Source organism: Terrabacter sp. AAH1 (assembly GCF_054456855.1).
On sequence record NZ_JBTJJV010000003.1, the window covers coordinates 54,889 to 111,173 of the forward strand.

General features: G+C 72.3%; 53 protein-coding genes (2 of these 53 only partly in view). 28 read left to right on the forward strand and 25 right to left on the reverse strand.

Annotated features, from left to right (window positions below):
- Positions 1-1,020, forward strand: the end of a protein-coding gene (cobN, locus tag ACXR8F_RS06315; protein ID WP_458799217.1) for a cobaltochelatase subunit CobN. The gene continues 2,655 nt to the left of window position 1, outside the view; only the last 1,020 of its 3,675 coding nucleotides appear in the window; the start codon falls outside the window, past its left edge; its stop codon occupies positions 1,018-1,020.
- A 39-nt stretch (positions 1,021-1,059) separates the two neighbouring features.
- On the opposite strand, the gene ACXR8F_RS06320 is transcribed toward cobN, so the two are convergent.
- The gene (locus ACXR8F_RS06320) at positions 1,060-1,539 is read right to left on the reverse strand and encodes a DUF2510 domain-containing protein (RefSeq protein WP_458799218.1); all 480 of its coding nucleotides are present in this window, start codon (positions 1,537-1,539) and stop codon (positions 1,060-1,062) included.
- A gap of 196 nt (positions 1,540-1,735) precedes the next feature.
- On the opposite strand from ACXR8F_RS06320, the gene ACXR8F_RS06325 reads away from it, so the two are divergent.
- Positions 1,736-2,410, forward strand: a complete 675-nt coding sequence (locus tag ACXR8F_RS06325) for a SprT-like domain-containing protein (protein WP_458799219.1) — start codon at positions 1,736-1,738, stop codon at positions 2,408-2,410.
- Positions 2,411-2,434: 24 nt separating this feature from the next.
- Here the strand turns inward: ACXR8F_RS06325 and ACXR8F_RS06330 are convergent, their stop codons facing one another.
- Positions 2,435-2,575 (reverse strand): hypothetical protein, encoded by a 141-nt coding sequence (locus ACXR8F_RS06330; RefSeq protein WP_458799220.1) that lies wholly within the window; start codon positions 2,573-2,575, stop codon positions 2,435-2,437.
- On the reverse strand, positions 2,548-3,195 hold the full coding sequence (locus ACXR8F_RS06335) for an ArsR/SmtB family transcription factor (protein WP_458799221.1): 648 nt from the start codon (positions 3,193-3,195) through the stop codon (positions 2,548-2,550). The genes ACXR8F_RS06330 and ACXR8F_RS06335 overlap by 28 nt, the downstream gene beginning before the upstream one ends.
- A gap of 61 nt (positions 3,196-3,256) precedes the next feature.
- On the opposite strand from ACXR8F_RS06335, the gene ACXR8F_RS06340 reads away from it, so the two are divergent.
- Complete coding sequence (locus ACXR8F_RS06340) at positions 3,257-3,832, forward strand: dienelactone hydrolase family protein (RefSeq protein ID WP_458799222.1); 576 nt, start codon at positions 3,257-3,259, stop codon at positions 3,830-3,832.
- 7 nt (positions 3,833-3,839) lie between these two features.
- Here the strand turns inward: ACXR8F_RS06340 and ACXR8F_RS06345 are convergent, their stop codons facing one another.
- The 4 genes from ACXR8F_RS06345 to ACXR8F_RS06360 form a co-directional block, all read right to left on the reverse strand.
- Positions 3,840-4,475, reverse strand: a complete 636-nt coding sequence (locus ACXR8F_RS06345; protein ID WP_458799223.1) for a hypothetical protein — start codon at positions 4,473-4,475, stop codon at positions 3,840-3,842.
- Positions 4,476-4,501: 26 nt separating this feature from the next.
- Positions 4,502-5,878, reverse strand: coding sequence for a precorrin-6A synthase (deacetylating) (gene cobF / locus ACXR8F_RS06350; RefSeq protein ID WP_458799224.1), 1,377 nt, complete (start codon positions 5,876-5,878; stop codon positions 4,502-4,504).
- Positions 5,875-7,365 carry a cobyric acid synthase gene (locus ACXR8F_RS06355; RefSeq protein WP_458799225.1) on the reverse strand — a complete coding sequence of 497 codons (1,491 nt, stop codon included), beginning with the start codon at positions 7,363-7,365 and terminating at the stop codon, positions 5,875-5,877. Before ACXR8F_RS06355 ends, cobF begins: the two co-directional genes overlap by 4 nt.
- A 140-nt stretch (positions 7,366-7,505) precedes the next feature.
- Positions 7,506-8,219 carry a PadR family transcriptional regulator gene (locus tag ACXR8F_RS06360; RefSeq protein WP_458799226.1) on the reverse strand — a complete coding sequence of 238 codons (714 nt, stop codon included), beginning with the start codon at positions 8,217-8,219 and terminating at the stop codon, positions 7,506-7,508.
- Between the two features lie 373 nt (positions 8,220-8,592).
- Between ACXR8F_RS06360 and ACXR8F_RS06365 the strand changes: the two genes are divergently transcribed.
- The 4 genes from ACXR8F_RS06365 to ACXR8F_RS06380 are packed head-to-tail and all read left to right on the forward strand — an operon-like array spanning position 8,593 to position 12,211.
- Positions 8,593-9,027, forward strand: coding sequence for an ATP-binding protein (locus ACXR8F_RS06365; RefSeq protein WP_045192945.1), 435 nt, complete (start codon positions 8,593-8,595; stop codon positions 9,025-9,027).
- Between the two features lie 17 nt (positions 9,028-9,044).
- Complete coding sequence (locus ACXR8F_RS06370) at positions 9,045-10,550, forward strand: LLM class flavin-dependent oxidoreductase (protein WP_458799227.1); 1,506 nt, start codon at positions 9,045-9,047, stop codon at positions 10,548-10,550.
- Positions 10,551-10,578: 28 nt separating this feature from the next.
- On the forward strand, positions 10,579-11,466 hold the full coding sequence (locus ACXR8F_RS06375) for a DUF5926 family protein (RefSeq protein WP_458799228.1): 888 nt from the start codon (positions 10,579-10,581) through the stop codon (positions 11,464-11,466).
- A gap of 13 nt (positions 11,467-11,479) precedes the next feature.
- On the forward strand, positions 11,480-12,211 hold the full coding sequence (locus ACXR8F_RS06380) for a glycosyltransferase family 2 protein (protein WP_045192948.1): 732 nt from the start codon (positions 11,480-11,482) through the stop codon (positions 12,209-12,211).
- A gap of 270 nt (positions 12,212-12,481) precedes the next feature.
- Here ACXR8F_RS06380 and ACXR8F_RS06385 read toward each other — a convergent pair whose 3' ends face one another.
- Positions 12,482-14,674, reverse strand: coding sequence for a hypothetical protein (locus ACXR8F_RS06385; protein WP_458799229.1), 2,193 nt, complete (start codon positions 14,672-14,674; stop codon positions 12,482-12,484).
- A 97-nt stretch (positions 14,675-14,771) separates the two neighbouring features.
- Here ACXR8F_RS06385 and ACXR8F_RS06390 point away from each other — a divergent pair, with 97 nt between their 5' ends.
- Positions 14,772-15,317 (forward strand): DUF4446 family protein, encoded by a 546-nt coding sequence (locus ACXR8F_RS06390; RefSeq protein WP_458799230.1) that lies wholly within the window; start codon positions 14,772-14,774, stop codon positions 15,315-15,317.
- Positions 15,314-16,261: a prephenate dehydratase gene (gene pheA / locus ACXR8F_RS06395; protein WP_458799231.1), complete on the forward strand. Its 948-nt coding sequence runs from the start codon at positions 15,314-15,316 to the stop codon at positions 16,259-16,261. The genes ACXR8F_RS06390 and pheA overlap by 4 nt, the downstream gene beginning before the upstream one ends.
- Positions 16,262-16,295: 34 nt before the next feature.
- Here the strand turns inward: pheA and ACXR8F_RS06400 are convergent, their stop codons facing one another.
- Complete coding sequence (locus ACXR8F_RS06400; protein ID WP_458799232.1) at positions 16,296-17,051, reverse strand: peptidoglycan-binding domain-containing protein; 756 nt, start codon at positions 17,049-17,051, stop codon at positions 16,296-16,298.
- A gap of 438 nt (positions 17,052-17,489) precedes the next feature.
- Between ACXR8F_RS06400 and ACXR8F_RS06405 the strand changes: the two genes are divergently transcribed.
- From ACXR8F_RS06405 to ACXR8F_RS06420, 4 genes are read left to right on the forward strand one after another with little or no spacing between them, the layout of a single operon-like run.
- Complete coding sequence (locus ACXR8F_RS06405) at positions 17,490-19,070, forward strand: S8 family serine peptidase (RefSeq protein ID WP_458799233.1); 1,581 nt, start codon at positions 17,490-17,492, stop codon at positions 19,068-19,070.
- Positions 19,067-19,648: an RNA polymerase sigma factor gene (locus tag ACXR8F_RS06410; protein ID WP_045192953.1), complete on the forward strand. Its 582-nt coding sequence runs from the start codon at positions 19,067-19,069 to the stop codon at positions 19,646-19,648. Before ACXR8F_RS06405 ends, ACXR8F_RS06410 begins: the two co-directional genes overlap by 4 nt.
- 1 nt (position 19,649) lies before the next feature.
- A complete protein-coding gene (locus tag ACXR8F_RS06415; protein ID WP_458799234.1) occupies positions 19,650-20,156 on the forward strand; it encodes a hypothetical protein in 507 nt (168 codons plus the stop codon).
- Positions 20,157-20,159: 3 nt separating this feature from the next.
- A complete protein-coding gene (locus ACXR8F_RS06420) occupies positions 20,160-22,859 on the forward strand; it encodes a CHAT domain-containing protein (RefSeq protein ID WP_458799235.1) in 2,700 nt (899 codons plus the stop codon).
- Positions 22,860-22,909: 50 nt separating this feature from the next.
- Here the strand turns inward: ACXR8F_RS06420 and ACXR8F_RS06425 are convergent, their stop codons facing one another.
- The 4 genes from ACXR8F_RS06425 to ACXR8F_RS06440 all read right to left on the reverse strand — a co-directional run bounded on the left by ACXR8F_RS06425 (position 22,910) and on the right by ACXR8F_RS06440 (position 27,849).
- Positions 22,910-24,232, reverse strand: a complete 1,323-nt coding sequence (locus ACXR8F_RS06425; protein WP_458799236.1) for an enolase C-terminal domain-like protein — start codon at positions 24,230-24,232, stop codon at positions 22,910-22,912.
- Between the two features lie 13 nt (positions 24,233-24,245).
- Positions 24,246-25,838, reverse strand: a complete 1,593-nt coding sequence (locus ACXR8F_RS06430; RefSeq protein WP_458799237.1) for an aldehyde dehydrogenase (NADP(+)) — start codon at positions 25,836-25,838, stop codon at positions 24,246-24,248.
- A 15-nt stretch (positions 25,839-25,853) separates the two neighbouring features.
- Positions 25,854-26,765, reverse strand: a complete 912-nt coding sequence (gene kdgD, locus ACXR8F_RS06435; protein WP_045192958.1) for a 5-dehydro-4-deoxyglucarate dehydratase — start codon at positions 26,763-26,765, stop codon at positions 25,854-25,856.
- A 160-nt stretch (positions 26,766-26,925) separates the two neighbouring features.
- Entirely contained in the window at positions 26,926-27,849 is a 924-nt protein-coding gene (locus tag ACXR8F_RS06440; RefSeq protein WP_458799238.1) for a LysR substrate-binding domain-containing protein, read from the reverse strand.
- 169 nt (positions 27,850-28,018) lie between these two features.
- Between ACXR8F_RS06440 and ACXR8F_RS06445 the strand changes: the two genes are divergently transcribed.
- The 5 genes from ACXR8F_RS06445 to ACXR8F_RS06465 all read left to right on the forward strand — a co-directional run bounded on the left by ACXR8F_RS06445 (position 28,019) and on the right by ACXR8F_RS06465 (position 32,932).
- Positions 28,019-29,041 carry a tripartite tricarboxylate transporter substrate binding protein gene (locus ACXR8F_RS06445; RefSeq protein ID WP_458799240.1) on the forward strand — a complete coding sequence of 341 codons (1,023 nt, stop codon included), beginning with the start codon at positions 28,019-28,021 and terminating at the stop codon, positions 29,039-29,041.
- Between the two features lie 88 nt (positions 29,042-29,129).
- Positions 29,130-29,681 carry a tripartite tricarboxylate transporter TctB family protein gene (locus ACXR8F_RS06450; protein WP_458799241.1) on the forward strand — a complete coding sequence of 184 codons (552 nt, stop codon included), beginning with the start codon at positions 29,130-29,132 and terminating at the stop codon, positions 29,679-29,681.
- Between the two features lie 13 nt (positions 29,682-29,694).
- Entirely contained in the window at positions 29,695-31,269 is a 1,575-nt protein-coding gene (locus ACXR8F_RS06455) for a tripartite tricarboxylate transporter permease (RefSeq protein ID WP_458799242.1), read from the forward strand.
- Complete coding sequence (locus ACXR8F_RS06460) at positions 31,266-31,661, forward strand: universal stress protein (RefSeq protein WP_045192962.1); 396 nt, start codon at positions 31,266-31,268, stop codon at positions 31,659-31,661. The genes ACXR8F_RS06455 and ACXR8F_RS06460 overlap by 4 nt, the downstream gene beginning before the upstream one ends.
- Positions 31,658-32,932 carry a glucarate dehydratase family protein gene (locus ACXR8F_RS06465; protein ID WP_458799243.1) on the forward strand — a complete coding sequence of 425 codons (1,275 nt, stop codon included), beginning with the start codon at positions 31,658-31,660 and terminating at the stop codon, positions 32,930-32,932. The genes ACXR8F_RS06460 and ACXR8F_RS06465 overlap by 4 nt, the downstream gene beginning before the upstream one ends.
- A 6-nt stretch (positions 32,933-32,938) precedes the next feature.
- Here ACXR8F_RS06465 and ACXR8F_RS06470 read toward each other — a convergent pair whose 3' ends face one another.
- From ACXR8F_RS06470 to ACXR8F_RS06485, 4 genes are all read right to left on the reverse strand, one after another.
- The gene (locus tag ACXR8F_RS06470; protein ID WP_458799244.1) at positions 32,939-33,688 is read right to left on the reverse strand and encodes a FadR/GntR family transcriptional regulator; all 750 of its coding nucleotides are present in this window, start codon (positions 33,686-33,688) and stop codon (positions 32,939-32,941) included.
- A gap of 42 nt (positions 33,689-33,730) precedes the next feature.
- A complete protein-coding gene (locus tag ACXR8F_RS06475) occupies positions 33,731-34,858 on the reverse strand; it encodes an L-talarate/galactarate dehydratase (RefSeq protein WP_458799245.1) in 1,128 nt (375 codons plus the stop codon).
- Between the two features lie 195 nt (positions 34,859-35,053).
- On the reverse strand, positions 35,054-36,244 hold the full coding sequence (locus ACXR8F_RS06480; RefSeq protein ID WP_458799246.1) for a flavin-containing monooxygenase: 1,191 nt from the start codon (positions 36,242-36,244) through the stop codon (positions 35,054-35,056).
- A 67-nt stretch (positions 36,245-36,311) separates the two neighbouring features.
- The gene (locus ACXR8F_RS06485; RefSeq protein ID WP_458799247.1) at positions 36,312-36,971 is read right to left on the reverse strand and encodes a DUF2461 domain-containing protein; all 660 of its coding nucleotides are present in this window, start codon (positions 36,969-36,971) and stop codon (positions 36,312-36,314) included.
- A gap of 118 nt (positions 36,972-37,089) precedes the next feature.
- On the opposite strand from ACXR8F_RS06485, the gene efeU reads away from it, so the two are divergent.
- The 3 genes from efeU (at position 37,090) to efeB (ending at position 40,496) form a co-directional block, all read left to right on the forward strand.
- Entirely contained in the window at positions 37,090-37,950 is an 861-nt protein-coding gene (efeU, locus tag ACXR8F_RS06490; RefSeq protein ID WP_458799248.1) for an iron uptake transporter permease EfeU, read from the forward strand.
- Positions 37,951-38,016: 66 nt separating this feature from the next.
- Positions 38,017-39,177, forward strand: a complete 1,161-nt coding sequence (gene efeO / locus ACXR8F_RS06495) for an iron uptake system protein EfeO (protein WP_458799249.1) — start codon at positions 38,017-38,019, stop codon at positions 39,175-39,177.
- On the forward strand, positions 39,174-40,496 hold the full coding sequence (gene efeB / locus ACXR8F_RS06500; RefSeq protein ID WP_458799250.1) for an iron uptake transporter deferrochelatase/peroxidase subunit: 1,323 nt from the start codon (positions 39,174-39,176) through the stop codon (positions 40,494-40,496). The genes efeO and efeB overlap by 4 nt, the downstream gene beginning before the upstream one ends.
- 105 nt (positions 40,497-40,601) lie before the next feature.
- Here efeB and ACXR8F_RS06505 read toward each other — a convergent pair whose 3' ends face one another.
- On the reverse strand, positions 40,602-41,708 hold the full coding sequence (locus ACXR8F_RS06505) for a diacylglycerol/lipid kinase family protein (RefSeq protein WP_458799251.1): 1,107 nt from the start codon (positions 41,706-41,708) through the stop codon (positions 40,602-40,604).
- A 71-nt stretch (positions 41,709-41,779) separates the two neighbouring features.
- Between ACXR8F_RS06505 and ACXR8F_RS06510 the strand changes: the two genes are divergently transcribed.
- Together ACXR8F_RS06510 and ACXR8F_RS06515 are read left to right on the forward strand one after the other, a co-directional pair.
- Positions 41,780-42,328: a DinB family protein gene (locus ACXR8F_RS06510; protein ID WP_458799252.1), complete on the forward strand. Its 549-nt coding sequence runs from the start codon at positions 41,780-41,782 to the stop codon at positions 42,326-42,328.
- A complete protein-coding gene (locus tag ACXR8F_RS06515) occupies positions 42,325-43,380 on the forward strand; it encodes a Gfo/Idh/MocA family protein (protein WP_458799253.1) in 1,056 nt (351 codons plus the stop codon). Before ACXR8F_RS06510 ends, ACXR8F_RS06515 begins: the two co-directional genes overlap by 4 nt.
- Before the next feature lie 117 nt (positions 43,381-43,497).
- On the opposite strand, the gene zwf is transcribed toward ACXR8F_RS06515, so the two are convergent.
- The 4 genes from zwf to ACXR8F_RS06535 form a co-directional block, all read right to left on the reverse strand.
- Positions 43,498-44,931, reverse strand: a complete 1,434-nt coding sequence (zwf, locus tag ACXR8F_RS06520; RefSeq protein ID WP_045192973.1) for a glucose-6-phosphate dehydrogenase — start codon at positions 44,929-44,931, stop codon at positions 43,498-43,500.
- 37 nt (positions 44,932-44,968) lie between these two features.
- On the reverse strand, positions 44,969-46,639 hold the full coding sequence (locus tag ACXR8F_RS06525) for an ABC-F family ATP-binding cassette domain-containing protein (RefSeq protein ID WP_458799254.1): 1,671 nt from the start codon (positions 46,637-46,639) through the stop codon (positions 44,969-44,971).
- Between the two features lie 170 nt (positions 46,640-46,809).
- Positions 46,810-47,538, reverse strand: a complete 729-nt coding sequence (locus tag ACXR8F_RS06530; RefSeq protein WP_458799255.1) for a response regulator — start codon at positions 47,536-47,538, stop codon at positions 46,810-46,812.
- Entirely contained in the window at positions 47,535-48,782 is a 1,248-nt protein-coding gene (locus ACXR8F_RS06535) for a sensor histidine kinase (RefSeq protein WP_458799256.1), read from the reverse strand. Before ACXR8F_RS06535 ends, ACXR8F_RS06530 begins: the two co-directional genes overlap by 4 nt.
- Positions 48,783-48,957: 175 nt before the next feature.
- On the opposite strand from ACXR8F_RS06535, the gene ACXR8F_RS06540 reads away from it, so the two are divergent.
- The 5 genes from ACXR8F_RS06540 to serS all read left to right on the forward strand — a co-directional run bounded on the left by ACXR8F_RS06540 (position 48,958) and on the right by serS (position 54,041).
- Entirely contained in the window at positions 48,958-49,857 is a 900-nt protein-coding gene (locus ACXR8F_RS06540; protein ID WP_458799257.1) for an ABC transporter ATP-binding protein, read from the forward strand.
- The gene (locus ACXR8F_RS06545) at positions 49,854-50,705 is read left to right on the forward strand and encodes an ABC transporter permease (protein ID WP_458799258.1); all 852 of its coding nucleotides are present in this window, start codon (positions 49,854-49,856) and stop codon (positions 50,703-50,705) included. Before ACXR8F_RS06540 ends, ACXR8F_RS06545 begins: the two co-directional genes overlap by 4 nt.
- A 264-nt stretch (positions 50,706-50,969) precedes the next feature.
- Positions 50,970-51,995 (forward strand): ScyD/ScyE family protein, encoded by a 1,026-nt coding sequence (locus tag ACXR8F_RS06550; RefSeq protein WP_052677507.1) that lies wholly within the window; start codon positions 50,970-50,972, stop codon positions 51,993-51,995.
- Positions 51,996-52,088: 93 nt separating this feature from the next.
- On the forward strand, positions 52,089-52,640 hold the full coding sequence (locus ACXR8F_RS06555; protein WP_458799259.1) for a hypothetical protein: 552 nt from the start codon (positions 52,089-52,091) through the stop codon (positions 52,638-52,640).
- Positions 52,641-52,715: 75 nt separating this feature from the next.
- Positions 52,716-54,041: a serine--tRNA ligase gene (gene serS / locus ACXR8F_RS06560; RefSeq protein ID WP_045192978.1), complete on the forward strand. Its 1,326-nt coding sequence runs from the start codon at positions 52,716-52,718 to the stop codon at positions 54,039-54,041.
- Positions 54,042-54,143: 102 nt separating this feature from the next.
- On the opposite strand, the gene ACXR8F_RS06565 is transcribed toward serS, so the two are convergent.
- From ACXR8F_RS06565 to ACXR8F_RS06575, 3 genes are all read right to left on the reverse strand, one after another.
- On the reverse strand, positions 54,144-55,220 hold the full coding sequence (locus ACXR8F_RS06565; RefSeq protein ID WP_458799260.1) for a Gfo/Idh/MocA family protein: 1,077 nt from the start codon (positions 55,218-55,220) through the stop codon (positions 54,144-54,146).
- A 60-nt stretch (positions 55,221-55,280) separates the two neighbouring features.
- On the reverse strand, positions 55,281-56,021 hold the full coding sequence (locus tag ACXR8F_RS06570; protein WP_045192979.1) for a GntR family transcriptional regulator: 741 nt from the start codon (positions 56,019-56,021) through the stop codon (positions 55,281-55,283).
- Positions 56,022-56,095: 74 nt separating this feature from the next.
- A protein-coding gene (locus ACXR8F_RS06575; protein WP_052677508.1) for a universal stress protein crosses the window boundary here: on the reverse strand, positions 56,096-56,285 show its 3' end. It continues 224 nt past the right edge of the window; only the last 190 of its 414 coding nucleotides appear in the window; its start codon lies off the right edge, out of view; the stop codon is at positions 56,096-56,098.

Genomic DNA, 56,285 nt, shown 5'->3' on the forward strand with positions numbered 1-56,285 from the left:
CGCACGTCGGGCGACGATATCGCCGAGGTGCTCGCGCTGCTCGGCGTGCGCCCCCGGTGGGACGAGATGTCGCGTCGTGTCGTGGGCCTCGACGCCGTCTCGCTCGAGGAGCTCGGCCGGCCCCGCATCGACGTCACGGTCCGCATCTCGGGCTTCTTCCGCGACGCGTTCCCCCACGTCATCGCGATGCTCGACGACGCGGTGCGCCTCGTCGCCGACCTCGACGAGGGCCCCGACGACAACTACCTGCGCGCCCATGTCGCCGGTGACCTCGCCGACCACGGTGACGCCCGCCGAGCGACGACCCGCATCTTCGGCAGCAAGCCCGGCTCCTACGGCGCCGGCATCCTCCCGCTCGTCGAGTCGGGCAACTGGCGCACCGACGCCGACCTCGCGGAGGTCTACGCGACGTGGGGCGGCTTCGCCTACGGGCGCGAGCTGGACGGCATACCGGCTCGGGCCGACATGGAGCGCACGTACGCGCGCATGGACGTCGCCGCGAAGAACATCGACACCCGCGAGCACGACATCGCCGACAGCGACGACTACTTCCAGTACCACGGCGGCATGGTCGCGACCGTGCGCGCGCTGACCGGGCGCGAGCCCAAGGCGTACGTCGGCGACTCGACGACCCCCGACGCCGTGCGCACGCGCACCCTCACCGAGGAGACCGCGCGCGTCTTCCGCGCCCGCGTCGTCAACCCGCGGTGGATCGCGGCCATGCGCAAGCACGGCTACAAGGGCGCGTTCGAGCTCGCCGCGACCGTCGACTACCTCTTCGGGTTCGACGCGACGGCGGGCGTCGTCACGGACTGGATGTACGAGCAGCTCGCCCAGACGTACGTGCTCGACAAGGAGAACCGCGACTTCCTTCAGCACGCGAACCCGTGGGCGCTGCACGGCATGGTCGAGCGACTGCACGAGGCCGTCGAGCGCGGGCTCTGGGAGGAGCCGGACCCCGAGCTGCTCGCCGAGCTCCAGCAGGTCTACCTCGACGTCGAGGGCGACCTCGAGGACTGACCCACCGTCACACCCAGCAGGCCTTTTCGGCGAACTCGCTCAGCTGTAGATGCCGTGGCGGGCATTCCACTCGCGGGCGCCCTGGTACGCGTCGACCATCCCCCACACCCAGAAGCCGAAGACCCCGAGGATCCCCACGAGGACGATGACGAGCACCCAGCTCACGCAGTAGCCGAGCAGGATCAGCACGCCCCGCCCGGCCTGCCCGTTGAGCATCGTGCCGAGCCCCGGGAGGAAGAACGACGCGAGCACGGCGATGGCCGGGTTCTTCGGGACGACCTGCGTGAACGTGGTCTGGGCCGGGGCGTACGGGTACACGGCAGGGGCTGCGGGCACCTGTCGGGCGGCGTATGCCGGACCGACGTGAGCCTCGTGGTGCGGCAGCCCGTGGGCATCGACCGACGCGGCCGGTGGCGCGGGGGCGGGCCGGACGTGCGGCGTCCAGGCGCGGCCGTCCCAGTAGCGCTCACCCTCCCCGACCGGGTACCACCCGGCGGGCGCCGTCGGACTCTGGCTCATTCATCTCTCCTGTCGTGCGTCAGAGGCTCTGAGGCTATGTCGCAGCCAGTGAACCCGCGGCGCTTTCAGGCGATTCGCCACCATCTGTGGGTCTGACGCCGCTGTCGGACGGCTCGTCTACGGTTCGTCCGGGAGATCAGGGAGCCGGCGTCGTGACCGACGACCACGACGCCGCGGCCACGCGAGGGGAGCACCGATGGACGTGAGGGCGGCATACGTCATGGGACGACAGCTCATGGAGCAGCAGGCGCTCGAGGACTGGACGCTCGTGCTCGACCGGGCCAAGACGCGTGCCGGTGCCTGCCGCCCCGCAAGGCGCGAGATCGCCCTGAGCGCACCGCTCACCCGGCTCCACGACGAGGCGGAGGTACGCGACACCCTCCTTCACGAGATCGCGCACGCCCTCGTCGGTGCACGTCACGGGCACGACGCCGTGTGGCAGGCCAAGGCGCTCGAGCTCGGCTGCTCCGGCCAGCGGTGCTCGTCCGCCGACGCGCCGTCCCTGGAGGGGCCGTGGAAGGCGACCTGCCCGGCGGGCCACGTCCTGACACGTCATCGACGTCCGACCCGGGCGGGCTGGTGTTCGCGCTGCTCCGGTCCGCCGCGCGACCGCCTGTTCGAGTGGACCTTCCACGGGCGGTCCGTGGCCATGCACCCGAACTACGTCGCCGAGCTCGAGGCGCTCCGGGCCGACGCCCCGCACCAGGTCCCGGGCGCCCTCCCCCTCGGCCAGGTCGTGCGCGTCACGGCGCCGGGGCCGTACGACGGCCTCGTGGGTCCGATCCTGCGCAGGGGCCGGAGCAACTACAAGGTGCGGATTGAGCAGGGCGTGCTCACCGTGCCGTTCGCCTGGGTCGAGGCCGCGGGCTGAGGCTGCGGCGGCGTTGCTCGGCCATCAGCCGCTCAGGCCGCGCATGTCGTGAGTCAGCACATCGACGTCACCACAGCGTCTGCACGTCAGGATCGTGCGGCCGCGCAGCTTCAGGCGGTCGTACTTGTGACCCAGGATCAGGCACCTGAGGTTGCGCTTGGCCATTCCCCCAGTGTGCTCCGGGGTTCGTTCTCGCGGGAAGGACCGACGTCGGCGACCGGGTCGGGGAGCACGGGCTGGTCGGTGGGGTAGAGGCCGACCGCGAAGCCGTAGACGGTCTCGCCCTCGCGCGGCAGCGACGTGAACTCGCGGACGAGGCCCTCGACCCGGCGCCAGAACTCCGAGGCGCTCTCGCGCGGGATGCGCACGTGGCGCAGGGTCGAGTAGAGGGTGTCGTCCTCGTGGGCCGGGACCGACTCGGCGGCGGCGACCGACAGCGAGTTGACGCAGACGGGCGTCGTCGGGTCGCCGGGCCGGCGGGCGACGCCGACGTTGATGGTGCGACCCGTGCGGCCGTAGAAGCGCTCGTCGATGGCCCGCACGCGGCGCGTCCGCACCACGCGGAGCATGCCGGCCTCGACGAGCACGCCGACGTGGTGGGCGACGGTGCTCTTGGGCCGCCCGACGGCCGCGGCGAGCTCGGACACGGTGGCGGCGCGCTCGAGCGTGAGGTCGAGCAGCGACGACCGCAGCGGGTCGGCGATGGCCCGCAGCTGCGCAGGCGTGGTCACCTCGACGGTGTCGGGGAGGTCGTAGTCGGGGGTGCCGAGACTATTGATCGACATGATTGGATCAGTCTAGATTGTTGGATCAAACACGCGCGAACCATCGATCACAGGAGCAAGCATGGCCGACGTCCTCCTCTTCCACCACGCTCTGGGCCAGACCCCGGGCTTTCTCGCGTTCGCCGACGCGCTGCGCTCGGCGGGGCACACCGTCCACACGCCCGACGCGTTCGAGGGACGCACCTTCGCCACGATCGAGGAGGGCGTCGCGCACGCGCGTTCGCTCGGCTTCCAGCGCGTGCAGGACCACGGCGTCGCCGCAGCCGACGGCCTCCCCAGCGACCTCGTCTACGCGGGCTTCTCGCTCGGCGTCATGCCCGCGCAGCGGCTCGCCCAGACCCGCCCGGGTGCTCGCGGCGCCGTCCTGCTCGACTCCGCGATCCCGCTCGGCGAGTTCGGCGACGAGTGGCCGGCCGGCGTGCCCGCGCAGGTGCACGGGGGCGAGGGCGACGAGTTCTTCATGGACGAGGGCGACGTCGACGCCGCGCGCCAGATCGTCGGCGCGGCCGACGACGGTGAGCTCTTCACGTATGCCGGCTGCGGCCACCTCTTCGCCGACCCGAGCGCTCCCGCGTACGACGCCGACGCCGCCGCGCTCGTGCAGCAGCGCGTCCTCGACTTCCTCGCTCGCGTGTAGGAGAGGCCTACGCGTCGAGGCCGCTGACGTGGGCCACGACCTCGGCGCCCCGGGTCAGGCGCAGCACCGTCGCCGCCCAGAGCACGAAGGTCGTCACGAAGACCCCGATGTGCAGCCAGCTCTGGGTGGGGTATGGCACCGCCGTGCGGTCGCCCGACGAGCCGAGGATGAAGGCCGAGCACGGGATCCACGCCAGCGCCCAGGCGGTCACCGTCCACGAGCGGCGACCGTGGACCGCCTTGTCCCAGCCCGAGATCCGGACGCCCGGCAGCACCCACATGACGAGGGGCAGCACCCACATCACCCACAGGCCGACGTCGGTCGCCATGGTGCCGAGGCGGTTCGCGCGGGCGAGGAAACCCTGCAGGCGCACCAGCCGCACGCAGGCGAGACAGCCGGCCACGAAGAAGAGCAGGCCGGCGAGGTCGACGGTGGTGCCGCTGGTCGGCGTCCCCCACGTGACGAGTCGCTCGGTCTCCGGGCGGAAGGCGGCCCAGGAGAGCGGCACGAGCGACGCGGCTCCGATGCCCAGCGACCACGTGGCCGGGCGGCGCAACCGGGGCTGCCGGCGGCGTACGGGCCGGTCGTCCGGAACGGTCACGACGGCGGCCGCGCCCGTGACGTCACCTCCCCTGGTGTCCACGATCGCACCGTACCGCGCGGGATCGTTCAGCCGAGCGTCTCTGCGACGAACCGGTCCCTGGTGAGGGAGTAGTAGACCTCGTCGGAGCGGGTCCCGTCGGCGTTGGGCAGCCGCTGGGCCAGGCGACCCTCGGCCCGGAATCCGGCCTTCGCCGCGGCCTTGCCGGACGCGATGTTGTCGACCTTGTGCCCCAGCTCGAGCCGCGCGATCCCCGCCGACTCGAACGCCCAGCCCGACACGAGCCGCAGCGCCCGCGTCGTGAAGCCGTGCCCGCGGAAGGCCGGCAGCACGCCGTAGCCGATGAGCCCGACGCCGGGAGGTCCCATCCGCATGACGTTGATGACGCCCGCGCCCTCGCCGGTGGCCGCGTCGACCATGACGAAACGGGCGGCCCGTCCGGACCGCCACTCGCGCCGCGCCTGCGCCGCCTTCTGCCGCGCCACGTCGTCGCCGAACGCCTCCCCGAAGAAGTCCCAGCGCAGCGACTCCTCGTCGTTGTGCTCGTCGCGCACGACCTGCCAGTCGTGGGCGGCGAGGGGGCGCAGGGTGAGCACGCCGTCGGTCAGCTCGCCCGTATCAGGGAAGCCGGTCGGGCCCGGCGTGCCGGGGGCATCCGCCGGCTGGCGCAGCAGGTAGGTGTCCATCACCCAGCCGTGCCGCTCACGGGCCTCGGCACGCACCCGCTGCACCTCGTCGATGACGTCGCCGAGCCGTCCCCGCACGAGCACCTCGTCGGGCGACCCGAGGTAGGCGCCCCAGAACAGCTCGAGGTCGGGGAACGTGTCGGCCAGCTCGGCGCAGGCGAGACCCCCGTCGAGCATGACGACGACGTCGCCGAGGGCCGGGTCGTACTCGTCGACGAGCCGCCGCCCCGTCGTGACGTGGATCGGCGCACCGATGCGGTTGAGCGGGATCCGGTGCCGGGCGGCGAGCAGCTGCGGGGCGCTGATGCCGGCGATGACGTCGTGCTCGACCGTGACGCCGGCAGCCGCCCACCTCTCGACGAGGGCGTCGACGACGCGGATCGTCGAGTCGTAGAACGCCGGGTCGCCCCAAACCAGGAACCCGACCGTCGTCTCGCCGTCGTCGAGCCCGTCGATGACGGAGGCGTAGGCGTCGACACGTGCCGCGTGCCAGTCGCGCACCCCCCGGCCGTATGCCGTGTCGTCGCGTTCGGCGTCGGGGCCGCGCCTGGGGTCGGGCACCTCGACGACCCGGTACGCGTGGTCGGCCGGGATCAGGGCGTCGCAGACGCGTTGTCGGGCCACGACGAGATCGGTCTTCGAGCCGCCCTTGTCGGCGACGAGGAAGACGTCGACGGTCGAAAGTGCCTGTGCCGCTTCACCGGTCACCTGTTCGGGACCACCCATGCCGATCCCGATGATGCGGACCCGTTCGATCATGACGTGCCCCCTGCGCGGGTGAGGTCGAGCAGTGCGTCGAGGTCGACGTGCTCCTCGAGGGCGTCGGCGAGGGTGTCGAGCATGCGCTCGCGCCGCTCGGCGAAGCCGGCCGCGCCGTCGTGAGGCTGCCACTGCGATCCCGCGACCGACGCGACGTGCGACAGCCACGCGCGGCGGAAGCCGTCGCTCTCGAAGGCCCCGTGCCACATCGTCCCCCACACCGCACCGGTCGACCAGCCGTCGAGGAACGGGTCGGCGTCGCCCGCGCCGTTGTGCGTCGCGATGCCGTGGTGGATCTCGTAGGCGGTCTCGACCGGGTGGCCGGACCAGGCGCCGGTGGGGCGGGCGAGCACCTTGTCGTCGCCGAAGTCGACGCGCACGGGCAGGAGTCCGAGGCCGGGCACGACGCCGACCCGTCCCTCGACGTCGTCGTCGATCTCGTGCCCGAGCATCTGGTAGCCGCCGCACACCCCCAGCACGGGGCGGCCGGCTGCCGCGCGACGCTCGATCACCTCGGCCAGACCGCGCTCCCGCAACCACGCGAGATCACTTGCGGTGGAACGTGATCCGGGCACGACGAGCAGGTCCGCGGACTCGGCCACCGCCGGGTCCACCGTCACGAGCACGTCCACCCCGGGCTCGGCGGCGAGGGCGTCGACGTCGGTCGCGTTGGAGATGCGGGGCAGTCGCAGCACCGCGACCTTGAGCCGGTCGCGGGCCGTGGCCGACAGCGCCGTCGAGGCGCGCCAGTGCCCGACCTCGAGGGTGTCCTCGCTGTCGAGCCACACGTCGAGCAGCCACGGGATGACGCCGTGGAACGGCACTCCCGTGCGCTGGGTGATGTCGTCGAGGCCGGGCACGAGCACCGACACGTCGCCGCGGAACTTGTTGATGACGAAGGACTTCAGCAGCGCGCGGTCCTCGTCGTCGAGCAGGGCCCACGTGCCGTAGAGCGCCGCGAGGATGCCGCCGCGGTCGATGTCGCCGACCACGACGACCGGCAGCCCGAACTCGCGCGCGAGTCCCATGTTCACGTAGTCACCGGAGCGCAGGTTGATCTCCGCGGGTGACCCTGCCCCCTCGCAGACGACGAGGTCGTACTCGTCGGCGAGCTCGCGGTAGGCGCCGAACGCCGCGTCGCGCAGGTGACCGCGCCCGGCGGCATACTGGCCGGCCTCGAGGGTGCCGGCGGGCTCGCCGCGCACCACGATGAACGACCTGCGATCGGTGCCGGGCTTGAGCAGCACCGGGTTCATCGCGGTGGTCGGTTCGACACGCGCGGCGACGGCCTGGAGCCACTGCGCCCGGCCGATCTCGCCGCCGTCGAGGCAGACCATCGAGTTGTTCGACATGTTCTGCGCCTTGAACGGTGCGACCCGCAGCCCGCGGCGCACGAGGGCCCGGCACAGGCCGGCGACGACGACGGACTTGCCCGCATCGGACGAGGTGCCGGCGACGAGGAGTCCGGAGGGGGCGGGTGGCGTCACGCCGCCATCCTGCCCGACGTGCGCAGACCGGCCGACGGGCACCCGCACACGTCGAGCCAGCCAGCGCACGTCGAAGCCGCCCGCCCACCGGGTGCGGTGTGCGGGCGGCCCCTGGGTGTGCTGCCGGGCTCAGCGACCTGTCACTCGGGGTCGCCGTCGGCGAGCAGGCGGTAGAGCTTGCGCCGGGTCTCGGTGAGGATCTCGGCGGCCTCGGCCCGCTGCTGCGAGGTGCCGGTGGTGACGATCTGCCACATCGCGCCCATCACCTGGCCGACGATCGGCATGAGGTCACTGCCGCTGCGCTGCTCGTGCTGCGGAGCGTCCTCGCCGTCGGGGGTCTCCTCGAAGGGACGCCACGTGGCGGCCATCTCCTCGCCGTTCTCCTCGACGTAGGTGCGGCCCGCGTCGGTGAGGCGAAGCAGCCGACGGCCCTCGACGTCGCGGCCCTCCACCAGGCCTTCGTCCTCGAGCTGCTGGACGGTCGGGTAGACCGAGCCGGGGCTCGGCTTCCACGCGCCGCCGGTGCGCTCGGAGATCTGCTGGATGAGCTGGTAGCCGTTCATCTCGTCGCCGGCGAGGACGTCGAGGATGGCGGCGCGAACGTCGCCGCGACGCGCTCGTGGCCCGCGGCGGGGCCCGCCGAAGTCCGGCCCGAAGCCGGGCCCGCCGAAGTGGCGGACCAGGTCGGCGACCCACGGGGGCGGACCGGGGCGTCCGCGTCCACCGGGGCCGCCCGGACCGCCGGGGCCGCCCCACGGACCGCGACCCGGGCCGAAGCCCGACCCGCCGCCCCAGCCGCCGCCCCAACCGCCGTCGAACCCGGACTCTCGTCTGCTGTGTCGGTGTCCGTGCATGGTGGTTCTCCTTGTCTGTCGACGCGACTCACGAACAGTCGCGATAGGTCGACGATATATCGCGACTGTTCGAGAATCAAGCGGCGACGCTGTTGTCGTGCTTGGAGTCGATGACGATGGGTACGTATCCCGCGATCTAGCCGTCGTCCTAGATCTCGCGATACGAGCCGATCGCCGCTCCAGGGCGGGAAAAAGTCACAGGTTCGTTGAGGTACGGCGCAGGTTTGGTTAGCGTGCGACGACGGGGACACGCGAATTGCCCGAGGAGGTCCTTACCGTGGCGAGCGCACAGGGGATCGGCCCTCGCGCCCACACCGCAGCACGTGCGGGTGTGGACGCCCGACGAGCCGAAGCAATCTCAAGGAGAGCCACGATGACCAACGTGCCGGCCACGCCGCTGGGCGAGAAGCGCACCGTGCGCATCCAGTGGGCACCGTCCGCGGCTCCACGCATCCGCAAGGAGCTCGTCGAGGACCTCCTCGCGCGCGAGCTGCCCTCGCAGGTCATCGACGAGGCCGAGATCGTCGTCAGCGAGCTCGTCGCCAACGCCATCCGGCACGCCAAGCCGCTCGCCGACGGTGCGATCCGCATCCACTGGAAGGTCAAGAACAACGTCGTCGAGGTCGAGGTGTCCGACGGCGGCGGTCCGACCGCCCCGCGCCCGTCCCCGCCGACCACCTGGGCGCCCGGGGGTCGCGGGCTGCGCATCGTACGGTCGCTGGCGCACGAGTGGGGCGTCATCGACGAGCCGCACGGCCGCACCGTCTGGGCCTCGCTCGGCGGCCCCTCCCGTCGCCGGTCGCACTGACACCACTACGCACCGAGGTGACGCTGCCCGACCCGGCGCTCGTCGTCCTCGTCGGCGCGTCCGGCTCGGGCAAGTCGACCTGGGCCGCCGAGCGCTACCGGGCGGCAGAGGTCGTGTCGTCCGACGCCCTCCGTGCCGTCGTCGGCAGCGGCGAGCAGGACCTCGACGCCTCCGTCGACGCCTTCGCCGTCCTCGAGCAGGTCGTCGCCGCACGGCTCGGTCGTGGCCTGACCACCGTTGTCGACACGCTCGGCACCGACGCGGCGCGGCGTCGCCGCTGGCTCGACGGCGCCCGCGCGACGGGACTGCCGGCCGTGGCCGTCGTGCTCGACACCCCCGCCGCCGTATGCCGTTCGCGCAACGCCGCGCGTGACCGCCCCGTCCCGGCGCGCGTCCTCACGAACCAGCTCGCCTCCGTCGCCACGGCCACGGACGAGCTCGAGGCCGAGGGCTGGGACCTCGTCAGCCTCGTGACCGGCGGCGCCCCGACCGAGCCCGGCCGCCTCTCCCGCAACACACCCGGTAGCGGTCAACCCGAGGCGGCTGCAACCGTGGGGCGCGGACCGCTTCCGGGTGTGTTGAGGGGCCAGGGCTCCGGACTGCGGGGCATCGTGCTCCAGCTCTCGCGCTTCCCGGCTGACGGTGACCTGCTGGCCTGGCTGCGTGACATGGCCGGCGCCGCCGAGGCTGCCGGCCTGACGGGCATCGCGCTGATGGACCACCTCATCCAGATCCCGCAGGTGGGCCGCGCCTGGGACCCGATCCCGGAGCCGTGGGTCACCTTGGGCGCCTTGGCCGCGTCCACCACACGGCTGCAGCTCGGCACGCTCGTGACGCCGGTGACCTTCCGCGAGCCGGGCATCACGGCGAAGGCGACCGCGACGCTCTCGGCGCTGTCGGGCGGGCGCGCCTTCGTCGGCGTCGGCGCGGGCTGGTGGGAACGCGAGCACACGGCATACGGCCTCGGGTTCCCTTCCGCGAGAGCGAGACTCGACGCGCTCGAGCGGGGCATCGAGCTGATGAAGGCGCTCTGGGCTCCCGGAACCAAGCCGTATGCCGGACGGCGGGTCTCGCTGCCCGAGACGACCTCGTACCCGCGGCCGGTCGGCCCGATCCCCGTCATCGTCGGAGGCGGTGGTGCCCGGTCGCTGCGCGTCGCCGCGCGTCTCGGCGACGGGTGCAACGTCCCCTCGGACGAGGCGGGCCTCGCCAAGGTCGACCACTATCTCGAGCTGGTGCGCGCGGAGGGACGTGACGCGTCCGAGGTGCACGCCACGGTGCTCGACCTGCCGCTCGTGGGATCCGACCGCGACGACGTGTGGGCGCGCGTGGAGCGGCACCGTGGACGCGCTCCGGCCGCGACCTTCGCGGCCCGGCACCACGCCGGCACGGCGGCGGAGCACGCCACCCGTCTGGCAGGCCTCGCCGCGCGCGGGATCACGACGGCCTTCGTGGCGCCCGTGGGCCTCACGACTCCCGACGACGTGCTCGCCCTGGCGCCGCTCGCGTCCGCGTTCGGCTGACCCGACGGCGGCCACTAGGGTGGCGCGCATGGGTAAGGCATCACGTCGTCCGCGCGGTGAGCGCACCGACCGTTCCGCACGTCCGCAGCCGGCACCGTTCGTGGCCCGCCCTTTCGAGGGCCTGCCCAACGAGACCGACTGGGTCGCGATGCGCGAGATCGTCCCGGCCGCGACCGCGACGGTGCGCTTCGCCAAGGGCAAGACGCCCGAGGGTGCGCCCGACGAGGTGACGATCGCGACGGTGCTGCCGCTGGCCTGGCCGGGCCTGCACCGCGAGGGCGGTGAGGTGCTCGTCGGCATCCAGTCCGGCAACGCGAGCGGCGACACGAGCCGCGACATCGCCTCCGCGATCGCCCTCGCCTCGGCTGCCGACGCGGGCTCGCCCGTGACCACGCTGCCCGTGTCGATGGCCGACACCCCGCGCCTGCAGGACCTGCTCGACCTCGACGCGCCCTTCGAGATGCAGCTGCACGAGGGCTTCGACTTCTGGGTGGCCGACGCCGACCTCGACGCCGAGGGCAAGGAGTCGCTCGAGCGCGCCAACGAGTCGGCCATCCCGACGGTCAAGCTCGACGCGGCTCCGTCCGCCTTCTGGTGCCGCATCGGCGACCGCACCTACGTGCGGTGGGTGCTGCCGTTCGACGAGGACACCGCGACGAGCGCCCTCGCCCGGTTGCATGCTGCCGGCGAGAGCCACCTCGGTGACGACGGCCGTCTGCTCGGCTGCTTCCGCTCGAGCGGTCTGCTCATCCCGGTCTGGGAGGTCGACCCCGGTTCCGAGGCCGCCGACTTCGAGAAGCCCCTGGCCGAGATGAAGAAGCGCATCGACGCCGCGGCCGCCTCGACCGAGACGCTGACGGCCGCCGAGCGTGGCGCCCGGGCCGGCCTCACCAACCGCCAGGTCACCCTCCGCTGAGGCACGGGCGACGATGACGACCGTGCCGTTCTCCGTCGCCGTCGTCATCCCGGCCAAGGACGAGTCGGCCCGCATCGCCGAGACGATCCGCGGCGTGCGCAGCATCCCCGGCGTCGCCACGGTCGTCGTCGTCGACGACGGGTCGAGCGACGGCACCGCGGCCATCGCCGCCCGCGAGGGCGCCGAGGTCGTGCGCCACGCCCGCAACCACGGCAAGGCCGACGCCATGATGAGCGGCCTCGGACGGGTCAACGGCCTGCGCCGGGTCGGTCGGCTCGACGCCGACACGGCGGTGCTCTTCGTCGACGCCGACCTCGAGGCCTCCGCCAGCGCGGTCGGCGAGCTCGTCACCCCCATCGTGACCGGGGCAGCCGACCTCACCATCGCGAACCTGCCGCAGCAGCGCGGCAGCGCCGGTGGTCACGGGCTCGTCGTCGGGCTCGCGCGGCGCGGCATCGAGGAGCTCACCGGCTGGTCTCCGAACCAGCCGCTCTCGGGGATGCGGTGCCTGTCGCCGGCCGCCATCACGGCAGCGACGCCGTTCGCGCGTGGCTGGGGCGTCGAGGTCGGCATGACCGTCGACGTGCTCGACGCCGGGCTGCGGGTCGTGGAGGTGCCGTGCGACCTGCACCACCGCGTCACCGGCACCGACTGGCGCTCGCAGGTGCACCGTGCGGCGCAGTACCGCGACGTCGCCCTGGCGCTCGGTGTGCGGCGCCTGCGACGCCGCCTCGGCCACGGCTGACCCGCCCGTGAGAAAACGAGCACTCGATCGGACCCACCAGTCGAGTGCCCACTTCCCGACGCCCCGCACCAGTCGAGTGCTCACTTCCCGACGCCGGTGTGCGTTGGAAACTGAGCACTCGACTGAGACAAGAGTTCGGCGCGTCACGCCTGGACTGACGGGCGATGCGAGCGCCAGCGAGCGAGTCGAGGAGGGAAGGCGTGACGTCCAGGCGCGCCGGACGCGGGCGAGCGGAGCGAGCCCAGAGAGCGCGGAGCGAGCCCAGACAGCTCAGAGGTGGTGGCGGTCGCGGCGTCGGCGCACCGGGGCCTTGCGCGCCTCGATCGCGAGGAAGTGCATCACGGCCGACACGACGAGCGGCACCGTGAAGATCGCGGCCACCGGCGGGATCGCGGCCCCCGAGTCGTTGGTGAGGAAGCCGATCACCGCCATGACGATGATCGACCAGAGCCCGCGGTGCATGAGCGGAGCCTCGTCGAGCAGGCGCTTGAGCGGCTCCGTGCCGAAGGCGCCGGGTCGCTTGACGACGACCACGACGATCGCCAGCAGCAGCGCGGCGAGGACGAGCAGCACCGGCAGGTGGATCGCCAGCGACACGTTGGCGAGGAACTTGCGCGACATGACGTCCCACGCGCCACCGTCGATGACGGTCTGGAGGAAACGGCCCGGGTGTGAGCGCTCGGACTCGGGGCGGCGCCAGTCGAGGTAGCAGACGAGCCCGACGACGAGCCCCGCCGCCACGAGGACGATGAGCACGTTGCGCGCCGACGTGCGCCACCCCATGACGCCCATGAGCAGGAAGCCGAGGGCCGGCACGAGCGCGATCGGTCCGCCGAAGTCCGCGCCCCAGGCGGGCAGCACGTCGACGGCCAGGGCGACACCACCGACGACGACCATCGCGAAGACCGCCAGGCGCGGCGCGTTGCGGCGCACCAGTGCGTGCGCGAGGGCCGCGCAGAGCATCAGGACCGCGGCGGCATACAGGGCGAAGGCGACGTTGCCCATGCCGTAGAAACGACCACCGACGAGCGGCTGGAGGCCGAAGATCGACGAGATCTGCAGGTGCGACCCGGTGAGCAGGTCGACGCCGATGACTCCCGCCGTCACGGCCGACATCGCGGCCAGGGGGCCGAGGGCGGAACTGCTCCACGGACCCCTCAGGCACACGAGGGTGATGGCCGCGCTGATGAGGAACACCAGCACGAAGAGCATGACGGCGAGCACGATCGTGTCGGTCGACCACCGCCACCACGGGATGAGGTTGGCGAGGAAGGTCGCCGCAGGCATCGCGGCGGACAGCAGGCCCACGAGCCGCACCATGCGCAGCACGCGCGCCCGGGTGAGACGGCGGTTCCACGGCCGAGCCCGCCGCACCACGACCCACAGCACGAGCAGCGCGAGCGCGGTGCCGGCCAGCCAGATGACGAGGAAGGGCGCCACGATGCGGTGCATCGCATCAGCCTTGGTGTCGATGTCGGTGAGCACCGTGAGCTTGCTCGCGGCGGTCGACTCGCTGTTGTTGGCCGACGGCGAGACGCTGAGGGCGCGGCCACCGATCGCCGCGACGGGGTTCACGCCGCCGCGCTGGAGGATCGTCGCGGTGATGTCGGACAGCTGCGCGACCCCGGTGAGGCGGGTCGAGGCCGACGCGAGCAGGCCCGGGCCGTAGTGCGGGCCCGACGCGGTGAGCAGCCGCAGCCGCTCCTGCTGGTCGCGGTCGGCGAGGCCCACGACGAGCAGGTCGGCCCCGTTGGGCATCGCGTCGATGACCTGCTCGAGGCGCCGCTCGATGCCGTTGATCTTCTCGATGTGCCGGGTGCGGTCGGGGTCGGTGGCGTCGATGCTGCCCACGTCGACGATGCTCACCGGGCACTGGGCGAGGTCGGACACGAGCGTGGTCGCCTGGAACAGGCTGTACTTCGCGACCTTGCCGTCCGACGTCGCCGCAGCCAGCCCGGCGCCGGGCCCGACCGCCTGGATGCACGTCTTGGCCGCCGCGAAGCTGTCGCCCAGCATGCCGAGCCGGGCCCGGAACTCGGCCTCGCGCGAGGCCGTCGCCAGGTCGTCGAACCCGATGACGCGGAAGCCGGACGTCGCGTCACCGGCGACCGACGGCAGCGACGCGCACGAGGGGCGGGCCTCGCTGGTGTCCGGACCGGCGGCCTCACCCGCGGAGACGGTGGCCCAGCCATCGGTGGGGCACGTCGTCAGACGCAGGCTCTTGACCGACACCGAGGCGGCTGAACCGTCACGCAGCAGGCCCCACAGCGTCGGGGTGTCCTTGGCCGAGACGTCGTCCCACGACAGGCCACCGAGGCCGACCACGACGAGCGACTCGCCCGGTTTCGGCTGCGTCGTCGGCGGCACGGGGACCGTCGTCCGGTTGACGTAGGCGAGGCTGAGACCAGCGACCATCACCAGGAGCAGGACGACGAGCGTCTTGACGGGATGGCGGCGGATCACGGGGGACAGACTACAAACCGGGGCTGTATGCCGAGGGTGAGGTCACGGGCTGGAATCGACCGGGCGCGGGGCCGCCACGCGGCTACCCTTGCCGATCGTGGACTCCTCGACGCTGACGACCGTGGCCGCCGTCGCCGCGGGCGTCGCGCTGCTGGCTCTCGTCCTGGCGGTGGCGGCCCAGCTGCGGCTGGCCAGGGTGCGCCGCGACTTCGCCGCGCTCGGCGGGGACGGCCGCACCGACATCGCGCGCGTCGCCGCCACGCAGAACCACCGCATCGAGCGGCTCACGGCCGAGGTGGCTGCCCTCCGCGACCACGTCGTCACGGCGGAGGAGGACGTGCGCCAGAGCCTGCGCAACGTCGCCGTGGTGCGCTACGACGCGTTCGGCGACATGGGCGGACGGCTCTCGTTCTCCGCCGCCATCGTCGACGACCTCGGGGACGGCATCGTGCTCAGCTCGATCCATGCTCGCGGCGAGTCCCGCACCTACGCCAAGGGCATCGTCGGCGGGCGGTCCAGCATCACCCTGACCCCCGAGGAGCAGCAGGCGCTGGCCTCGGCCAACCGCGACGAGCCCGCCGCCACCAGCAGCACGCGCGCAGGCAGCGCTCGCGCGGCAGACAGCACGAAGGACGTGTCGTGACCCCGCCCCGCACCCCCGACCAGCTCCACCGCTTCGGCTACCTCGGGCCACGCGGCACCTTCACCCAGATGGCCCTCGACGCGTGGGACGCCGCGGAGGGCCGCGAGCACCTGCCGTTCGGGTCGGTCGACGCGGCGCTGAGCGCGCTGCGCGCCGGCGACATCGACGCCGCGATGGTGCCCATCGAGAACTCCGTCGAGGGCGGGGTGTCGGCGACGCTCGACGCCCTCGCGACCGGTGATCCGCTCGTCGTCGTCGGCGAGGTGCTCGTGCCGATCACCTTCGTGCTCTGTGCGCGCCCGGGCACGACGCTCGACTCCGTGCGCACCGTGGGCACCCACTCGCACGCGTGGGCGCAGGTGCGCGGCTGGATGGGCGCGAACCTGCCCGACGCCGCGTACGTGCCCACCCTGTCGACCGCAGCCAGCGCCGCCGCCCTCGCGCAGCCCGGAGAGGTCATGTTCGACGCCGGCGTCTGCGCCCCGGTCGCGGCGCGCAACGAGGGCCTCGAGGTGCTCGCCGAGGACATCGGCGACAACACCGCCGCGGTCACCCGGTTCGTCCTCGTCGCCCGGCCCGGCACCCTGCCGGAGCCTTCGGGCGCCGACAAGACGACCGTGGTGCTGTTCCAGCGCGACGACCACGCGGGCGGCCTGCTCGAGCTGCTCGAGCAGTTCGCGGTGCGCGGCGTCAACATGACCCGGCTCGAGTCGCGCCCCACCGGCGAGGCGATGGGCTCGTACTGCTTCTCCATCGACTTCGAGGGGCACGTGCTCGACGCGCGCGTCGGCGAGACGCTCATGGGCCTGCGCCGGGTGTGCGCCGAGGTGCGCTTCCTCGGGTCCTACCCGCGCGCGGACGGCGGCCGGCCCGACGCCCGGCCGGGCACCTCCGACGAGGACTTCAGCCGCGCCCAGTCGTGGCTGGACGACCTGCGCACCTGACCGAGTCCCTTGTCGGCCCGTTGTCGGCCCGTAGTCAGCCGATCGTCGCGCCGCTCTTGAGCAGGAAGAGGGTCTCCTCGCCCACGACGCCGTCCTCGCCGATGCGGTTGGCGTCCTGGAAGCGCTGGACGACCTTCTTCGTCTCGGGTCCGAACGTGCCGTCGACGGTGAGCTTGCCACCCGCGGCCCGGAGGGCGCGCTGCAGCGTCTCGACGTCGGGGCCCTTCGAGCCCTGCTTGAGCGTCTCGCTGCCCATGGACCGGGAGATGATGAGCACCCAGACCCCGGCGTCGACTCGCCCCGGCTTGGGCGCCGGCCCCTCGAACGTCGCCTCGACACGGCGCATCGCCTCACGCGTCTGCGCGCCGTAGACCCCGTCGACCGCCACCGGACCGAAGTCGGCGTCGTTGAGGAAGCACTGCAGGGCGCTCACGGCCGGACCCTTCGAGCCGGGTGAGACGACCGGGTATGCCGGCAGCGTCCGCTCGCACGCACCCGCGACGCTCCCCGGGTCGGTGGCCGTCGCCGTGGCCGTCGGCTTGGCGGTCGTCGCGGTGGGGGTCGGCTTCGAGGGGGTCAGTGGATCGGCGGTGACCGTGGGCAGCGGCTCGGTGGGCCCGGGTGCCGTGCTGCCGGTGGTGGCCGTGGCGGTCTCCGACGCCGACGACTCGGCAGCCGTGGGGGTGGACGGCCTGGCAGAGGTGCAGGCCGAGAGCCCCAGGCCCAGGGCGGCGGCCACCGCCAGCGAGGTGGTCACGCGCCGCGCACCGACCGGCGCACCGTTCGTCATGCCGAACATCCGACTCCCCTGAGCTCACGGCGCGGCCCCGACGTCCGCGCACGTCCGAAGAGTATGCGCCCGCCCGACCGGGCGCGCGAGCGCGACGCGCGGCGACGGCATACGTGGTCGGCGGCGGTGCACCCCGAGGGGCAGGGAGGGGGCGCCGGTGCTGCCAGGCCCGGCGCCCCACCGATCGGGACCGCCCCCTGGTGGTCCCGACTTCCCTGCTGCGGTCACCGGGCCCTGCTGCCCCTCCGCAGCGCCCCGACATCGGCCCGGTGACCAAACCCCCGTCAGCAAGAGTCGGTACGCGGCGGCTTGATACGTCCTGAGGCGGACAAATTTCTCGAGTCGATGTATCAGGAACCCGAGCACGCGCACTCACTCGGGTGTAAGGGTCTTTCCAGCACCGTCGCCCCACCATCCGTCCCCTCAGGAGGTCAGCCGATGTCAGAGTCGGGTCCCGATGCGCCGCAGGGCGCGAACGACGCGAGTGGGACGGGCGGCCGGCGCCGGTCCGAACGACCGCCGGTCCGCGCCCTCGACCCGGCCACGGCGCTGCGCCTGACCGACGGCCAGCCGCCTCGGCCCGCGCTCTACCTCTCGGATCGCCTGCTGCTCAGCAACGAGGGCGGCCGGCCGCGGGGCCTCGACGACCTGCGCGACGCGCTCGGCAAGCTGGAGCTGGACTACGAGGTGACGCCCCGGCAGGACGGCGGCCCGCGCGACATCGACCAGCCGACGTGGGGCACGAGCATCACGATCCGCCCGACCCGGTCCCCGATCGAGCCCGTCGACGCGTGGAACGTGCTGCAGCGGCTGCGCGAGGCGGGGGAGCCGATCGCGCAGCGCCTCAGCCTCGAGCACGTGCTGCGTCCCGCCGACGGCTACTGGGGTGGCGTCGGTGGCTACTGGGGTGGCGTGGGCGGCTACTGGGGTGGCGTGGGCGGCTACTGGGGTGGCGTGGGCGGTTACTGGGGTGGCGTCGGCAGCGCCGTCCAGGAGTACGCCGTGCCGGGCCGCGGCGGCCGTATGCCGGTCGCCCTGGCCCTGCCCGACCCGCGGCTGCGCGCGCGGTCCCTCGACCGCGCGCCCGTCATCGTCGTCCCGGACACGGCGATCGCCGGGCACCCTTGGTTCAAGGACGACTCCGGCATCGTGCGGCTCGTGCTGAAGGGAGGCAAGCTCGTCCCGCTCCTCACGGGAGCCGGCGCGTCGAGCGAGCCCACGCGGCCGCCGATCTCGGTGCCTGCTCCGAGCGAGCCGGTCGGGCTGCTGCAGGGCCACGCGACGTTCATCGCCGGGCTGCTGCGGCAGGGTTGCCCCGAGGCGACGATCGTGTCGATCCCCGTCATGGGCGACGACGGTGTCGTCGACGAGGGCTACATCCTCGACGTGCTGCAGGCCCTGCTCGACCGCCACGTGCACGGGCAGGAGCACGACCCGTCCGAGGTCGTCGACGTGCTGAACCTGTCGATGGGCTACTACGCCGAGGACCGCACCTACACGTCAGGGCCCATCGCGGACCTGCTCGACCGGTTCGCCGAGCACGGTGTGCTCGTCGTGGCGGGCGTCGGCAACGACGGCACCGACGCACCGTTCGTGCCCGCAGCGCTCGCGGCCGAGCCGCCGTCGCGCATCACGGCCAAGGCGGTGCCGCCGGTCGCGGGTGTCGGGGCGAGCAACCCCGACGGCGTGACCGTGGCGCTCTTCTCCAACAACCTGCCGTACGTCAGCGCGGTCCGCTCCGGCGTCTCCGTGGTCAGCACTCTGCCGCTCACCAACGGCATGGGCCAGCCGTCGTCGCAGGTCCGGTCCGGTGACACGGTGCGGTGCACCGTCGACCCCGACGACTACACCGGCGGCTTCGGCGTCTGGAGCGGCACGTCCTTCTCCACCCCGATCTTCGCCGCCGAGCTCGCCGCCGCCCTCGTCGAGGCGGGCGACCTCGCCGACGTCTCCTCGTCCGCGATGCGCAAGCGTGCCATCAAGGCGCTGCGCGCCTGCATCGGAAGGGGACGGTCATGACCCCGACCCCGACGGCTCCCGACGGCCTCGGCACCCTGGCGGGCAAGGCCTTCGCGGCCTACGTCGCCGGCGAGCGCGAGCGGCTCTCCGAGCTCGTCGACCTCGTCACGCCCGTGCTGTGGAACGCCGCGCGCTCGCAGGGCGGCTCCCACGCGACGTGCGAGGACGCCATCCAGACGGCCTTCCTCCAGCTCGTCGACCGGGCCGAGTCGATCAACGAGCCCGCCGCCGTGCTCGGCTGGCTCGTCGTCGTCGTCAAGCGCGAGGTGTGGCGGCTCGCCCGCGGCTCGCGTCGCGAGTTCGGTGTCGAGGAGGTTCCGGAGGCACCGGCGCAGCAGCTCGACCCCGAGGCGCAGTCGATCCTCTCGGAGCGCCAGCGGGTGCTGTGGCAGCACATCTCGACCCTCACCCCGCGGTGCCAGGAGCTCCTCCGGGTCATCGCGTTCGCCGACCGTCCCGACTACGCCGCCATCGCGGAGTCGCTCGGGATGCCCGTCGGCAGCATCGGCCCGACCCGCGGCCGTTGCCTCCAGAAGCTGAGGACGACTCTCGGCTCCGACCCCGGATGGGCGGTCTGACATGACATCTCACACTGACGCCATCGACGCCCGCGACGTCGCCAACCTCGGTCACGTGCGCGACCTCTTCGCCCACGCCGACCCGGTGCCGAGCGATCTGGCCGAGCGAATCAAGTTCGAGATCACGGTGCACGCCCTGCACGCCGAGGTCGCCGAGCTGATGGACTCGGCCCTGCTCACCACGCGCGGCGCCGAGGCGGCGGTCGAGCCGACGCCGACCGAGTCGGTCACCTTCACCGCGGCCTCCGTCAGCCTCATGGTGTCGGCGAGCCCGTCGGAGACGAGCGACAGCGACGACGCCGACGAGCGCGTACGCGTGGACGGCTGGGTCACGACGCCGGGCGCGCAGGTCGAGGCCGTCACGAACGAGGGCAGCCGCACGGCGATTTCCGATGCGAACGGGCGCTTCGTTCTGGATGATCTACCCCATGGGCCGGTCCACTTCGTGGTGACCGACCCCAGCAACGACGAGACGCGGCCGGTCATCACCCCGACGATCACGATCTGACGGGTGGCCGGCCCGAGTGAGAGGCCGGCCACGACCATCGACCTGCTGGAGCACGCACGCACCCTGCGGGACCAGGGGGCGGCGGCGAACTTCGCGGGCCGTCCCGCCGAGGCGGCCGCGACGCTCGCCGCGGCCCTCGACGAGATCGACCGCGCCGGGGGCACCGAGCCGTCCGTCGAGGCCCTCGAGCTGCGCTGCAAGACCCTCATCACGCTGGCCCTGACCGAGTTCATGCTCGAGGGGCTCGACTCGGCGACCGCACGGCTGGCCGAAGCCGAGCAGGTCGTCGACGCCCTCGGTGACGATGCGCTCCGGGCGCGCCTGGACTACCAGCGCGCCAACCTGCACGGCCGGGTCGGTGACCTCGCCTCGGCGTGGGACGGCCTCGAGGGCGCCGTGCGTCGGCTCGACGCCTTCACCGAGCGCGAGCAGGCCTCGGTGCACCTCAGCCGGGGGATGCTCGCCTTCGAGCTGCTGCGCCCCCAGGAGGCGCTCGACTCGTTCGCCGAGGCGGCGCGCCTGGCCCACTCCCTCGGTGCCGGCGAGCTGGAGTTCATGGCGCGGCACAACGAGGGGTATGCGGCATACCTCCTCGGTGACATCCCCCGCTCGCTCGCGGACATGGCCGAGGCCGAGGACATCGAGGCCGACGTCTTCAAGGGGCCGGCGCGCCTCGACCGCGCGCGGGTGCTGCTGGAGGCGGGGCTCGTCAAGGAGGCCGTCGAGGCGCTCGAGTCCGGGCTCGCGGTCCTCGTCGGCGACGGGCACGACCAGATCCGCGCCGAGTTCGAGCTCGAGCTCGCCCGGGCACACCGGCTCCTCGGGCACCTCGACCTCGCCGCCGGCGCCGCTGCGTCCGCGCGCGGGACGTACGAGCGGATCGGGGCCACCGCCTGGGCGGCCAAGGCCGTGCTCGTCGGTCTGCTGGTGGAGCTCGACCGGCAACGTCGCCGCCCATCGCCCCTCGATCGAGAGAACGCTCCGTCCGCTCTTTCAGGCTCACCCCGCACCTCCACCCCTGATCGAGAGAACGCTCTGTCACCCGCCGCGCCCGTCGGCGAGGACGACACCAGGGCCGTCACGCGTGCTGCGGCCGGGACGGCCGACCGGCTCGTCGAGACCGCCACCGAGCTGGGCGACTCCGAGCTCGCCGACAGCGCGCGGGTGGTGGCGGCCCAGGCCCTGCTCCTCGCCGGCGAGGTCGAGGGTGCGCAGACGCGGCTGCTGAGCCTCGAGCGGGTGTCGACGGGGTCATTGTCCGACGAGCTCGACGCGGCCGCGGTGTCGGCGATGACGCTCGTCGCCGCGGGCGAGCCGGGGCCTGCTCGACGCCTGCTCGTGCGCGCGTCGCGACGGCTCGCCGCCGGTCAGGAGGGCAGCGCGAGCCTCGACCTGCGCACGGCTCGAGCCGTGCACGGTGCCCGGCTGGCCGAGCTCGACCTCGAGCTCGCCGTGCCACGGGGGAGCGCCGCCGTGCTGGAGGCGCTCGACCGGTGGCGCAGCGCGACCGACCGGCTGCCCTCGCTCGGCCGCCCCGACGACGACGAGCTGGCCGCACTCACCGAGCAGCTGCGCGGTGTGCGGGCGCAGGCGCGCGGCGAGAGCGACGCGGCTGTCGTGCGTGAGCTCGACGACCACGCCGCGCGCCTCGAGCGCCGGATCCGCGACCGCGACTGGGCCCTGAGCCGCAGCGGCGGCGCCGGTCGGGCGGCCACGGTGCGGGTGCGTGACGCGCGGGCGCACCTCGTCGACGTCGACCGCGACCACGTGTGGTTCTTCCGGCACCGCGGCCGGCTCGGAGGCGTCGGCATCGTCGGCGGTCGCGCGACGCTGCGCGACCTCATGCCGATCGAGCGAGCCGTCGAGCTCGCCCAGCGCGTCCGCGTCGACCTCCGAGCCGCTGCGACCCACCACCTCGGGCCACTCGCCGGGGCGGTGTGGTCGTCGCTGCGCTCGAGTGCGGCCGAGCTCGACGACGCGCTGATCCGTCCGTGGCGATCGGACCGCGGGCTCGTCGTGGTCTCGTGCCCGGAGGTGTCGGCCCTGCCGTGGGCGGTGCTGCCGTCGATGCGCGGTCGGGCTTTCACCGTGGCGCCCTCGCTGACGTCCTTCGCCCGACGCGGTCTGGCCGGTGCGCCGGCGGGTGTGGTGCCCGAGTGTCCGACACCGGTCCACGTCAGCGTGGGGCCCGGTGTGCCGCGCGCGACCGCCGAGGCCCAGGCGATCGTCGGCACGTGGGGACCCGCGGCCCGGCTGGCGCAGCCGTCACGGCGCGACGAGCTCGTGGAGGCCCTCGCCCGTCCCGGCATCGTGCACGTCGCTGCGCACGGCACGCACCAGGTCGAGTCGCCGCTCTTCTCCTCACTCGTGCTGCACGACGGGCCCGTCTTCGCCCACGAGCTGCAGCCGACCGGCGTGCGCGCCGACCACGTCGTGCTGTCCGCGTGCGAGGTCGGCCTCACCACCCCCCGACCGGGGCACGAGTCCCTCGGCCTCGCCCTCTCCATGCTGTCGCTCGGCGCGCGGTCGGTCGTGGCCGCGGTCGCTCCGGTGCCCGACGACGTGGCCGCGACGACGATGAGCCGCCACCACGACCTGCTCGCGTCGGGCCTGCCGAGCGACGAGGCCCTGGCGCGAGCCGTCGCCGACACGGACGACGTGGCTGCCGCCTTCCTCAACCTCGGCGGCCAGCACCACCCCTGACCCCACCGCCAAACGCCGAACGCCGCGTTCGACGCGGGCGTTGAGGGTGGTCAGCGGACGAGGCAGGGGCGCTTCGGGTCGAACGCCCAGTCGTCCACGAGGTACTGCATCGCCACGGCGTCGTCACGCGCCCCCAGGCCGTGCTCGAGGTAGAGCTCGTGCGCCTCGGCCAGCGCGTCGCGGTCGAGGGTGACGCCGAGGCCGGGCGCGGTCGGCACCTCGATCGCGCCGTCGCGGATCTCGAGAGGCGCGGTCGTCAGTGCCTGCCCGTCCTGCCAGATCCAGTGCGTGTCGAGCGCCGTGATCTCGCCGGGCGCGGCAGCACCCACGTGCGTGAACATCGCGAGCGAGATGTCGAAGTGGTTGTTCGAGTGCGACCCCCACGTGAGGCCGAAGTCGTTGCACAGCTGGGCGACCCGGACCGAGCCGGCCATGGTCCAGAAGTGGGGGTCGGCGAGCGGGATGTCGACGGCGTTCGTGCGGATCGCGTGCGCCATCTCACGCCAGTCGGTCGCGACCATGTTCGTCGCCGTCCGCAGACCTGTGGCCCGCTTGAACTCGGCCATCACCTCGCGGCTCGAGAACCGGCCCTCCGCTCCGCAGGGGTCCTCGGCGTACGCGAGCACGTCGCCGAGCCCACGGCAGAGCCGGACGGCGTCGACGAGGAGCCAGCCCCCGTTGGGGTCGAGCGTGATCCGCGCGTCGGGGAAGCGCCGGGCGAGCGCCGTGACGGCCTCGACCTCCTCCTCGCCGGCGAGCACTCCGCCCTTGAGCTTGAAGTCGCTGAAGCCGTAGCGCGCCTGTGCCGCCTCGGCCAGCGCGACGACGGCCTCCGGAGTCAGCGCCTCACGGCGCCGCAGCTGCGACCAGCGGTCGTCGCCCTCGTCGCCGACGAGGTAGGGCAGGTCGGTGCGGGCCGGGTCGCCGACGTAGAAGAGGTAGCCGAGCATCGGCACGTGACTTCGCTGCTGCCCGTCGCCGAGCAGCTCCGCGACAGGCACGCCGAGATGCTGGCCCATGAGGTCGAGCAGCGCCGACTCCAGACCGGTGACCGCGTGCACGGTCGTGCGGAGGTCGAACGTCTGGGCGCCGCGGCCGCCCGCGTCGCGGCCGGCATACGTCTCGGAGACCTGGCGGAGCAGCTGGCGGAACCGGGCGATCTCCTTGCCCTGCAACAGCTCTGCGGCTTCGCGGATGGTGTCGGCGATCTTCTCGCCGCCGGGCACCTCGCCCAGGCCGGTGTTGCCGTCGCTGTCGGTGACGACGACGACGTTGCGGGTGAAGAAGGGGCCGTGGGCGCCGCTGAGGTTCAGCAGCATGCTGTCGTGGCCGGCGACGGGCACCACCTCGACGGAGGCGATCTTCGGTGACATCGGCGTGCTCCTATCAGTCCTGGGCGAGGCGGAGGCGGCCGTCGACGCGCTGGGTGAGCCCCCACGGGTTGTCGTCGCGGGTGGCCTCGGGCAGCAGGTCGGCCGGCACGTCCTGGTAGGCGACGGGCCTCTGGAAACGGTAGATCGCGAGCGAGCCGACCGAGGTGGTGCGCGGGTCACTCGTCGCCGGGAAGGGGCCGCCGTGCACCATCGCGTGGCCCACCTCGACGCCCGTCGGCCAGCCGTTGAAGAGGATGCGCCCGGCCTTCGTCTCGAGCAGCGGGAGCAGGGTGCGGGCGACCTCGTGGTCGGACTCCGCCGCCTGCACCGTCACCGTCAGCTGCCCCTCGACCCCGCGGAGTGCCTCGCTGAGCTCGTCGACGCCGCTCCATCGCACCAGCACCCCGGCCGCGCCGAAGACCTCCTCGCTGACGGCGGCCTCGTCGCGCAGAGCGGTCGTCGTGGTCGACGTGAGCAGCGGGGCGGGCGCGTTCGCGGCCTGACCGGCCCGGCCCTCGGCCTCGACCGTCACGCCCGCCGCGCCGCGGAGCGCGCTGGTTCCCTTGTCGTAGGCCCGCGCGATGCCGGTGGTGAGCATCGTCTGTCCCGTGGTCTCGGCGACCGCCCGAGCGGCTGCCGCGACGAACGCGTCGCCGTCGGTGCCCGCCGGCACGAAGGTGAGGCCGGGGTTCGTGCAGAACTGCCCCGAGCCGAGGGTCAGCGAGCCGACGTATGCCGTCGCGAGCGCCTCCGCCCGCCCGCCGGCGATGCTGCCGGGCAGCACGACGACCGGGTTGACCGAGCTCATCTCGGCGTAGACCGGGATGGGCTCGCGCCGGGCCGCGGCGGTCGCGACGAGTGCGAGCCCGCCGGCCCGCGACCCGGTGAAGCCGACCGCCTTGATGCGGGGGTCACGGACGAGGGCCTGCCCGACGGAGGTGCCGCTGCCGTACACGAGCGAGAACGTGCCGGCCGGCAGGTCGGAGTCCGCGACGGCGCGTGCCACCGCGGCGCCCACGAGCTCGCTCGTGCCCGGGTGGGCGTTGTGCGCCTTGACGACGACCGGGCACCCGGCGGCGAGGGCCGACGCCGTGTCGCCGCCGGCGACCGAGAAGGCGAGCGGAAAGTTGCTGGCGCCGAAGACGGCGACCGGGCCGAGCGGCACCTGGCGCTGCCGGATGTCGGCGCGGGGCAGGGGTGTCCGGTCCGGCCGGGCGGGGTCGATGCGGGCCTCGAGGTGGTCGCCGACGCGTACGACCTCGGCGAACATCCGCAGCTGCCCGGTGGTGCGGGCGAGCTCTCCCGTGAGGCGGCCGAGCGGAAGGCCGGACTCGGCGACCGCGCGGGCGACGATGGCCTCACCGTCGGCCTCGATCTCGGCAGCAACCTTCTCGAGGAGGGCCGCTCGCTGCTGAGGCGATGTGGCGCGATAGGTGTCGAACGCGTCCGCGGCGGCCTGCGTCGCCTCCTCGAGCTGGGCTTCGTCGACGTTGGTGTAGACGGGCTCGAGCGGCTCGCCCGTGGCGGCCTCGACCCCGGCAGAGCCGTGGAGGCGGCCGGGCACGGGCGAGCCGGCGATGATCGAGTGTCCGGTGAGGGTGGTCATGCGGAGGAGCTCCGTTCAGCTGATCTTGTCGATGAGGATCTTGAGGTCCGACACGTCCTGCTCGGTGAGGTTCGTCAGCGGCGGGCGGACCGGTCCGGCCGGGCGACCGATGGCTTCCAGTCCACCCTTGATGATGCTCACGGCGTACCCACGCTCGCGGTCGCGGATGTCGAGATACGGCAGCACGAAGTCGCTCAGCTTGCGGTAGACGGTCTCGAGGTCCTGCCGGCGCACGTCCTCGTAGAAGCCGACCGCGAACTCCGGCACGAAGTTGAAGATGGCCGACGAGTAGGTCGTCACGCCGAGCTGGAGGAGCGGCAGCGCGAAGGTCTCGGCCGTGGGCAGGCCACCGACGTAGAGCAGGCGCTCACCGACCCGGGCGTAGGTGCGGGTCATCGCCTCGACGTTGCCGACGCCGTCCTTGAGCCCGATGAGGTTCGGGTTGCGCTCGGCCGCCTCGGCGACGGCGACGTCGCCGAGGACCGCGTTGGCACGGGAGTACGCGATGACGCCCAGCGAGGTGGCACGGCACACGGCCGAGATGTGCTCGACGAGGCCGCGCTGGCTCGCCTCGGTGAGGTAGGGCGGGAAGAGCAGGATGCCGTCGGCGCCCGCAGCCTCCGCGGCCTTGGCCTGGGCGATGGCGACCGCGGTGCCGCCGGTGGCGGGGGCGAGCACGGGCACCTTGCCGCCGATCTCGTCGACGGCGACCCGCACCACGGTGTCGATCTCCTCGCTGCGCAGCGAGAAGCCCTCGCCGGTGCCGCCGGCGGCGAAGAGGCCCGCGACGTCGTAGCCGCTCAGCCACGACAGGTGGTCGCGGTAGGCCGCCTCGTCGAACGCGAGGTCCGGCGTGAAGTGGGTGACGGGGAACGAGAGCAGTCCCTTGCCCAGCGTGTGGGCGAGTTCGTCGGGGGCCAGGGGCACGGGAACGTCCTTTGCGACAGAGCGGCTGCCCGTCCCGGTGGTCGGTGGGCCCGCCGCTGGGCCAGTGAGTGGCATCAGGCTAGGAAGATCGCTGGATACCTGTCCAAGACGGATTGCGTATGCCGTGATGCTCCGTGAGCATCACATCGCCGGGCCTCGCTCAGCCCTCCACCCCGAGCTGCATGCGCCCGACCTGCGCGAGCACCCGCCGCAGCATCGGGCTGCGACGGCCGCGTGCCCAGATGGCGTGCAGCTCGACGGGACGCCCCGGCACCTCGCTACCGTCTGGGTCGCCGCCGCCGTCGACGAGGTCCTTGTAGGCCACGCCCTCCACCCCGAGCGACCGCGCGGAGGCAGGGACGAGGGCGCAGCCGCGGCCGGCGGCGACGAGCAGGACGGCGGTGAGGATCTGGTGCACCTGTTGCACGACCCTCGGGTGCGCGTTGGTGAGGAACCGGACGGTGAGCTCGTGGAAGTAGCGCGACTGGACCGGGTTGTAGCTGATGACCGGCACCCCGTCGAAGTCGCCCGCCGTGAGCGGCCGCGACACCCGGGCGAGCGGGTGGTCGGCCGGCACCGCGGCGCAGAGCGGCTCGCGGAAGACGACGCGCGACTCGAGCTCCGACGTGTCGAAGGGCGGCCGCGCGAGGCCGAGGTCGAGCTCGCCGCGGCGGATGCCGTCGGCCTGGGCGGCCGTCACCCTCTCGTGGAGGATCACCTCGATGCCCGGCAGGCTGCGCTCGAGCTCCTTGAGCAGCGGACCGAGCACGCCGATGGCCGACACCGCGGTGAAGCCGAGCCGGAGCGTGCCGGCGGCGCCGCCGTCGATCCGGCGTGCCACGTCGCCGGCGCTCTCGACGAGGGCCAGCAACCGGTAGGACTCGTCGAGGAACGCGCGCCCCGCCTCCGTGAGCTCGACCTTGCGGTTGTCGCGCTCGAGCAGGGTCACTCCGACGGTGCGCTCGAGCTTCTGGATCTGGCGGCTCAGCGGCGGCTGCGTCATGTTGAGGCGCTCCGCGGCGCGTCCGAAGTGCAGCTCCTCCGCGACGGCGACGAAGGCCCGCACCTGGTCGAGGGTCATCATGCCGTGGGAGATTACCGCACGTGATATCGGGAAGGTATCAACCGATGCAGCATCGGGTTTGGACAGGCATTGAGCGGATTCGTAGTGTCAGGCGGCACGGGGACAGACCGCACCCCGATGAGCACCGAGTCGGTGCCCCAGCTCGCCCCCATCTCGTAGGAGACCTTCAATGATGAACGTTCGCACGAGGACCCGTATCGCCTCCGTGGCCGGTGCCGCCGCCCTCGCCCTCGCCCTCTCCGCCTGCGGCGGGGTCAAGAACGGCAGCGGTGGTGGTGGCGACGCCTCGGGGGGCAGCGACTACCCGACGAAGAGCATCCAGATGACCGTCGGCGCCTCCGCCGGCGGCAGCAGCGACCTCATCAGCCGCGCGATGTCGAAGGGCATGGGCCAGTCGCTCGGCGTCGCGATGCCGGTCGTCAACAAGCCCGGCGCGAACGGCGCGCTCGTGGCCAAGGAGCTGCAGTCCGCCGCGCCCGACGGCTACTCCATCGCGATCCAGAACGCCTCGCTCTTCGCCATCACGCCGCTCGCGGTCTCGGAGTCGGAGTCGGTCAAGGTCGACGACTTCGACATCGTCTACGGCGTCTCGCGCGACGACTACGTGCTCGCCACCAACCCGAAGACCGGCTGGACGTCGATCGCCGACATGAAGGCCGCCGGCAAGACGATCCGCTACGGCACCACGGGTGTCGGCACGGGGGCCCAGCTCAACTCGGCCCTCACCTTCGCGACGGCCGGCATCAAGGCCACGGCTGTCCCGTTCGACGGCGGCGCGCCCAACCTGACCGCGCTGCTCGGCGCCCAGGTCGACGTGTCGACGATGCAGGTCGGCGAGGCCATCGAGAACATCAAGGCCGGCAAGCTCGTGCCGCTGGCCGTGTTCTCGGCCGACCGCGTGAAGTTCCTGCCCGACGTGCCCACCGCCAAGGAGCAGGGCTTCGACGTGCAGGTCTCGCAGTACCGCTTCATCACGACGCCGAAGGGCACGCCGCAGACGGTCAGGGACAAGCTCGTCGAGGCGGCGAAGAAGACGTTCGCCACCGAGGAGTACAAGAAGTTCAACGAGGAGAACAACCTCACGCCGCTCGAGATCCCGGGCGCAGAGGTCGCGGCCAAGCTCAAGGCCGACCTCGCCTCGAACACGGCCAAGCTCAAGGAGTTCGGCATCTCCCTCGCGTCGAACAGCTGACGCCACCCTTACCGGAGGCCCGGCGCGGGGTGCGCAACCCGCCCCGCGCCGGCCCCGCCAGACGCACCCACTCGAAGAGGAGCCAGGGATGAGCACGACGAGCGAACCGCCGCGGCCCGAGGCCGCGGACGCCGCCGAGGTCGACATCCTCGAGGAGCTCAAGGCAGAGCTCGCCCATGACCTGGAGGAGGAGAGGCCGCCTCACGCCGGTCCCCTCGCCCAGGTCACCGCCGGCCTCGTGACCCTGGCCCTCGGCGTGGCGGGCGTCGTCCTGTCGCTGGGCTACGGCCTCGGCAGTCTGACCCAGCCGGGGCCCGGGCTGTGGCCGTTCGCCGTCTCGGTCGCCGTGACGGCGCTGTCCGTCGCGCAGGTCGCCTTCGGCCGCCGCGCCGAGGACACCGAGCAGTTCACGCGGTCGAGTGCCCTCACCGCGCTCGGCGTGCTCAGCCTCGTCGTGCTGGCCGGGCTGCTGCCGGTCATCGGCTTCGAGGTGCCCTCGCTCGTGCTCATGGTCGTGTGGCTGCGCTTCCTCGGCGGCGAGTCGTGGCGCATGACGGCGCTCATCAGCGTGGTCACGGTCGCGGCGTTCTACGCGCTCTTCGTGCTCGCGCTGTCCATCCCGCTCCCGCGACTGATCTGAAGGGAGGCGCGCCATGGACTTCACCCCGATCATCGACGGCTTCGGCATCGTCCTGCAGCCGACCAACCTGCTCTACTGCCTCATCGGTGTCGTCATCGGCATGCTCATCGGCGTGCTGCCGGGCCTCGGGCCGGCGGCGACCATCGCGATCCTGCTGCCCATCACCTACGGCGTCGAGCCGGTCTCGGCGATCATCATGCTCGCCGGCATCTTCTACGGCGCCCAGTACGGCGGAACCATCACCTCGGTGCTGCTGCGGCTACCGGGCGAGGCGAGCTCGGTCGTCACCGTCTTCGACGGGTTCGCGATGGCCAAGCAGGGCCGGGCCGGGGCCGCGCTCGGCATCGCGGCCATCGGGTCGTTCATCGGTGGCACGGTCTCGATCATCGGCCTGTCGGTGCTCGCCCCCGTCATCGCCGGCTACGCGCTGGACTTCGGGCCGCCGGAGTATGCCGCGCTCGGGCTCCTGGGCGTGCTGCTCGTCTCGACCGTCGGCAACGGCGGCAAGCTCAAGGCCGTCATCGCTGCCGCGCTCGGCCTGCTCATCGCCACGGTCGGCCGTGACTCGTTCACCGGCGCCGAGCGGTTCACCTTCGGCAACCTCAACCTCGCCGACGGCATCGACTTCGTGCCGATCGCCATGGGCCTCTTCGGTCTCGGCGAGATCCTCTACAACCTCGAGGAGAACCACAAGAAGGTCCACGCGCCGGCGAAGGTCACCAAGGTGTGGCCCAGCCGCAAGGACCTCTCCGACTCCAAGGGTGCGATCGCTCGTGGCTCGGGCATCGGCTTCGGCCTGGGCGTGCTGCCCGGTGGCGGCGCCGTGCTCTCGTCACTCGTCGCGTATGCCGTCGAGAAGCGTCGCGCGAAGCAGCCCGAGCGCTTCGGCAGGGGCGCGATCGAGGGCGTGGCCGCCCCCGAGACCGCCAACAACGCGGCCGCGACGTCGTCGTTCATTCCGCTGCTGACGCTCGGCATCCCCGCCAACGCGACGATGGCCCTGATGTTCGGCGCCCTTCTCCTGCAAGGGGTCCAGCCAGGTCCACAGCTCGTCGACACCCACCCCGACATCTTCTGGGGCGTCATCAACTCGATGTACATCGGCAACATCCTGCTGCTCATCATGAGCATCCCGATGGTCGGCGTCTTCGTGCGCATCCTCAGGGTGCGGCCTGCCATCCTCGCGCCGATCACGGCGCTCATCACGGTTCTCGGCGTCTACACCGTCAACAACTCGGTCTTCGACATCTACCTCGTCATCGTGTTCGGCGTCGTCGGCTACCTCATGAAGAAGTTCGGCTTCGACCCCGGCCCGATGGTCCTGGCGTTCGTGCTCGGCACGCTCATCGAGTCCTCGGCCCGGCAGTCGCTGCTCATCTTCGGGGGTGACCCCACCGGGTTCCTCACCCGCCCGATCTCGGGCACCGTCCTGGCCGCCATCGTCGCCGTCGCGATCTTCCCCTTGGTGCGCAAGGTGATCCGTGCGCACCGCGGCGGGCCCGTCGACGCCCCGGGCTCGACCCCCACAGAGATCCCCGCAGGGATTCCCGCAGAGATCCCCGACCGCGAGACCACGGAGGCGAAATGACCATCCTCGTCGGCTACCTCGACACCCCGGAGGGCCGGGCCGCGCTCGACTCGGGCATCGCCGAGGCGGCGCTGCGCGACCAGCCCCTGGTCGTCGTCAACTCACCCCGGCGCGGCGCGCCCGTCGACGACGACATGCTCGCGCCCGAGCAGGTCAGCGCCATCGTCGACCGCGCGACCGACCGTGGCGTCCGTGTCGAGGTGCGCCAGCCGCTGCACGGCGACTCGCTCGCCGAGACCCTCGAGTCGGTCGCCCGCGACGTCGACGCCTCCCTCGTCGTCATCGGCATCCGGCACCGCAGCCCGGTCGGCAAGCTCATCCTCGGCAGCACCGCCCAGCGCATCCTGCTCGACGCGTCGGTGCCTGTGCTCGCCGTCAAGGCGGACTCGTGACGCGCGCGACCCGCTCGCGCATCGCGGCGGTCGAGATCACGCCCGTCGCGTTCGAGGACCCGCCGCTGCTCAACGTCGTCGGGGTGCACCAGCCGTACGCGTTGCGCGCGATCGTGCGCGTGCGCACCGACTCAGGGTCGGTCGGCCTGGGCGAGACGTATGCCGACGACACGCACCTCGCGCGCCTCGCCGCGGTCGCGAAGGCCGTGGTCGGCACCGACGTCTTCGATCTCAACGCGCTGTGGTGCGCCACCGTCGACGCGCTGGGCGCGAGCACGGGGGGAGGCGGCGCCAGCTTCGGCGGCATGCTCGAGCTCGGCTCGGCGGTCGCGACGGTCTACTCCCCGTTCGAGGTGGCCTGCCTCGACGTCCAGGGCCGCGAGACCGGGCGCCCGGTCAGCGACCTGCTCGGCGGGGCCGTCCGCGACACGGTGCCGTTCAGCGCCTACCTCTTCTACAAGTGGGCCGGGCATCCCGGCCGGCCCGACGACGACTGGGGTGAGGCCCTGACCCCCGACCAGCTCGTCCTTCAGGCCAAGCGGATGGTGACGGCATACGGCTTCGAGGCGATCAAGCTCAAGGGGGGCGTGCTGCCGCCCGCCGAGGAGGTCGAGGCGATGCGGGCGCTGCGCGAGGCGTTCCCCGCCCACAGGCTGCGCATCGACCCCAACGGTGCCTGGACGGTCGACACCTCGGTGAAGGTCGCGGCCGAGCTCGCCGACGTCGTCGAGTACCTCGAGGACCCGACGCCCGGCATCGACGGCATGGCGGCCGTCGCCCGCGAGACCGACCTGCCGCTCGCGACGAACATGTGCGTCATCGCGTTCGAGCACCTCGAGCCGGCCGTGCGCGCGAACGCCGTCGGCGTCGTCCTGTCGGACCACCACCTGTGGGGTGGGCTCCAGCGGTCGCGCCTCCTCGCCGGCATCTGCGACACGTTCGGCCTGGGCCTGTCGATGCACTCGAACAGTCATCTCGGCATCAGCCTCGCGGCCATGACGCACCTGGCCGCCGCGACGCCGAACCTCACGTACGCGTGCGACACCCACTACCCGTGGAAGACGGAGGACGTCGTCATGCCGGGCGTGCTCGACTTCGTCGGCGGCGCGGTCGCGGTGCCGACGACACCCGGCCTTGGCGTGGAGCTCGACGAGGACGCGCTCGGCGCGCTGCACGAGCAGTACCTGTCGTGCGGCATCCGAGGACGGGAGGACACCGTCTACATGCAGTCGGTCCAGCCGGCGTTCGAACCCAACACGGCACGCTGGTAGGCGCGCTCAGCCCTGCTGGAGCCGGGCCCGCGAGTTGGCGAGGTGCAGTCTCATCGCGGCGCGGGCTGCCGGCCCGTCCGCCCGGGCGATCGCGAGGTAGACGTTCTCGTGCTCGAGCGACACCCGCGTCACGTGCGTCGCGTCGGAGACCGTGTAGGCGGCCTCGAGCCGCGTGCGCGGGAGCATGATCATCATCGGCCCCAGTGACGCGAGCAGGTCTGCGTAGAAACGGTTCCCGGACGCGAGGGCGATGCGTCGATGGAACTCGAAGTCTGCCTCGACGGCGCCGCTCGGCTTCTCGCCGGCCCGGGTCAGCTCGCGCAGCGCCCGCTCGATCGCCTTCAGCTGCAGCTCGGTGCGTCGCTCTGCCGCCAGCCCGGCCGCCTCGCTCTCGACCCCGATGCGGAAGTCGATCATGTCGAGCACGTCGCGGTGGGTGCGCACCCGGTCCGCGCCGACGGCGAAGCCCTGGGTCTCGGGCAGTGCGAGCACGAACGACCCGCGGCCCTGAAAGGTCTCGACGAGGCCTGCCGCCTGAAGCCGCGAGATGGCCTCGCGCACGACGGTGCGGCTCACGCCGTACTCGGCGACGAGCGAGGCCTCGGTCGGCAGCTTCTGGCCGGGCTCCATCCTGCCGGCGAGGATCTGCTCCTTGAGCTTCTCGACCAGCTCGTGCGCCAGGCCGCGGCCGGTGTCCCGGTCGATGAGGTCGGTGCGGTCCGGGCGCTCGTCACCGCCGGCGTCTCGTGGGGTCACGGCGCCCAACCTAGTCGGCGCGCAGGCGGGGCGGCGGGCACGTCAGGCGCGCCCGACCTCATAGGTGTCCACGGTCCAGGCCTTGGCCTGCTCGCTGAGCGTGAAGCCGAGGCCGGGTCGGTCGGGCACGACCATGCGCCCGTCGCGGGTCTCGAGGCGCTCGTTGAAGAGCGGGTCGAGCCACTCGAAGTGCTCGACCCACGGCTCGCGGGGGTAGCAGGCGGCGAGGTGCAGGTGGATCTCCATGGCGAAGTGCGGGGCGAGCTGCAGGCCGGCGTGGTCGGCGAGCGTCGCGAGGCGAAGGAAGGGCGTGATGCCACCGACGCGCGGAGCGTCCGGCTGGATGATGTCGGCCGCGCGCGCCTCGATGAGCCGCACGTGCTCGGCGACGCTCGAGAGCATCTCGCCGGTCGCGATCGGGGTGTCGAGCGCGGCTGCGAGCTGCGCGTGGCCCTCGGCGTCGTACGCGTCGAGGGGCTCCTCGATCCAGACCAGGTTGAGGTCCTCGACGGCGCGGCCGAACCGCAGGGCACTCGCGCGGTCCCACTGCTGGTTGGCGTCGACCATGAGCGGCACGTCGTCGCCGAGGTGCTCGCGCACGGCGGCCAACCGCTGGAGGTCGATCTTCATGTCGGGCTGGCCGACCTTGATCTTGATGCCCCCGATGCCGGCCGCGACCGACTCGGACGCACGCTCCTTGACCTCGTCGATCGGGGCGTGGAGGAAGCCGCCCGACGTGTTGTAGGTGCGTACCGAGTCGCGGTGCGAGCCGATGAGCTTTGAGAGCGGCAGGTCGGCCCGGCGTGCCTTGAGGTCCCAGAGCGCGATGTCGATGGCGGCCAGGGCTTGGGTGGCGACGCCGGAGCGGCCGACCGAGGCGCCGGCCCAGAGCAGCTTGTCGTAGACCTTGGCGATGTCGCTGGGGTTCTCGCCGAGCAGGCCCTCAGCGACCTCCTTGGCGTGCGCGAACTGTGCGGGCCCACCGGCACGCTTGCTGTAGCTGAAACCGGTGCCGCTGTGGCCCTGCTCGGTCGCGATCTCGGCGAAGAGGAGCACGACCTCGGTCATCGGCTTCTGGCGACCGGTCAGCACCTTGGCGTCGCTGATCGGGGTGGGCAGGGGCAGGACGACGGACGAGAGGGCGACGTGGCGGATGCGGTCTGCGGTCATGGCACTTCCTCGAGCACGGACGACGGTGACACGACTGATATTACGAGTGAATGACTTGTATGACAACTAGTCTCGATCGAGTGGGCAGTTTCCGACGTCGGGAAGTGGGCACTCGACTGAAACCCCGGTCGAGTGCTCAGCTCCCGACGGGCCCCTTGCGGTCGAGTGTCCGGTTCCCGCCGACCGGCGGGTGGGTCAGGAGGCCTTGCGGAGGGCGTTGATCTCGCGGCGCTTCGTCATCGCCATGGCGAGGGCGATCTTGCGCGCGTCGATGCTGATCTCGCGCAACATGCCCGAGATCGGGTTCGTGTAGCCGGTGTACCAGAGGCCCCTGGCGCCGCGAGCCGTTCGACCGCCGCGCTCGACCGGGCGGCCCTTGCCGTCGAGCACGCCGAGGTGGCCGAGGAGCGGCTCGAGGCCCTGGTGGTAGCCGGTGGCGAGCACGACGACGTCCGGCCTGAGGCGGGTCCGGTCGGCCAGCACGACCTCGTCCCCCTCGACCGAGACGAGGGCTGCCACGGGCTCGACGGCGCCCGTGCGCACGGCGTCGATGATGCCGACGTCCTGGACCGGGATCGCGTTGTCGCGCTCGACGCGGGTCAGCAGCCCGGTGTCGGGGCGGGGGAGACCGTGCGCGGACAGGTCAGGCGTCTGGAGCCGCTCGACGAAGGGGGCCACGCGGTCGACGAGTGCGGTCGGCAGGCGGCGCACGGCGATGCCGGTGTACTGCGCGGCCACGGGTCCGCGGTTGCGGCGGAGGATGTGTGGCACGGTGCGGACCGCCATCCGCACGCGGGCGGCGCCGTGCTCGGCGAGGTCGACGGCGAGCTCGGTGCCGGTGTTGCCGGTGCCGACGACGAGGACGTCCTTGCCGGCATACGCGGCGCCGTTGCGGTAGTGCCGGGCCAGCAGCACCTCGCCCGTGAAGCCGTGCAGGCCGGGGACGTCGGGCTCGCGCGGCGTGTGGTTGAAGCCCGTCGCGACGACGGCGTAGGGCGCCGTCACGGACGACCCGTCGGCGAGCGAGACGGTCCACGAGCGGCCGTCGGCGGTGCGGTCGACCCGGGCCGCCTCGGAGCCGTGGCGCACGTCGAGGTCGTGGTGGGCGGCATACAGCTCCAGGTAGCGCACGACGTCGTCGCGCGAGACCCAGCGCCCCATCTCCCTCGGGATCGGCAGCCCGGGCAGACCGGAGAGCTCACGCGGGGTGTGCAGGTGGAGACGGTCGTAGTGCCCCCGCCACGAGCTGCCGACGGAGTCGCTGCGCTCGAGCACGACCGCGTGCAGCCCGCGGTGCTTGAGGGCCGCGGCGGTCGCGAGGCCGGCAGGGCCCCCGCCGATGACGTGGGCATCGACAGGTCGGGCGGGCCGGTTGGGTGAGATCACAGTCGGACCCTAGTGCCGGCCCGGGCTCGGCGGGCCGAGGACGGCCGGACGTCGGCGCCCTGGCGTCTCAGGCCTTCTCCACGTGCTCGGCCACCCACTCGTTGAGGGGACGGATCGCGCGCCACGTGTCGCGCACACGGGTGAGGGTGCTCTTCGTCGCGAGCCAGTCGGGGTCGCCGAAGTCGCGGATCACCATGAGCTCCTTGTGACGGAGGGTCTCGATGCGGGGGTGGTCGGCGGCATACCCCCTCGGTGTGGTGCGCACCTTCTCGCCGTGCACCTCGAAGCCCTTGCGCCGCAGGCCGTCGAGCAGCGACTCGAGGCGCTGCCCGCTCGCCGGAGCGTCGACGGCTCGGCGCAGGCTCGCCGTCTGCGCGGTCGAGTGTGCGCGGAAGCCGCCGCCGGCCCGGAGCCCGGTCGCACTGATCTCGACGTAGTAGCCGGAGCTCGGCTCGGCCGCGACGAAGGCCCCGAGGTGGGTCTTGTAGGGCGACTTGTCGGCGCTGAAGCGGATGTCGCGGTTCGGGCGGAAGAGCTTCGCCTCGCCGAACTCCTCCTCGAGCGCGTCGACGAGGGCGAGCATCGGCGCACGCGCGTGCCGCTCCCACTGCTCCTTGTGGTCGGTCCAGTACGACTTCGAGTTGTCGGCCTCGAGCCCGGCGTAGAAGCCGAGGGCGCCGGTGGGGAAGCCGGTGAAGGCGGCAGGTGTGGTCGCGTCGGCGCTCATGGGGTGGACTCTCGCACCATCCCCGGCTTGTTAGGCAAGGCTTACCTGTGCTTTGCTCATTTCGGGCACGGTGACGTGACCTAATTGCTGGGAGAAGTCTGGGAACTGGAGGGGCACCGTGCTCGCGAGCAACGCGCTCATCGGACTGCGTGAGGGGCTGGAGGCCGCGCTCGTCGTCGTCATCCTCGTCGCGTTCCTCGTCAAGACCGACCGCCGGTGGGCGCTGCGCCACGTCTGGACCGGTGTGGGGGTCGCGGTCGCGCTGTCTGTCGGGCTGGGCGCCCTGCTCACCTACGGCACCAAGCAGCTGACCTTCGAGGCCCAGGAGCTCATCGGCGGCAGCGCCTCCATCATCGCCGTCGTCTTCGTGACCTTCATGGTCTTCTGGATGAAGTCCGCCTCGCGCACCATCTCCGGCGAGCTCAAGGGCAAGCTCGACCGTGCCCTCGACATGGGCCCGTTCGCGATCGCGCTCGTCGCCTTCCTCGGCGTCGGACGCGAGGGCCTCGAGACCGCGATCTTCTTCTACGCCACCACCGAGGCCGCCGGTCAGGGCAACAACCAGCCGCTCATCGGCTGGGTCGTGGGCCTCGCCGGCGCTGTCGTGCTCGGCTGGCTCCTCTACCGCGGGGCCGTGAGGATCAACCTCGCGAAGTTCTTCCGCTGGACCGGCATCCTGCTCGTGCTCGTCGCGGCCGGCATCCTCGCGTACGGCCTGCACGACCTGCAGGAGGCGCGTCTCCTCCCGGGCCTCACCACCCTCGCCTTCGACGTCAGCGCGACGGTCGACCCGAGCAGCTGGTACGCCACCCTGCTCAAGGGCATCTTCAACTTCACGCCGGCCACCACGGTGCTCCAGGCGGTCGCCTGGGTGCTCTACGTCGGCATCGTCATGACGCTCTTCCTGCGTCCGGCCCGGCCCGCCCCGCAGGCCCCGGCCGCGACCTCTGGTGGCACCCGTCCTGCCGTCGCCGCCTGATCCGGCCGCCTCAGGGCCGGCACGCGCCCGAACCACCCGCCCCACAGCCCAGCTCACAGGAGAACCATGTCCCGCCGCGCCCTGCGCACCGTCACTCCCCTCGCCCTCACCCTCATCGCCGGGCTCGGGCTCGGTGCCTGCACCGACAAGGCCGACTCGAACGGAGCGACCGGTGCGGCGACCGCGGCGGGCGGCCCGATCATCGTCAACGCCACCGACACGGCCTGCGAGCTGAGCGCGACCACCGCGAAGGCCGGCACCATCACCTTCGAGGTCACCAACAGCGGCACCAAGGTCAACGAGTTCTACGTCTACGCCGAGGGCGACCGCATCGTCGGCGAGGTCGAGAACATCACCCCGGGCCTCAAGCGGGAGCTCAAGGTCGAGGTCACCCAGCCGGGCTCGCTGACCACGGCCTGCAAGCCGGGCATGGTCGGGGACGGCATCCGCGGCACCTTCACCGTCACCGGATCGGCCACCGCGGGCAGCGCCGACCAGAAGGTCGCCACCGCCATCGCCGACTACAAGGCCTTCGTGGCGACGCAGACCGACGAGCTGCTCACCGGCACAGCGGCCTTCGTCGCCGCGGTCAAGGCCGGCGACGTCGCCAGGGCCAAAGAGCTCTACCCGACCGCGCGGCTCCCGTGGGAGACCATCGAGCCCGTCGCCGAGAGCTTCGGCGACCTCGACCCGCGCATCGACGGACGTGAGGACGTCGTCGAGGACGGCATGACCTTCACCGGCTACCACCGCCTCGAGAAGGACCTCTGGGTCAGCGGCCTGCAGAAGGACTCGAACGCCGTCGCCGACCAGCTGCTCGCCGACGTCACGGAGATCGCGGCGAAGAGCAAGACCGTCGAGCCCACGGCGCTGAGCATCGCGGGCGGCGCCAAGGCCCTCCTCGACGAGGTCGCCACCGGCAAGGTCACCGGTGAGGAGGAGCGCTACTCGCACACCGACCTCTGGGACTTCCGCGGCAACCTCCAGGGCTCGCAGTCGGCCCTGGAGACGCTCCGTCCCGTCGTCAGCGAGCGCGACCCCGCGCTCCAGAAGGCGCTCGACGCGCGGTTCGGTGAGCTCAACAAGCTGCTCGAGTCGCACCGCGTCGCAGGCGCGTTCGTCTCCTACGAGAAGCTCACCGACGCCGACGTCAAGGCTCTGACCGTCTCGCTCGACGCCCTCAGCGAGCAGGTGGCCAAGGTGCCCGGTGTCGTGGAGGCCAAGTGAGCACCGAGGGCCTGAGCCGCCGTCGCCTCCTCGGAACCGGCGGGACGGCCGCCGTCGCAGGTGTGGCAGGTGTCGCCGTCGGTGCCACGACCGCTGGAGCCCTCGCTCTGCGAGGTAATGCCGTGACCGATGACAGCGCCGCCGCAGGTGCCCCGGGGGCGACGACCCCGTCGCCGGCGCTCGCCCTCGATGCGGCGATCCCCTTCCGCGGCCTCCACCAGGCCGGCATCGTCACGCCGGCCCAGGACCGCCTGCACTTCGTCGCGCTCGACGTCGTGACGAAGGACCCGGCCCAGGTGCGCGGGCTGCTCGAGGCCTGGACCCGTGCCGCCGAGCGGATGACCGCCGGTGCCGAGGCGGCTCCGGGCGGCCTCGTCGGCGGTGGACCCAACCGGGCACCCGAGGACACCGGCGAGGCGTACGGCCTGCCGGCATCCGGCCTGACGATCACGATCGGCTACGGACCCTCGCTCTTCGACGAGCGCTTCGGTCTCGCAGCGAAGAAGCCGGCGGCCCTGAAGGAGCTGCCGGCCTTCGCCGGCGACCAGCTCGACCCGAGGCGCACCGGGGGCGACCTCTGCATCCAGGCGTGCGCCAACGACCCGCAGGTCGCCGTCCACGCGGTGCGCAACCTCATCCGCCTGGGCTTCGGCGTCGTCGCCGTCCGCTGGTCGCAGCTCGGCTTCGGCCGCACGTCGTCGACGTCCACCGCCCAGGCCACGCCGCGCAACCTGTTCGGCTTCAAGGACGGCACGAACAACCTCAAGGCCGAGCAGCCCGAGGACCTCGCGCAGCACGTCTGGGTCGCGAAGGACGACGAGCGGACCGGCGGCGCGTGGATGGCCGGCGGCTCGTACCTCGTCGCGCGACGCATCCGCATGCACATCGAGGTCTGGGACCGCACGCCCCTGCAGGAGCAGGAGGACATCATCGGCCGCGACAAGAAGGAGGGCGCGCCCCTCGGGCAGGCCAAGGAGTTCGACGCGCTCGACTTCGCGAAGAAGGGCCCCGACGGCGCGACCGCGATCCCCGTCGACGCGCACGTTCGCCTGGCCCACGCCAGCCGGCTCGGCGGCATACGCATCCTGCGCCGCGGCTACAACTTCACCGACGGCTCCGACGGGGTCGGCCACCTCGACGCGGGGCTCTTCTTCCTCGCGTTCATGCGTGACCCCGAGAAGCAGTTCGTTCCGATGCAGCGGGCGCTCGCGAAGGCGGACGTGCTGAACGAGTACATCGAGCACAACGGCTCTGCGGTCTTCGCGTGCCCGCCCGGGCTGGCTGAAGGCGAGCACTGGGGCCAGGCGCTCTTCGCCTGACCGCCGCTCCCTTGCCACCGAACGCGGCGTTCGGTGGCGAAAGCGCTGTCAGAACACTGAGTTCGCGATCGAACGCCGCGTTCGATGCGGGCGTGGTGCCTGGTCCTAGACGCTGACGCGCACCGTGAGGGAGCCGGGGCGCACGTTCGCGGTGACCTCGGTGGCCTCGCCGACGACGTCGCCGTCGATCTGCAGGGGGAGCGGCCGGTCGGCGCGCACCCGGATCTCCTTGCACACCTTGTGGTCGAGCGTCGGGTGGCCCTTGCGGCGACGGGTGGCGACGCGGGTCGCCACCGGCACCCAACCGACGACGCCCTTGGGCGAGGCGATGACGGTGTCGAGCTGGCCGTCGTCGACGCGGGCACTCGGCATGAGCACGAGGCCGCCGAGCAGCCGGCCGCAGTTGCCGATGACGACCATGCGAGCGCGTCTGCGGAACTCGAGGTCGTCGTCCACCTTCACCGAGACGCGGAACTCCGGCGACACGAGGTGCTTCAGGCCCGAGACCATGTAGGCCGGCCAGCCCACCTTCGCCTTGAGGTTCTCGTTGGTGCCCGCCATGATCTGCGCGTCCATGCCGACGCCGGCCATGACGACGAAGTAGTGCGTCTCGGGCGCGCCGGACTCGTCGGGGGCGTCGTCCATCGGGGCGGCCCCGACGACGATCTCGCCGACGTCGATGCGGCGGTTGCGCCCGGTGAGCGCCACCGCGACAGCGGCCTCCAGCGCGACCGGCAGGTCGAGGTTGCGGGCCAGCAGGTTGCCGGTGCCGGCCGGCAGGATGCCGAGGGGCGTCTCGGTGCCGACGAGCGCGCTCGCGACGTTGCGCACCGTGCCGTCGCCGCCGAGGCTGCAGACGACGTCGACGCGCTCGCTGACGGCCTGTGCCGCCTGGCCGCGGCCGGGGTCGTCGATCGTCGTCTCGAAGTAGAGCGGCTCACCCCACCCGTTGGCGAGGCACGTGCTCGTGATGCGCTCGCGGACAGCCGGCAGGTCGGCGAACTTCGTCGGGTTGATGACGATCCCGGCACGCTTGAGCGGCGCGGGCGAGTCGTCGTCGCCGGAGCGGAAGTGGTCGCGCGGCGGACGGGGTCGACGGCGCCGCAGCGTGGCGGTCGTCTCCGGCGCGACACGGTTCAGGACGAGCCCCCCGACGACCAGCGCCAGCACGACGACGCCGGCGATGATCCACGGCAGGTAGTCCTTGAGCACGAAGACATACGCTATCCCGCGCGTGGGGCGCTCCCCGAATCGCCGGTGGACCGCGGCCCTAGGCTGGGCGCATGAGCGAGCCCCTCACCGACCCCGGGCCGTCGACCCCGGACGACTCGGACTGGACGTGGGTGCTGACCCGCCCGTGCCCCGACTGCGGCTTCGACACCGACGCGCTCGACGTCGCCGACGCACCGGCCGTCCTCCGCGACGCGGGGCAGAGGTATGCCGCCGCGCTGGGTCGCGACGACGTGCGCACCCGACCGGCCGAGGGGGTCTGGTCGCCGCTCGAGTACGCCTGCCACGTGCGCGACGTCTGCGACGTGATGACGGGCCGCCTCGAGCAGATCCTCGCCGGCGGTGGCGAGCTCGTCACCTTCGCCAACTGGGACCAGGACGCGACGGCCCTCGAGCGGCAGTACTGGCGCTCCGACCCCGACGTCGTCCAGCGCGAGGTCACGGCGGCGTTCGAGACGGCGGCGACGGCATACGCCCGACCCTCCGGTGCGCAGTGGGAGTGGCCCGCCCTGCGCAGCAACGGCTCGCAGTTCACGGCCCGCACGCTCACGCTCTACTTCCTGCACGACATCCGACACCACCTCTGGGACGTGACCGCATGACTCTCCCGATCGACGTGACCCTCCAGCTTCCCGAGCCCCGCACGCCCGACCCGCACGAGGCGCCGGCGATCCGCTGGGGCGTGCTGGCTCCCGGCGGCATCGCGCACGCCTTCGCCGACGCCGTCGCGGTGGGCACCGCGTCGTCGGTCGTCGCCGTCGGCTCGCGCAGCAAGGAGCGGGCTCAGGACTTCGCCGACGAGTTCGGCATCGCCCGCGCGCACGGTAGCTACGAGGATCTCGTGGCCGACCCCGACGTCGACGCCGTCTACGTCGCGTCACCGCACTCCGAGCACCGCGACCACGCGCTGCTCGCCATCGAGGCCGGCAAGCCGGTGCTCGTCGAGAAGGCCTTCACCCGCAGTGCCGCCGAGGCGCGCGAGGTGCTGTCCGCCGCCGAGTCCCGCGGACTGCTCGTCATGGAGGCGATGTGGAGCCGGTTCCTGCCGCACTACGACGTCGTGCGCCACGTCGTCGAGGCGGGGCTCATCGGCGACCTCGTTGCGGTGTACGCCGACCACGGCCAGCACCTCTACCCCGACGGACCCGCCCGGCTCTCCCAGCCCGAGCTCGCCGGCGGCGCCCTGCTCGACCTCGGCGTCTACCCCATCTCGTTCGCCGACGTCGTGCTCGGGGCGCCGGCTTCGGTCACGGCCGTCGGCACGCTCACCGACCTCGGCGTCGACGCGTCCTCGACCGTCACCGTCACCGGCGCCGCTGGTGGCCACGGAGTGCTCACGTGCACGATGGCTGCCGCGACCCCGTGCTCTGCTGTCGTCGCCGGCACCGAGGCGCGGCTCGAGCTCTCCAGCACGTTCTACACGCCCGGGTCGTCGATCCGTCTCGTCAACCGCGCCAGCGACGTCGTCGACGAGCGCGATGGTTGCCTGCCCGATGACGTGCGCGGCTTCTCCTACGAGGCAGCGGAGTTCGCCCGTCGTCTCACCGCGGGTGAGCGCGAGTCGCCGCTCATGACCCACGCCGCCACGCTGCGGGTCATGGAGACGATGGACGAGGTGCGCCGCCAGACCGGGGTCGTCTACCCCGGCGAGTGATCGGTGGCCGGCGGGCGAGGCCTGCCGTCACCGCGATCCCGCTCCCAGGGAGGCTTTTATGAGCACCTCGACCGACCGCCAGGGCAGCACGGGTGGGTTCGCGCGCCTACTCGGAGGCTAGGCGCCCGTGATGTTCGGGTCGCGCCAGCGGCGCTCGAAGGGCAGGCGCCACGTGAAGGGCGAGACGAGCTGGTGGATCTGGTTCGGTCCCCACGTGCCTGCCTCGTACGGCCGCACGACGGGCGGGTTGTCGAGCAGCGGCTGGGAGATCTCCCAGAGGCGCTCGATGCCCTCGGCGGACGTGAAGAGCGTGCGGTCACCGCGGGCCGCGTCGTAGATGAGGCGCTCGTAGGCCTCGAGCACCGCACCCGCCCAGTTCGTCTCCTGCATCGAGAACTGCATCGACAGCTTGTCGAGCTTCATCCCCGGGCCGGGGCGCTTGCCGTAGAACGACAACGACATCCGGGCCTTGTCGGCGAGGTCGAAGGTGAGGTGGTCGGGGCCGTTGTCGCCGACGCCCGAGCTCGCCGGGAACATCGAGCGCGGCGGCTCCTTGAAGGCGATCGAGATGATGCGGGCGCCCTCGGCCATCCGCTTGCCGGTGCGCAGGAAGAACGGCACCCCGGCCCAGCGCCAGTTGTCCACGTAGCACTTGAGCGCCACGAAGGTCTCGGTCTGGCTCTCGGCGGACACGCCCTCGACGTCGCGGTAGCCGACGTACTGGCCGCGCACGACGTCGTGCGGCTCGATCGGCGACATCGAGCGGAAGACCTTGTTCTTCTCCTCGCTGATGGCGTGCGGCTCCAGGGCGGTCGGCGGCTCCATCGCCGTGAACGCCAGCACCTGGAAGAGGTGCGTCACCACCATGTCGCGGTAGGCGCCGGTGCCCTCGTAGAAGTCGGCGCGCTGCGCGAGGCCCAGCGTCTCGGGCACGTCGATCTGGATGTGGTCGATGTGGTTGCGGTGCCAGATCGGCTCGAAGAGGCCGTTGGCGAAGCGGAACGCGAGGATGTTCTGGGCCGCCTCCTTGCCGAGGAAGTGGTCGATGCGGAAGATCTGCTCCTCGTTGAAGACCTGGTGCAGCTCGGCGTTGAGCGCCTTCGCGCTCTCGAGGTCGGTGCCGAACGGCTTCTCCATGATGATGCGGCTGCGCTCGACGAGCTTGGCCTCCTCGAGCTGGTGCACGACGGCGAGCGCGGCCTTGGGCGGGACCGACAGGTAGTGCAGGCGCCACGCGTCGGGCCCGAGGATCGCCTCGGACTCGTCGACGGCATCGCGGATGCCTTGGGGCCCAGCCGAACCCGGCACCCAGTGGATGCGATCGGCGAACTCACGCAGGTCGTTGTCGGTGACGTCGTGGCTCGAGTGCTCGCGGATCGCGGTGAAGGCCAGGTCGAGGAACTCGTCCCGGCTCAGCTCGTCGAGCGAGGTCGCGACGACGCGCAGGCCCTCGAGCAGCTGCGACTCGTGGAGGTGGAGCATGCCGGGGAGGAGCTTGCGCCTCGCGAGGTCTCCGGTGGCACCGAACAGGACGACTGTCGTTGCAGGCATGCCCCCAGCGTCGCGCAAAACTCCTCCCCGCGGGAGGTCAGAGGGCCACCACGTCGACCCGCCCGCCGGCGACCTCCCACCGATGCGTCAGCCGTATGCCGTCGAGCAGGGTCTCGTCGTGGCTGACCACGAGCACGGTGCCCCCGAAGGCCGCCACGGCGGCCTCGAGCTGCTCGATGGCGTCGACGTCGAGGTGGTTGGTCGGCTCGTCGAGCACGAGCACGTTGACCTCGCGACCCTGGAAGAGGGCCATGAGCGCGCGGGTGCGCTCGCCCATCGACAGGCTGCGTGCCGGTCGGGCGACGTGCTCTGAACCCAGGCCGAACTTGGCGAGCAGGGTGCGCACCTCGGCCAGGGGCCACTCGCTGCCCGTGCTCCTGTGCGGACCCAGCTCGCGGCGCACGACGTCGAGCACGGTCGCGTCGTCGTCGAGCAGGGCACGCCGCTGGTCGATGACGCCGACGGAGACCCGTGTGCCGAGCGTGTGCCGACCCGACGTGAGGGGGAGGTCGCCGAGCAGGGCGGCGAGCAGCGTCGTCTTGCCGCTGCCGTTCTCGCCGACGAGGGCGATGCGGTCACCGCGGCCGACAGCGAGGTCGACCGGCCCCAGCCGGAACCCGTGCCTGTCGACGACGGCGTCTGCCAGGGTGGCGACGACGTCGGCCGACGGGCGCCCCTCGGTGATCGTGTAGCGCAGCTGCCACTCCTTGCGCGGCTGCTCCACCACGGCGAGCCGGTCGGCCGCGCGCTCGAGGCGTGCGCCCTTGGCGGCCTGCCGGTCGGCGCGGGCCCGGTGCTTCTCCCGGATGTGCTTGTCGCCCTCCTTCGTCGCCTTGAACCCGGTGCGCCCCTTGACCGCCCAGTCAGCCCGCTGGCGCGACTGCGCGAGCAGGCCGTCGCGCTCGGCGGCATATCCGGCATACGCCTCCCACGCCTGGGCGCGGGCGAGCTCGCGCTGCTCGACGTACGCACTCCAGCCGCCCGTGTAGTGGGCGATGCGCTGCTGCTTCGCGTCGAGCTCGAGGACGCCCGTCGCGACCTCGTCGAGGAACCTCCGGTCGTGGCTCGCGATGAGGACCGGGCCGGTGTGGGAGCGCACGAACTCGGCCATCATCGCGAGGCCACGGGCGTCGAGGTCGTTCGTCGGCTCGTCGAGCAGCAGCACGTCGTAGCGGCTGAGCAGCACGGCGACGAGACAGGCTCGGGCCGCCTGGCCGCCCGAGAGCGTGCCGAGCGGACGGTCGAGCGCGACGTCGAGGCCGACCTTCGCGGCCACCTCGGGCAGGCGCTCGTCGAGGTCGGCCGCGCCGAGGGCGAGCCAGCGCTCGAGGGCCAGGGCGTAACGGTCGTCGCTGCCGGGAAGGCCGTCCGCCACCGCGGCCGAGGCCGCCTCGAGCTCCGTGTCGGCGGCCGTGACGCCGGTGCGGCGGCGGGCGTAGGCGAGGAGCGTCTCGGCGGGGTTCGGCACGACCTGCGGCAGCCAGGCGACGGTCGCGTCGCGCGGGGCGAGCCGGATCGAGCCGGCGTCGACTGAGAGGTCGCCGACGACGGTGCGCATCAGCGTCGACTTGCCGGACCCGTTGGGGCCGACGAGCGCCGTGACGTCACCGTCGGCGAGCGTCAGGTCGAGCCCGGAGAAGAGCGTGCGCGCGCCGAAGGCGACGTCGAGGCCGGAGAGGGTGAGGGTGCACGAGGGTGTGGGAGACATGGCGAGGTCCTTGATGGTCGGCAGGGCCCCGCGGCGTGACGTCAGCTCGAGTGCGAGCGGTCAGGGCGCGGGCGGGCACGAGGCATCAGGAGATCCACACGGAGCAGACCGTAGAGGCTCTGCGCGGCCCCCGTCCACCGACTTTCCGTTCCGGGGGAGGGCGTGGGGGGTCAGGTGAGGCCGGCGTCGTGGACGACGATGGCGACCTGCACCCGGTTGTCGGCGCCCACCTTGTCGAGCACACGTGACACGTGCGCCTTGACGGTCGGCACCGACAGGTAGAGCTCGCGCGAGATGTCGGCATTGGACAGACCGCGGCCGATCGCCAGCGCCACCTCGCGCTCCCGCTCCGTGAGGTCGGCGAGGCGCGCCTCGGCCGCGGAGCGCCTGCCGCCCCCGTCGCCGGCGGCAGCGCCGGCCGCCCCTGCGACGTGCGCGATGAGCGTGGCCGTGACGCTGGGGGAGAGGATCGGCTCGCCCGCGGCGACCTGCCGCACCGCGTCCACGAGCCGCCGCGGCTCGGTGTCCTTGAGGAGGAAGCCGGACGCGCCGTCGCGCAGAGCCTGCACGACCATGTCGTCGGCGTCGAACGTCGTCAGCACGATGACCCTGAGCTCCTCACCCCGGGCGGCGCGCGCAGCACGAGCGGCGTCGGAGAGCAGGGCGCGCGTCGTCTCGAGGCCGTCCCGGCGCGGCATCCGGATGTCCATGAGCACGACGTCGGGCCGGTGCCGTTCGACGACGGACTCTCCCTCGATGCCGTCACCGGCCTCGGCGACGACCTCGAGGTCGTCCGCGCCTCCGAGGATCATGCGCAGCCCGGCCCGCACGAGGGCGTCGTCGTCGACGAGCACGACCCGCGTGCGCCCCTTCGCGTGGTCCCCCGACTCCCCGGTCATCGCGACCACGGTAGCCGTGCGGTCACGACGAAGTCGCCCGCCCGGTCGGGGCCGTAGGTGAGCTCGCCGCCCGCGAGGACGGCCCGCTCGGTGAGGCCCAGCAGCCCGAGCCCGGCACCTTCGGTGCGCCCCGGCCGTATGCCGTCCGTCCCGCCGGTGCGTCGCCGCGCGCCCGGGAGGGCGGCGGGGTTGCGGACGCTGACTCGTACCTCCTCGTCGTCGAGGCCCGCGCCGGGCGCGGTCGAGACGGCGAGCCGGACGGGAGCGCCCGGCGCGTGCTTGCGGGCGTTCGTCAGGCACTCCTGGACGATCCGGTAGGCGTTGCGCGACACCTGCTCGGGCACCGACGACAGGTCTCCCGACGAGTCGAACCTGACGATCGACCCACCCGAGGCCGCCTCTGCGACAAGGGGTCCGAGGTCGTCGAGGGTGGGCTGTGGCGGTTCGGGCGCGCCGCCGTCGACCCCGCCCGCGCCGGGCACGTCGCGCAGCACCCCGAGCACGGCCCGCAGCTCCGTGAGGGCCCGGTTGGCGCTGTCGCGCACGATCTCGGCCGTCTCGGTGACCTGCTCCGGACGCAGGTCGGTGCGGTACGCGAGTGCCCCGGAGTGCATGGCCACCAACGAGATCCGGTGCGCGAGCACGTCGTGCATCTCGCGTGCGATGCGGGCCCGCTCGGCCACCTGGGCCTGCACGACGCGCATCGCCTGCTCCCGCTCGGCGGTGAGGGCGCGCTCGTGGAGCGAGGCGACGAACGCCCGGCGCTCGCCGATGGCCCAGCCGATCGCGACGAGGGCCGCGAGCGACAGGGCACCGATGATGACGGAGGTCAGCGTCTGGGGCGGCAGCTGGGCCCGGAAGATCCACTCGTGGCCGAAGCCGGCGAGGAAGTAGGGCACCGCGACGACCGCCACCTCGCGCCAGCGCCGACGCGTCGCCAGGGAGACGAGCGCGAGGGCGGACGGTCCGATCGCGACCGTCGACCCGGCGCTGACGACCGACGTGACGACCGCGACGGGCAGCGGCCACCGCCGGCGCCAGTGCAGCAGTGCCGTCGCGACGACGCCGAGCCCGAGGTCGACGAGCAGCCAGTCCTTGCCGAACCGCGTCGTCACCTGCTCCGAGTCGAGCTCGACCTGGACCGCGCCCCAGACGAGGAGTCCGAAGGCCAGGGCGACGGCGAGGCGCCACGACTCTCCCCACACGTGACCGCGGCGGGTAAGGGCGATCCGGGGCTGGGGCACCCGCCCAGCGTAGGCAGCGAACCCGCCGGGCGGCATACGACCAAGGTCTGCTTTCGGGGCCCGACCCTGAGCGCGGACCCTGACTCCGGTCAGGGTCGCGTACGACCTTGGTAGGGGTCGGAATCAGGCTTGTGACGGATGTGCGGGGCCGCTCGTCTCCGAGAGGGTTGGGCCCATGATCACAGTGGAACGACTCACCAAGCGCTACGGCCCCTTCACGGCCGTCGACGACGTCTCGTTCGAGGTGAAGCCCGGTCTCGTCACCGGCTTCCTCGGGCCGAACGGTGCCGGCAAGACGACCGCGATGCGCGTCATGTCCGGCCTGACTCCCGCGAGCTCGGGCCGGGCCACGGTGCTCGGCAAGCCGTATGCCGCCCTGCCGAACCCGGGCCGCCACGTCGGCCTGCTCCTCGACGCCTCCGCGCAGCACGCCGGCCGCACGGGTCGCGAGGTCCTCACGCTCGGCGCGATCCTCATGGGCGTCGGCAAGCACCGCGTCGACGAGATGGTCGAGCTGGTCGGCCTCACCGAGAAGGAGGCGAACCGTCGGGTCCGCAACTACTCCCTCGGCATGCGCCAGCGCCTCGGCATCGCCCACGCGCTCCTCGGCGACCCCGAGGTGCTCATCCTCGACGAGCCGGCCAACGGCCTCGACCCCGCCGGCATCCGCTGGATGCGTGACCTGCTGCGCGGCTACGCCAACGAGGGCGGCACGGTGCTGCTCAGCTCGCACCTGCTGAACGAGATCGAGCGCGTCGCCGACGAGATCATCGTCATCGGGCACGGCAGGATCGTCGCGCAGGGCACCAAGGACGAGCTGCTCGCCGGCGCCGGCACCTACACCCGCTCGACCGAGGACGACGCGCTCCTGGGCGCGCTCGCCGCGCAGTCGATCGTCGCGCAGCGCACCCCGACCGGTGGTCTCCAGGTCGAGGCCGAGCCCATCGAGGTCGGCCGGGTCGCCGCGGCCCACCAGATCGTCCTGACCGAGCTGCGCGGTGGCGACAGCCGGGGTCTCGAGGAGATGTTCCTCGACCTCACGGCCGACGCCGCCCGAGAGGAGGTGGCGGCATGACCACCACGACGTCCCCCGCAACGGCGCCGGCGGCACCGGTGTCACCGAACGCCGAGTCCAGTCTCCCGACCACCGCGAGGGTGCCGTCGCGCCTGGCCGGCCCCCGCCCGGCCACCGGCGTCCCGTTCACCCGGCTCATGCACGTCGAGCTGCGCAAGATGCTCGACACCCGCGCCGGTCGCTGGCTGCTCATCGGCATCGCAGCGATCATCGCCATCGCACTGACGATCATGTTCTTCAACGACGGCGGCCAGCACTCCTTCGAGGAGTACCTCCAGGCGACGACGATGCCGATGGCGATCATCCTCCCGGTCGTCGGCATCCTGGCCGTGACGTCCGAGTGGAGCCAGCGCACCGGCCTCGTCACGTTCGGCCTGGAGCCGCGCCGCATCCGGGTCGCGTGGGGCAAGCTGCTCTCGGCGCTGGCCGTCGGGGTCGCCGCCTTCGCGCTCGCACTGGCCCTCGCCGGCATCGCCCACCAGGCAGCGATCACGTTCCGGGGCATCACGGCCGACTGGGGCATCGACGGCCTCGTGCTGCTCGGGGCCGGCGGCTACGTGCTGCTCGGCATCGCGCAGGGCGTCGGCTTCGGCATGCTCTTCAAGAACACGCCCGCCGCGATCGTCGTCTACTTCATCCTCCCGACCGCGTGGTCGATCCTCGGCTCGATGGTCTCGTGGCTCGAGTCCGCGGCTGAGTGGCTCGACATGCAGCGCACGATGCAGCCGCTCTTCTCCGGGTCGCTGACCGGGGAGCAGTGGGCCCAGCTCGGCACCTCCGTCAGCCTCTGGGTCGTGCTCCCGCTGGCCTTCGGCATCTGGCGCCTGACCCGCGCCGAGGTGAAGTAGCCGGGGTCGGATAACGGCACCAACCCCCGCAGGTGGGCGGACGAATCCCCAAACGGGACAAGTCCGCCCACTTACGGGGGAGGTCTTGGCCGGGTCGTTCCGACGGTCCTACCGTGGCTTGGGTCAGGGGAAGACCGAACAGGGATGTCCATGATCACGAAGTCATTGGTTCGTCGTATGGCCGGGGTCGGTGTGCTGGCAGTCGCTGCAGGCACCGCCGGAATGAGTTCAGTTACAGCGCAGGCAAGTCCGGCGCACAGTCACATGCCGAAGGTCATCGCCTCCGGCCTCAACAGCCCGCGCCAGCTGGCGTTCAGCCCGAGCGGGTCCCTCTACGTCGCGGAGGCCGGCACGACCGGCAACACCGCCTGCCGCCCCAGCCCGCTGGACCCTGACGGAGGCACCCAGGCCTGCGTCGGCCTCACCGGCTCCGTCGCGCGGATCGGCGCGAAGGGCTACGTGAAGCGCGTCGTCACCGGGCTTCCGTCCGTCGGGTCCCCGGCTGACGCACTCGGCCCGGCCGACCTCGTCTTCACGGGCAACCACACGTTCGCGCTGACCATGGGTCTCGGTGGCTCGCCCGAGTTCCGGGCCAGCTTCGGGCCCAAGGGCAAGAACCTCGGCAAGCTGCTCAACGTCGAGCTCAAGAGCCACGGCAAGGCACGAGTCACGACCATTGCCGACCTCGCCCGGTTCGAGGCGAAGAAGAACCCCGACGGCACGGACGTCGACAGCGACCCGACGGGCCTCGCGCGCGCCGGGAAGGGCTTCGTCTTCACCGACTCGGGCGGCAACTCGATCAACGCGGTGCGCAGGTCGCACGTCTCGAACGTCGCCGTGCTCCCACCGGTTCCGACCACCAAGGCTGCACTGGGCCTGCCCGTCGGGTTCCCGGCCGACTCCGTCCCGACCGACGTCGTCAAGGGTCCGGACGGCGCCTGGTACGTCTCCCAGCTCGTCGGCTTCCCCTTCGAGAAGGGATCCGCGGCCATCTGGCGCATCAAGCCGGGTCATGCCCCGCAGAAGTGGGCGACCGGCCTGACCAACGTCACGTCGCTGGCCTTCGACAAGAAGGGCCACCTCTACGCCGTGGAGATCGCGTCGAACGGGCTCGCCTCGCCGCCGCCGATCGGCGCGCTGGTGCGCGTGCGGCCGCACTCGACGGCCCCGACCGTCGTCACCGGTGGCCTGTTCATGCCGTACGGCCTCGCCCTGCGCGGTGACTACGCCTACGTCACGACGCACTCCACCGATGCCGGAGGCGGTCAGGTCGTGAGGATCCACCTCTGACCCCCTGAAGGAAGAACGAGCGCGAGGTGTGCCGTGTGCCGTGTGGGGCGCACGGCATACCTCTGCGGGTGGGCGGCGCCCTACAGTCGGGGCATGAGGCACGGCCGTCCCGCGCGGACAGGGTCGACGCTGCTCGCGGCGCCGGCCCTGCTGGGGCTGCTGGCCGTCGCCGCGTGCACCTCCGCCGGCGCCCGGCCGTCTGCGCCCACGGTGGCAGACGTCGGCGCGGTCCGGGTGCCGGAGGTGTCGCTCACACCGATCGACCCCGGGCCGTCGCCGAGGCTCGAGGTGCCCGGACGTGCGTCCGGCGAGGTGGCCCGCGTCGTCGTCACGAGCACCGGCGCGCGCAAGGTCTTCCGCAACGTGCCGGGGGTTCCGGTCGCGGCGGGCCGCACCTACACGGTCGAGGTCGCCTGCTCGGCCCGACGGCCCTCGGACGCCTCGGCCGGCACGAGCTACGCCGTCTACGACGCCGCGCCCGGCACGTGGGGCCACGGCGAGCCGCTCTACTCCCGGCCGTTCCCCTGCGACGGATCGGTGCAGCGCACGGTCGACCTCGGGCTGCCGACGGGCCGCGTCCAGATCGACGTGCGCGGCCTGCCGGAGGACACCGTCGCGGCATACGCCCTCATCCGGCCCGAGTGACGGGGCCGGCGTCATCGGCGACGCGGGAGAGATCTCGGTCGAGGCGCACCGGCGCCCGCCGTTAGGCTGGCCCGCGTGATCGACATCAAGCTCGTGCGCGACGAACCCGACCGGGTCCGCGCCTCGCAACAGGCCCGTGGTGAGGACCCGGGGATCGTGGACGCGATCCTCGCTGCCGACGAGCGGCGCCGATCGTCCCTGGGCGAGTTCGAGTCGCTGCGTGCCGAGCAGAAGACGGTGAGCAAGTCGGTCGGCGCGGCCATGGGCGCCTTCCAGAAGGCGAAGAAGTCGGGCGACCCGGAGGCCGAGCACCTCGAGAAGGTGGCCCACGAGGCGCGCACGCACGCGGCCCGGCTGAGCGAGCAGGTCAAGGCCCTCGAGTCGACGGCCGGTGCGGCCGACGCCGAGCTCGACACGCTGCTGCGCAAGGTCGGCAACGTCATCATCGACGGCGTGCCGGTCGGCGGCGAGGACGACTACGTCGTGCTCGAAACCGTGGGCACCCCGAGGGACTTCGCCGCCGAGGGCTTCGAACCGCTCGACCACCTCGCGCTCGGCGAGAAGCTCGGCGCCATCGACATGGAGCGCGGCGCCAAGGTCGGCGGCGCTCGCTTCTACTACCTCACCGGTGTCGGCGCGCAGCTCGAGCTCGCCCTGCTCAACATGGCGATCGCCCAGGCCAGCGCGACCGGCTTCACGCCGATGATCACCCCGACGCTCGCACGCACCGAGATCATGGCCGGCGCCGGCTTCATCGACGCGCACGACGAGGAGGTCTACAAGCTCAAGGACGACGAGCTCTACCTCACCGGCACGTCGGAGGTGGCGCTCGCCGGCTACCACGCCGACGAGATCCTCGACCTCAGCGACGGCCCGAAGCGGTATGCCGGGTGGTCGGCCTGCTACCGCCGCGAGGCCGGCTCGCACGGCAAGGACACCCGCGGCATCATCCGCGTGCACCAGTTCCACAAGGTCGAGATGTTCAGCTACTGCCGGCCCGAGGACGCCGAGGCCGAGCACCAGCGCCTGCTCGGCTGGGAGCGCGAGATGCTCGCCAAGATCGAGGTGCCCTACCGCATCATCGACACGGCCGCGGGTGACCTCGGTGGCCCGGCGGCGCGCAAGTTCGACTGCGAGGCGTGGGTGCCCACCCAGGGCAAGTACCGCGAGCTGACGTCGACGTCGAACTGCACGACCTACCAGGCACGCCGGCTGAACACGCGTGAGCGCGACCCGAACGGCTCGGGCACCCGCGCCGTCGCGACGCTCAACGGCACGCTCGGCACGACGCGCTGGCTCGTCGCGATCCTCGAGAACCACCAGCAGGCCGACGGCTCGGTGCGCGTGCCCGAGGCGCTGCGCCCCTTCCTCGGCCGGGACGTCCTCGAGCCCCTCACCTGACCCCGAACCCCTTCGATCGAAAGAACACCCCGTCACCGTGCAGAGGTGGCGGAGTGTTCTTTCGATCGGGTTTCGGCGCTCACTCACCAGTCGAGAGAGCGCTCAGGCACCTGTCCCGGGTGACGGAGTGTTCTCTCGATCGGGGGAGTAGGTGATGCCGAGCTGTCTCGTGACCTCGTCGAGGGCCGACATGTTGGCCCGGACCGACGCTGCGTGGTGCAGGGGAGACTCGAGCAGGCCGTCGCCGATGCAGCGGGCTGCCTCGACCGCCGAGTGGTAGAGGGCCTCGTGGCCGATCGGCTCGGGGTCGGTCCAGGTCACCGAGTGTGAGCCGTCGGCCGACGTGACGACGACGTCGCCGGGCATGAAGAACGGGCTGGGCAGCGTGAGCGTCGCCGCCGTGCCGGCGATCGTCGCAGCCGTGGGCGTACGCGCGAGCAGCGTCGAGTGCAGCACGCTCGTCGCGTCGCCCGCATGGGTCAGCACCATCGCGGCCTGCCCGTTGACGCCCGACGACGTCATCGACCCCGAAGCCTGCACTCGGGTCGCCGGGCCGAGTGCCCACGTCGCAAGAGTCGTGACATAGGTGCCGAGGTCGAGCAGCGTGCCTCCGGCCATCGCCGGGTCGAGGATGCGGTGCGGCGGGTCGAAGTGCGCGCCGTGGTCGGCCAGCACCGTGTGCACCTGCCCGAGCAGCCCGCTCTCCAGCACCTGTCGCACGACGTCGAAACGCGGCAGGAACAGGGTCCACATCGCCTCCATGCAGAAGACTCCCGCGGCGCGCGCGGCTGCCGAGATCTCCTGTGCCTCGGCGGAGTTCAGCCCGATCGGCTTCTCGACCACCACGTGCTTCCCCGCCGCGATCGCAGCCAGGGCCCCGCTGCGGTGGAGGTGGTGCGGCGTCGCGACGTAGACGACGTCGACGTCGGGGTCGCCGACGAGCTGCTCCATCGGACGGAGTGCCTTCTCGATGCCGTGTCGTGCGGCGAAGGCGTCGGCGGACTCCTGGGTGCGCGAGCCGACCGCCACGACCCGCTGCGTCGTCGACGCCTGCAACGACGCGACGAACCGCGAGGCGATCCACCCCGTCCCCAGCACGCCCCAGCGAAGGGACGGCACGGAGTCGGGGGAGCGGCGGCGCGGCGCCGGGAGGGCGTCGGGCAGCGAAAGGGACGTCACGGCATACCTCCTCGATATCTCGGTGTCGGAAAGTGGGCACTCGGCTGGGGCGGAAGGGGGTCAGCGCTCGTCGAGCATGACCTCGATGGAGTAGTCCTGGGCGCGGTAGCAGTGGTCGCCGTACTCGACGGGCCCACCCACGGCGTCGAAGGCGGTGCGTGTCATCGTCAGCACGGGCTGCGACGGCGTGAGGTTCAGGTGCCTGCGCTCCGCCGCCGACGGCTGGCGGGCGCCGATGCGCTGGTGCGCGACGACCGGCTTGCCGCCGCGCGCGCGAAGCATCGCGTAGAGGCCGTCCTGCTCGAGGTCGGCCCTGCTGATGTCGGAGTAGGCGGGCGGCAGCCAGTTGCGCAGGATCGCGAGCGGCTGGTCGCCGTTGAGCCGCAGCCGAACGAGGTGCAGCAGCGGAGTGTCGGCGGCCAGGCCGAGCGCCGCGGCCGCGACCTCGTCGGTGGTCACCTCGTGGGTCAGCACCTCGGTGCGGGGGTCGCCGCCACCCGCGCGCCGCAGGTCGTCGAAGAGGCTGGTCAGCTCGGCGCGGCGGTGGATCTGCCGCCCGGCGACCGTGGTGCCGAGACCACGGCGCCGGAGCAGCAGGCCCTGCGCGACGAGCTCCTGGATCGCCCGCCGGACCGTCGGCCGCGAGAGGCCGAGCCGCTCCGCCATGGCGACCTCGTTCTCGAACGCGTCGCCCGGCTGCAGCGTGCCGCTGCCGATCGCCGCACTCAGCTGCTCGGCCAGCTGGTGGTAGAGCGGGACCGGCGTCTCGCGGTCGATGCGGACGTCAACGGGCTTCGACATGGCCGCAGACTAGCCAGTACGTGGATTCATGTCCGCACCTGCTCATGTCAGCACCTCTCTGCGTGTCCGCGTGCTCACCTCGGGCTCTTGACGACGAGCACCGGCACGTCGGCATCGAGGATGATGTTCTGCGCCACGCTGCCGAGGAAGGCCTTGCCCAACGGTGAGCGACGCCGTGCCCCGATGACGAGCAGGTCGGGTCCCAGCTCGCCGACGGCCCCGAGGATCGCCTCCGAGACGTCCGCGATGTCGCGACCGCCGGCG

Coding starts and splice junctions, on each gene's coding strand:
- ACXR8F_RS06530 (WP_458799255.1), bottom strand. CDS start 47,538: ATGACCGGGGAGTCGGGGGACCACGCGAAGGGGCGCACGCGGGTCGTG.
- ACXR8F_RS06455 (WP_458799242.1), top strand. CDS start 29,695: ATGGACTTCACCCCGATCATCGACGGCTTCGGCATCGTCCTGCAGCCG.
- ACXR8F_RS06375 (WP_458799228.1), top strand. CDS start 10,579: ATGGGTAAGGCATCACGTCGTCCGCGCGGTGAGCGCACCGACCGTTCC.
- ACXR8F_RS06545 (WP_458799258.1), top strand. CDS start 49,854: ATGACCACCACGACGTCCCCCGCAACGGCGCCGGCGGCACCGGTGTCA.
- ACXR8F_RS06400 (WP_458799232.1), bottom strand. CDS start 17,051: ATGACGAACGGTGCGCCGGTCGGTGCGCGGCGCGTGACCACCTCGCTG.
- ACXR8F_RS06365 (WP_045192945.1), top strand. CDS start 8,593: ATGACCAACGTGCCGGCCACGCCGCTGGGCGAGAAGCGCACCGTGCGC.
- ACXR8F_RS06340 (WP_458799222.1), top strand. CDS start 3,257: ATGGCCGACGTCCTCCTCTTCCACCACGCTCTGGGCCAGACCCCGGGC.
- ACXR8F_RS06405 (WP_458799233.1), top strand. CDS start 17,490: ATGTCAGAGTCGGGTCCCGATGCGCCGCAGGGCGCGAACGACGCGAGT.
- ACXR8F_RS06380 (WP_045192948.1), top strand. CDS start 11,480: ATGACGACCGTGCCGTTCTCCGTCGCCGTCGTCATCCCGGCCAAGGAC.
- ACXR8F_RS06450 (WP_458799241.1), top strand. CDS start 29,130: ATGAGCACGACGAGCGAACCGCCGCGGCCCGAGGCCGCGGACGCCGCC.
- zwf (WP_045192973.1), bottom strand. CDS start 44,931: ATGCCTGCAACGACAGTCGTCCTGTTCGGTGCCACCGGAGACCTCGCG.
- ACXR8F_RS06440 (WP_458799238.1), bottom strand. CDS start 27,849: ATGATGACCCTCGACCAGGTGCGGGCCTTCGTCGCCGTCGCGGAGGAG.
- ACXR8F_RS06325 (WP_458799219.1), top strand. CDS start 1,736: ATGGACGTGAGGGCGGCATACGTCATGGGACGACAGCTCATGGAGCAG.
- cobF (WP_458799224.1), bottom strand. CDS start 5,878: ATGATCGAACGGGTCCGCATCATCGGGATCGGCATGGGTGGTCCCGAA.
- ACXR8F_RS06410 (WP_045192953.1), top strand. CDS start 19,067: ATGACCCCGACCCCGACGGCTCCCGACGGCCTCGGCACCCTGGCGGGC.
- ACXR8F_RS06525 (WP_458799254.1), bottom strand. CDS start 46,639: ATGTCTCCCACACCCTCGTGCACCCTCACCCTCTCCGGCCTCGACGTC.
- ACXR8F_RS06445 (WP_458799240.1), top strand. CDS start 28,019: ATGATGAACGTTCGCACGAGGACCCGTATCGCCTCCGTGGCCGGTGCC.
- ACXR8F_RS06510 (WP_458799252.1), top strand. CDS start 41,780: ATGAGCGAGCCCCTCACCGACCCCGGGCCGTCGACCCCGGACGACTCG.
- ACXR8F_RS06360 (WP_458799226.1), bottom strand. CDS start 8,219: ATGCACGGACACCGACACAGCAGACGAGAGTCCGGGTTCGACGGCGGT.
- ACXR8F_RS06485 (WP_458799247.1), bottom strand. CDS start 36,971: ATGAGCGCCGACGCGACCACACCTGCCGCCTTCACCGGCTTCCCCACC.
- ACXR8F_RS06550 (WP_052677507.1), top strand. CDS start 50,970: ATGCCGAAGGTCATCGCCTCCGGCCTCAACAGCCCGCGCCAGCTGGCG.
- ACXR8F_RS06515 (WP_458799253.1), top strand. CDS start 42,325: ATGACTCTCCCGATCGACGTGACCCTCCAGCTTCCCGAGCCCCGCACG.
- ACXR8F_RS06415 (WP_458799234.1), top strand. CDS start 19,650: ATGACATCTCACACTGACGCCATCGACGCCCGCGACGTCGCCAACCTC.
- ACXR8F_RS06570 (WP_045192979.1), bottom strand. CDS start 56,021: ATGTCGAAGCCCGTTGACGTCCGCATCGACCGCGAGACGCCGGTCCCG.
- ACXR8F_RS06425 (WP_458799236.1), bottom strand. CDS start 24,232: ATGTCACCGAAGATCGCCTCCGTCGAGGTGGTGCCCGTCGCCGGCCAC.
- ACXR8F_RS06330 (WP_458799220.1), bottom strand. CDS start 2,575: ATGGCCAAGCGCAACCTCAGGTGCCTGATCCTGGGTCACAAGTACGAC.
- ACXR8F_RS06320 (WP_458799218.1), bottom strand. CDS start 1,539: ATGAGCCAGAGTCCGACGGCGCCCGCCGGGTGGTACCCGGTCGGGGAG.
- ACXR8F_RS06540 (WP_458799257.1), top strand. CDS start 48,958: ATGATCACAGTGGAACGACTCACCAAGCGCTACGGCCCCTTCACGGCC.
- ACXR8F_RS06460 (WP_045192962.1), top strand. CDS start 31,266: ATGACCATCCTCGTCGGCTACCTCGACACCCCGGAGGGCCGGGCCGCG.
- ACXR8F_RS06475 (WP_458799245.1), bottom strand. CDS start 34,858: ATGACCGCAGACCGCATCCGCCACGTCGCCCTCTCGTCCGTCGTCCTG.
- ACXR8F_RS06335 (WP_458799221.1), bottom strand. CDS start 3,195: ATGTCGATCAATAGTCTCGGCACCCCCGACTACGACCTCCCCGACACC.
- ACXR8F_RS06555 (WP_458799259.1), top strand. CDS start 52,089: ATGAGGCACGGCCGTCCCGCGCGGACAGGGTCGACGCTGCTCGCGGCG.
- efeO (WP_458799249.1), top strand. CDS start 38,017: ATGTCCCGCCGCGCCCTGCGCACCGTCACTCCCCTCGCCCTCACCCTC.
- ACXR8F_RS06430 (WP_458799237.1), bottom strand. CDS start 25,838: ATGACCACCCTCACCGGACACTCGATCATCGCCGGCTCGCCCGTGCCC.